53 protein-coding genes and 1 tRNA gene (2 of these 54 only partly in view) are annotated in these 56,366 nt (G+C 70.6%); 29 read left to right on the plus strand and 25 right to left on the minus strand.

The window, feature by feature from the left end:
• From CGZ93_RS03490 to mmsB, 6 genes are all read right to left on the minus strand, one after another.
• On the minus strand, positions 1 to 956 hold the 5' portion of the coding sequence (locus CGZ93_RS03490; protein WP_229117177.1) for a molybdopterin-dependent oxidoreductase. 613 nt of this gene lie to the left of the window's left edge; only the first 956 of its 1,569 coding nucleotides appear in the window; its start codon is at positions 954 to 956; its stop codon lies beyond the left edge, outside the window.
• A gap of 39 nt (positions 957 to 995) precedes the next feature.
• A complete protein-coding gene (locus CGZ93_RS03495) occupies positions 996 to 1,247 on the minus strand; it encodes a DUF6582 domain-containing protein (protein WP_094362772.1) in 252 nt (83 codons plus the stop codon).
• A 286-nt stretch (positions 1,248 to 1,533) separates the two neighbouring features.
• Positions 1,534 to 1,698: a type II toxin-antitoxin system Phd/YefM family antitoxin gene (locus CGZ93_RS20015; RefSeq protein ID WP_407643923.1), complete on the minus strand. Its 165-nt coding sequence runs from the start codon at positions 1,696 to 1,698 to the stop codon at positions 1,534 to 1,536.
• Positions 1,699 to 1,868: 170 nt separating this feature from the next.
• Positions 1,869 to 2,687 carry a hypothetical protein gene (locus tag CGZ93_RS03505; RefSeq protein WP_094362773.1) on the minus strand — a complete coding sequence of 273 codons (819 nt, stop codon included), beginning with the start codon at positions 2,685 to 2,687 and terminating at the stop codon, positions 1,869 to 1,871.
• Positions 2,688 to 2,756: 69 nt separating this feature from the next.
• The gene (locus CGZ93_RS03510) at positions 2,757 to 4,238 is read right to left on the minus strand and encodes a CoA-acylating methylmalonate-semialdehyde dehydrogenase (RefSeq protein ID WP_094362774.1); all 1,482 of its coding nucleotides are present in this window, start codon (positions 4,236 to 4,238) and stop codon (positions 2,757 to 2,759) included.
• Between the two features lie 26 nt (positions 4,239 to 4,264).
• Positions 4,265 to 5,173 (minus strand): 3-hydroxyisobutyrate dehydrogenase, encoded by a 909-nt coding sequence (mmsB, locus tag CGZ93_RS03515; protein WP_094362775.1) that lies wholly within the window; start codon positions 5,171 to 5,173, stop codon positions 4,265 to 4,267.
• Positions 5,174 to 5,300: 127 nt separating this feature from the next.
• Between mmsB and CGZ93_RS03520 the strand changes: the two genes are divergently transcribed.
• Entirely contained in the window at positions 5,301 to 6,182 is an 882-nt protein-coding gene (locus CGZ93_RS03520; protein ID WP_094362776.1) for a LysR family transcriptional regulator, read from the plus strand.
• Positions 6,183 to 6,386: 204 nt separating this feature from the next.
• Here the strand turns inward: CGZ93_RS03520 and CGZ93_RS03525 are convergent, their stop codons facing one another.
• From CGZ93_RS03525 to CGZ93_RS03535, 3 genes are all read right to left on the minus strand, one after another.
• Complete coding sequence (locus CGZ93_RS03525; RefSeq protein WP_094362777.1) at positions 6,387 to 7,781, minus strand: MFS transporter; 1,395 nt, start codon at positions 7,779 to 7,781, stop codon at positions 6,387 to 6,389.
• A gap of 139 nt (positions 7,782 to 7,920) precedes the next feature.
• Positions 7,921 to 9,012, minus strand: a complete 1,092-nt coding sequence (locus CGZ93_RS03530; protein WP_141211060.1) for a hypothetical protein — start codon at positions 9,010 to 9,012, stop codon at positions 7,921 to 7,923.
• Positions 9,009 to 11,027 (minus strand): acyltransferase family protein, encoded by a 2,019-nt coding sequence (locus tag CGZ93_RS03535; RefSeq protein WP_176451615.1) that lies wholly within the window; start codon positions 11,025 to 11,027, stop codon positions 9,009 to 9,011. The genes CGZ93_RS03530 and CGZ93_RS03535 overlap by 4 nt, the downstream gene beginning before the upstream one ends.
• 116 nt (positions 11,028 to 11,143) lie before the next feature.
• Here CGZ93_RS03535 and CGZ93_RS03540 point away from each other — a divergent pair.
• Positions 11,144 to 11,219, plus strand: a tRNA-Thr gene (locus CGZ93_RS03540).
• Between the two features lie 8 nt (positions 11,220 to 11,227).
• On the opposite strand, the gene CGZ93_RS03545 is transcribed toward CGZ93_RS03540, so the two are convergent.
• A complete protein-coding gene (locus tag CGZ93_RS03545; RefSeq protein WP_094362780.1) occupies positions 11,228 to 11,419 on the minus strand; it encodes a hypothetical protein in 192 nt (63 codons plus the stop codon).
• Positions 11,420 to 11,522: 103 nt separating this feature from the next.
• Entirely contained in the window at positions 11,523 to 12,692 is a 1,170-nt protein-coding gene (gene manA, locus CGZ93_RS03550; protein WP_094362781.1) for a mannose-6-phosphate isomerase, class I, read from the minus strand.
• A 90-nt stretch (positions 12,693 to 12,782) separates the two neighbouring features.
• Between manA and CGZ93_RS03555 the strand changes: the two genes are divergently transcribed.
• Positions 12,783 to 13,079, plus strand: a complete 297-nt coding sequence (locus CGZ93_RS03555; protein ID WP_094362782.1) for a DUF3263 domain-containing protein — start codon at positions 12,783 to 12,785, stop codon at positions 13,077 to 13,079.
• Between the two features lie 20 nt (positions 13,080 to 13,099).
• Here the strand turns inward: CGZ93_RS03555 and CGZ93_RS03560 are convergent, their stop codons facing one another.
• The gene (locus tag CGZ93_RS03560; protein ID WP_094362783.1) at positions 13,100 to 13,498 is read right to left on the minus strand and encodes a hypothetical protein; all 399 of its coding nucleotides are present in this window, start codon (positions 13,496 to 13,498) and stop codon (positions 13,100 to 13,102) included.
• Between the two features lie 198 nt (positions 13,499 to 13,696).
• Here CGZ93_RS03560 and CGZ93_RS03565 point away from each other — a divergent pair, with 198 nt between their 5' ends.
• The 11 genes from CGZ93_RS03565 to CGZ93_RS03615 all read left to right on the plus strand — a co-directional run bounded on the left by CGZ93_RS03565 (position 13,697) and on the right by CGZ93_RS03615 (position 24,852).
• Positions 13,697 to 14,299: a YbaB/EbfC family nucleoid-associated protein gene (locus CGZ93_RS03565; RefSeq protein WP_176451616.1), complete on the plus strand. Its 603-nt coding sequence runs from the start codon at positions 13,697 to 13,699 to the stop codon at positions 14,297 to 14,299.
• A gap of 13 nt (positions 14,300 to 14,312) precedes the next feature.
• Complete coding sequence (locus CGZ93_RS03570; protein WP_094362785.1) at positions 14,313 to 15,824, plus strand: putative sodium/potassium/calcium exchanger; 1,512 nt, start codon at positions 14,313 to 14,315, stop codon at positions 15,822 to 15,824.
• 3 nt (positions 15,825 to 15,827) lie between these two features.
• Positions 15,828 to 16,610, plus strand: a complete 783-nt coding sequence (locus CGZ93_RS03575) for a hypothetical protein (RefSeq protein ID WP_094362786.1) — start codon at positions 15,828 to 15,830, stop codon at positions 16,608 to 16,610.
• 220 nt (positions 16,611 to 16,830) lie between these two features.
• Complete coding sequence (gene groL, locus CGZ93_RS03580; RefSeq protein WP_094362787.1) at positions 16,831 to 18,453, plus strand: chaperonin GroEL; 1,623 nt, start codon at positions 16,831 to 16,833, stop codon at positions 18,451 to 18,453.
• Positions 18,454 to 18,604: 151 nt separating this feature from the next.
• Positions 18,605 to 19,417 (plus strand): hypothetical protein, encoded by an 813-nt coding sequence (locus CGZ93_RS03585; protein ID WP_094362788.1) that lies wholly within the window; start codon positions 18,605 to 18,607, stop codon positions 19,415 to 19,417.
• A 1-nt stretch (position 19,418) separates the two neighbouring features.
• Entirely contained in the window at positions 19,419 to 19,718 is a 300-nt protein-coding gene (locus tag CGZ93_RS03590) for a hypothetical protein (protein ID WP_094362789.1), read from the plus strand.
• Positions 19,719 to 19,728: 10 nt separating this feature from the next.
• Positions 19,729 to 20,580 carry a hypothetical protein gene (locus CGZ93_RS03595; RefSeq protein ID WP_094362790.1) on the plus strand — a complete coding sequence of 284 codons (852 nt, stop codon included), beginning with the start codon at positions 19,729 to 19,731 and terminating at the stop codon, positions 20,578 to 20,580.
• 57 nt (positions 20,581 to 20,637) lie between these two features.
• A complete protein-coding gene (locus CGZ93_RS03600; RefSeq protein ID WP_094362791.1) occupies positions 20,638 to 21,591 on the plus strand; it encodes a DUF389 domain-containing protein in 954 nt (317 codons plus the stop codon).
• Entirely contained in the window at positions 21,588 to 22,727 is a 1,140-nt protein-coding gene (locus tag CGZ93_RS03605; RefSeq protein ID WP_094362792.1) for a dipeptidase, read from the plus strand. Before CGZ93_RS03600 ends, CGZ93_RS03605 begins: the two co-directional genes overlap by 4 nt.
• 39 nt (positions 22,728 to 22,766) lie before the next feature.
• Entirely contained in the window at positions 22,767 to 23,462 is a 696-nt protein-coding gene (locus tag CGZ93_RS03610) for a copper homeostasis protein CutC (RefSeq protein ID WP_094362793.1), read from the plus strand.
• Positions 23,463 to 23,469: 7 nt separating this feature from the next.
• Entirely contained in the window at positions 23,470 to 24,852 is a 1,383-nt protein-coding gene (locus CGZ93_RS03615) for an amidase (protein ID WP_094362794.1), read from the plus strand.
• A 37-nt stretch (positions 24,853 to 24,889) separates the two neighbouring features.
• Here CGZ93_RS03615 and CGZ93_RS03620 read toward each other — a convergent pair whose 3' ends face one another.
• A complete protein-coding gene (locus tag CGZ93_RS03620) occupies positions 24,890 to 26,347 on the minus strand; it encodes an aldehyde dehydrogenase family protein (protein ID WP_094362795.1) in 1,458 nt (485 codons plus the stop codon).
• Positions 26,344 to 26,838, minus strand: coding sequence for a hypothetical protein (locus CGZ93_RS18245; RefSeq protein WP_141211061.1), 495 nt, complete (start codon positions 26,836 to 26,838; stop codon positions 26,344 to 26,346). The genes CGZ93_RS03620 and CGZ93_RS18245 overlap by 4 nt, the downstream gene beginning before the upstream one ends.
• A gap of 247 nt (positions 26,839 to 27,085) precedes the next feature.
• Here CGZ93_RS18245 and CGZ93_RS18250 point away from each other — a divergent pair, with 247 nt between their 5' ends.
• Positions 27,086 to 27,355, plus strand: coding sequence for a hypothetical protein (locus tag CGZ93_RS18250; RefSeq protein WP_141211062.1), 270 nt, complete (start codon positions 27,086 to 27,088; stop codon positions 27,353 to 27,355).
• A 284-nt stretch (positions 27,356 to 27,639) separates the two neighbouring features.
• On the opposite strand, the gene CGZ93_RS03630 is transcribed toward CGZ93_RS18250, so the two are convergent.
• Together CGZ93_RS03630 and CGZ93_RS03635 are read right to left on the minus strand one after the other, a co-directional pair.
• Positions 27,640 to 29,082 (minus strand): HelD family protein, encoded by a 1,443-nt coding sequence (locus CGZ93_RS03630; protein ID WP_094362797.1) that lies wholly within the window; start codon positions 29,080 to 29,082, stop codon positions 27,640 to 27,642.
• A gap of 55 nt (positions 29,083 to 29,137) precedes the next feature.
• On the minus strand, positions 29,138 to 29,569 hold the full coding sequence (locus CGZ93_RS03635; RefSeq protein ID WP_094362798.1) for a cupin domain-containing protein: 432 nt from the start codon (positions 29,567 to 29,569) through the stop codon (positions 29,138 to 29,140).
• Positions 29,570 to 29,761: 192 nt separating this feature from the next.
• Between CGZ93_RS03635 and CGZ93_RS03640 the strand changes: the two genes are divergently transcribed.
• Together CGZ93_RS03640 and CGZ93_RS03650 are read left to right on the plus strand one after the other, a co-directional pair.
• A complete protein-coding gene (locus tag CGZ93_RS03640; protein ID WP_176451617.1) occupies positions 29,762 to 31,021 on the plus strand; it encodes a DDE-type integrase/transposase/recombinase in 1,260 nt (419 codons plus the stop codon).
• 669 nt (positions 31,022 to 31,690) lie between these two features.
• Positions 31,691 to 32,236, plus strand: coding sequence for an NUDIX hydrolase (locus tag CGZ93_RS03650; protein WP_094362800.1), 546 nt, complete (start codon positions 31,691 to 31,693; stop codon positions 32,234 to 32,236).
• A 6-nt stretch (positions 32,237 to 32,242) separates the two neighbouring features.
• Here CGZ93_RS03650 and CGZ93_RS03655 read toward each other — a convergent pair whose 3' ends face one another.
• Genes CGZ93_RS03655 through CGZ93_RS03690 form a run of 7 tightly spaced genes read right to left on the minus strand, consistent with a single transcriptional unit; the run spans position 32,243 to position 40,837 of the window.
• Positions 32,243 to 33,145: a WcbI family polysaccharide biosynthesis putative acetyltransferase gene (locus tag CGZ93_RS03655; protein WP_094362801.1), complete on the minus strand. Its 903-nt coding sequence runs from the start codon at positions 33,143 to 33,145 to the stop codon at positions 32,243 to 32,245.
• 22 nt (positions 33,146 to 33,167) lie between these two features.
• Entirely contained in the window at positions 33,168 to 33,836 is a 669-nt protein-coding gene (locus CGZ93_RS03660) for a DUF4352 domain-containing protein (protein WP_141211063.1), read from the minus strand.
• 10 nt (positions 33,837 to 33,846) lie between these two features.
• The gene (locus CGZ93_RS03665) at positions 33,847 to 35,559 is read right to left on the minus strand and encodes a DNA repair helicase XPB (RefSeq protein WP_176451618.1); all 1,713 of its coding nucleotides are present in this window, start codon (positions 35,557 to 35,559) and stop codon (positions 33,847 to 33,849) included.
• Positions 35,559 to 36,353, minus strand: a complete 795-nt coding sequence (locus tag CGZ93_RS18255) for a hypothetical protein (RefSeq protein WP_141211064.1) — start codon at positions 36,351 to 36,353, stop codon at positions 35,559 to 35,561. Before CGZ93_RS18255 ends, CGZ93_RS03665 begins: the two co-directional genes overlap by 1 nt.
• Positions 36,354 to 36,381: 28 nt before the next feature.
• Positions 36,382 to 38,520 (minus strand): helicase-associated domain-containing protein, encoded by a 2,139-nt coding sequence (locus CGZ93_RS03680; protein ID WP_094362806.1) that lies wholly within the window; start codon positions 38,518 to 38,520, stop codon positions 36,382 to 36,384.
• A complete protein-coding gene (locus CGZ93_RS18750; protein WP_094362807.1) occupies positions 38,520 to 39,470 on the minus strand; it encodes a GtrA domain-containing protein in 951 nt (316 codons plus the stop codon). The genes CGZ93_RS03680 and CGZ93_RS18750 overlap by 1 nt, the downstream gene beginning before the upstream one ends.
• A 29-nt stretch (positions 39,471 to 39,499) precedes the next feature.
• Positions 39,500 to 40,837, minus strand: a complete 1,338-nt coding sequence (locus CGZ93_RS03690; RefSeq protein ID WP_094362808.1) for an MFS transporter — start codon at positions 40,835 to 40,837, stop codon at positions 39,500 to 39,502.
• A gap of 146 nt (positions 40,838 to 40,983) precedes the next feature.
• Between CGZ93_RS03690 and CGZ93_RS03695 the strand changes: the two genes are divergently transcribed.
• The 6 genes from CGZ93_RS03695 (at position 40,984) to CGZ93_RS03720 (ending at position 48,930) form a co-directional block, all read left to right on the plus strand.
• Complete coding sequence (locus CGZ93_RS03695; RefSeq protein WP_094362809.1) at positions 40,984 to 41,859, plus strand: LysR substrate-binding domain-containing protein; 876 nt, start codon at positions 40,984 to 40,986, stop codon at positions 41,857 to 41,859.
• A gap of 80 nt (positions 41,860 to 41,939) precedes the next feature.
• Positions 41,940 to 42,323, plus strand: coding sequence for a cold-shock protein (locus CGZ93_RS03700; RefSeq protein WP_094362841.1), 384 nt, complete (start codon positions 41,940 to 41,942; stop codon positions 42,321 to 42,323).
• 16 nt (positions 42,324 to 42,339) lie between these two features.
• Positions 42,340 to 43,146 (plus strand): DUF3027 domain-containing protein, encoded by an 807-nt coding sequence (locus CGZ93_RS03705; RefSeq protein WP_094362810.1) that lies wholly within the window; start codon positions 42,340 to 42,342, stop codon positions 43,144 to 43,146.
• Between the two features lie 66 nt (positions 43,147 to 43,212).
• Positions 43,213 to 44,715 (plus strand): NCS2 family permease, encoded by a 1,503-nt coding sequence (locus CGZ93_RS03710; RefSeq protein ID WP_094362811.1) that lies wholly within the window; start codon positions 43,213 to 43,215, stop codon positions 44,713 to 44,715.
• 99 nt (positions 44,716 to 44,814) lie between these two features.
• On the plus strand, positions 44,815 to 45,396 hold the full coding sequence (locus CGZ93_RS19275; protein WP_229117179.1) for a hypothetical protein: 582 nt from the start codon (positions 44,815 to 44,817) through the stop codon (positions 45,394 to 45,396).
• A 96-nt stretch (positions 45,397 to 45,492) separates the two neighbouring features.
• Positions 45,493 to 48,930: a pyruvate carboxylase gene (locus CGZ93_RS03720; protein ID WP_094362812.1), complete on the plus strand. Its 3,438-nt coding sequence runs from the start codon at positions 45,493 to 45,495 to the stop codon at positions 48,928 to 48,930.
• Between the two features lie 18 nt (positions 48,931 to 48,948).
• On the opposite strand, the gene CGZ93_RS03725 is transcribed toward CGZ93_RS03720, so the two are convergent.
• Positions 48,949 to 49,416: a hypothetical protein gene (locus tag CGZ93_RS03725; protein WP_094362813.1), complete on the minus strand. Its 468-nt coding sequence runs from the start codon at positions 49,414 to 49,416 to the stop codon at positions 48,949 to 48,951.
• A gap of 238 nt (positions 49,417 to 49,654) precedes the next feature.
• Here CGZ93_RS03725 and CGZ93_RS03730 point away from each other — a divergent pair, with 238 nt between their 5' ends.
• Positions 49,655 to 50,893 (plus strand): SdiA-regulated/phytase-like domain-containing protein, encoded by a 1,239-nt coding sequence (locus tag CGZ93_RS03730; RefSeq protein ID WP_141211066.1) that lies wholly within the window; start codon positions 49,655 to 49,657, stop codon positions 50,891 to 50,893.
• A 36-nt stretch (positions 50,894 to 50,929) separates the two neighbouring features.
• Here the strand turns inward: CGZ93_RS03730 and serC are convergent, their stop codons facing one another.
• The gene (gene serC, locus CGZ93_RS03735; protein ID WP_094362815.1) at positions 50,930 to 52,048 is read right to left on the minus strand and encodes a phosphoserine transaminase; all 1,119 of its coding nucleotides are present in this window, start codon (positions 52,046 to 52,048) and stop codon (positions 50,930 to 50,932) included.
• A gap of 34 nt (positions 52,049 to 52,082) precedes the next feature.
• Between serC and pdxH the strand changes: the two genes are divergently transcribed.
• The 5 genes from pdxH to CGZ93_RS03760 form a co-directional block, all read left to right on the plus strand.
• A complete protein-coding gene (gene pdxH, locus CGZ93_RS03740; RefSeq protein WP_094362816.1) occupies positions 52,083 to 52,748 on the plus strand; it encodes a pyridoxamine 5'-phosphate oxidase in 666 nt (221 codons plus the stop codon).
• Positions 52,749 to 52,794: 46 nt separating this feature from the next.
• Positions 52,795 to 53,688, plus strand: coding sequence for an SIS domain-containing protein (locus CGZ93_RS03745; protein ID WP_094362817.1), 894 nt, complete (start codon positions 52,795 to 52,797; stop codon positions 53,686 to 53,688).
• Between the two features lies 1 nt (position 53,689).
• On the plus strand, positions 53,690 to 54,826 hold the full coding sequence (locus CGZ93_RS03750; RefSeq protein ID WP_229117180.1) for an N-acetylglucosamine-6-phosphate deacetylase: 1,137 nt from the start codon (positions 53,690 to 53,692) through the stop codon (positions 54,824 to 54,826).
• Between the two features lie 84 nt (positions 54,827 to 54,910).
• Positions 54,911 to 55,606, plus strand: coding sequence for a metal-dependent transcriptional regulator (locus tag CGZ93_RS03755; protein WP_094362818.1), 696 nt, complete (start codon positions 54,911 to 54,913; stop codon positions 55,604 to 55,606).
• Positions 55,599 to 56,366 carry the 5' portion of a hypothetical protein gene (locus CGZ93_RS03760; protein WP_094362819.1) on the plus strand. It continues 282 nt past the right edge of the window, so only the first 768 of its 1,050 coding nucleotides appear in the window; the start codon lies at positions 55,599 to 55,601; its stop codon lies beyond the right edge, outside the window. Before CGZ93_RS03755 ends, CGZ93_RS03760 begins: the two co-directional genes overlap by 8 nt.

A 56,366-nucleotide genomic window follows, 5' to 3' on the forward strand; every position in this document is an offset into this window, starting at 1 on the left:
CCGGCCTCGCGGAGCAGCTCACGCACCGGCCACCCGGTCCAGATCGCGTTGCCGTTGAGGCTGCCGCCGACCTCGTTGGAGACGCACATCAGCGTGACCATCGCCTCCTGCATCGGCTTGCTGAGCAGGGTTTCCCAGTCCAGCGTGAGCTCGCGCTCGACCAGCCCGGTGACCTTGAGCGACCACTCGGCGGGGTCGATCTTCGGCACCGTGAGCGCGGTGTCGATCCGATAGAACTCCTTGTTCGGCACGATGAACGGGGTCACCCCCGGTACGCCCACCTCCACCCCCGCGGGCACCGTCACCGGTGCCGCGACCGGCGGCAACCGGAAGGCGGCGCGGGCCAGTTCGACGACCCGGGTGCCGCCGGCGGTGATTCGGCCCAGCACGGTCATCGCGGCCCCGCCCAGGGCCACCCCGAGCACGGCGCGACGGGAGAGCCCTGGGGCCGGTTCGAGCTGCTCGCCTCGCTCGGTGGGCGCCTGCAGGATTGGTCGGCACCAGCCCCAGAGCAGCCTCGCGCCGACGGCGCCACCGACCAGCACCGGCACGAGGTCGAGGATCCCGCTGTTCGGACGAGCCAGCACCGCGGCCATCGCGACCACCACCAGCAACGCCACGGCGGCCAGGCCGGCGACCCGGGAGCGGGCAGCGAGCAGGCCGATGAGGCCGCTCAGAATCGCCAGCACCACAAGGATTCCGACGAACAGGGCGAGCTTGTCGGCGGTGCCGAACAACCCGATCGCCGCATCCTTCAGCCAGGCCGGGGTGAGGTCCACGAACACGGCGCCCACCGCATCCAGAGGTGAGGGAGTGCCGCGCGACCAACCAGCCCGGAGCATGAACCCCGCCAGCAGCTCGGAGACGCCGACGGTGACCGCACCCGCGGCCACGCCGAGGCGTACCGGGGCGCGGGATCCCTCGGGCCTGGTCTCCGTCTCGCGGCTGGCGGTCATGCGCCCACGGTACGCGCGCGGTCCCAGCGGTGCGCGCGGCTAGTGGGCGGCGCGGACCACCACGTCGTCGTCGGCGAGCTCGACGTCCTGCTTCTTCGCCGCGGCCACGATCGCCCGCGCTGCCTTCTGCTTCGCCTCACCCGACTCGAATTTCGTCTGGTTGAACCGCGCGGCGGCGTTGCGCACGTGGGACGGGTCGTGGATCGGCAGGTGGCCGTCTCCCTGTGCGTCCACGTAGGCGAAATCGGAATCCTTCAGCCGGTCGCGCTTCTTGCCGGACAGCTCGGCCATGATCAGCTCCTCTCACGGGTTCGTTCCAGCGTACGCCCGGGGCTGAGGTCAGGGTCAGCTGTCGCTGAGCCGGGCCAGGGCGTCGAGCCCGGCAAAATCGTCCGGATTGCGGGTGTAGGGGATCGCGCCGTGCGGATGGACCGTGCCCGCGATCAGCAGATCCATCACCCGACGCCTTGGTCCGTCATCGAGCTGTCCACGGGTCGCGGACGGTCTGGTCCAGAAGCTCTTGATTGGCGCTCCAGTCTGGGTCCGCCGACCCGTTGAAGAGGTCGGCAACGGCATCTCAATCCCGCCAGCGAGCCGACTGGGTGGGGACGAGCCGAGCGCTCGGCATAGCCGAAACCGTGATCACGATTTCTTCGCCGCCCTCGACGCGGCGTACCAACTCGGACGCGTCCTGCCTCAGTTCGCGCAGCCCGACCGTGTCCAGGGATCGAGGGTGGCACAGGTGCTACAAATCGGGGGTGCGCGGGTCACGGGTTGGCTGGGGGCGCCAGGCGTACGTCCCCGTGTTGGAAGTCGTTTTCCTTGCACAGCAGGGGTTCTCCGGTCGCTCGGGAGCGGCGACCGCCTGCTGGAGCTCGAGCTGCGCCTCGGCCCTGCTGCCGGGCGAGAGTGTCAGCGGTGGCGTGGGGGAGTGGGACCCGACAACGGCTGGCTCGGCGACGCGGCCCGTGGGGGTGCAGGCTGGGGCGGCCAGGTGTGCGGTGGCTGCGGGTACGCCTGAGCCGGCGGCGGTGGTTGCTGGGGGTATGCCTGGTGCTGCGGATGGTGCGGTGGCGCTTGCTGGGGGTACGCCTGGGGTGGCGCTTGCGGCGGCGGGCCCTGCGGCTGTGGTGGCGGCTGCTGGTGGGGATAGCCCTGCGGCTGGTGGGGCGGCCAGGGTGCCGATGCCTGGCTCTGTGGCCACGGGGCGGATGCCTGGCTCTGTGGCCAGGGGGCGGGTGGTTGCTGCTGCGGATGCGGTGGCTGGGGCGGGTAGGGGTGTTGCGGCTGCGGGTGACCCGTCGGCTGGCCGCCGCTGCGGCGTACCCATTGTCCCGAGGAGACCGCGGTCGACCCGCCCGCCGGGGCCGGTCCGGCGCTCGGCTGGGGGGATGCCGTCGCACTGTCGGCAGGCTTTTTCTTCGCCGAAGCGGGCCGCCCGCGGCGTACCAACATCAGCACGCCCCAGCCGATCCCGGCCAGGGCGACCACGCCGCCGCCGATCGGGAACCACAGCCGGCTCTTCTGGGCCTCGGCGGAGAGTTCGTCATAGCTCTGCTTGCGCGGTACGCCCTTGGAGGTGGTCTCGCAGATCTGACCGGGCGACATCGCCGTCGATCCGCAGGTCGGCCGACCCGGGTCGATCGACAGCCCGTAGCCGACCAGGACCAGGCCGACCACCAGTACGAGCACCGGCTGCCAGATCCCGGCCAACGACCGCTCGCCGCTCATTCGGCCCTCCTCCCGCGCGCCTGCCAATCCTGTCAGGCGCACGGGCCACCGGGTAAGGGTGGGTCGGAATCAGTGGGTCGGGAAGCCCAGGCTGATCTGCGACTCCGAGGGCTCCGGCCACCGGGTGGTGACCACCTTGCGGCGGGTGTAGAAGTTGAACCCCTCGGCGCCGTACATGTGGGTGTCGCCGAACAGCGAGCGCTTCCAACCGCCGAAGGAGAAGGTGCCGATCGGGACCGGGATCGGGACGTTCACCCCGACCATGCCGACCTCGATGTCGAACTCGAACTGGCGCGCGGTCTTGCCATCGCGGGTGAACACCGCCACCCCGTTGGCGAACTGGTTGGCGTTGATCAGGTCGACCGCCTCGGCATAGGAGTCGACGCGCACCACCGACAGCACCGGGCCGAAGATCTCGTCCTCGTACACCTTCATGCCCGGCTTCACGTGATCGACCAGGGAAACCCCGATGAAGAAGCCGTTTCCGTCGAACTCCTTCTTGGTGCCGTCGACCACGACGGTGGCGCCCTCACCCTCGGCACCGGTCACATAGCCGGCGACCCGGTCCCGCGCGGCCTGGGTGATCAGCGGGCCCATCTCCGATTCGGGATCGGTGCCGTCGCCGATCTTCAGCTGCGGCATCCGGTCGGCGATCTTGGCGACCAGGTCGTCGGCGATCTCACCGACCGCGACCGCCACCGAGACGGCCATGCAGCGCTCACCGGCCGAGCCGTACGCCGCCGACACGGCCGCGTCGGCCGCCGCGTCGAGGTCGGCGTCGGGCATCACGACCATGTGGTTCTTGGCGCCGCCGAGGGCCTGGACCCGCTTGCCGTTCTCGGCCGAACGGCGATAGATGGTCTCGGCGATCGGGGTGGAGCCGACGAACGACACCGCGGAAATCCCATCGTGGTCAAGGATTGCGTTGACCGTCTCGACGTCACCGTTGACCACGTTGAGGACGCCGGCCGGCAGTCCGGCCTCGGCGAACCGCTCGGCGATCCACAGGCCGGCGGAGGGGTCACGCTCAGACGGTTTGAGGATCACGGTGTTGCCGCAGGCGATCGCGGTGGTCGCCATCCACAGCGGGATCATCGCCGGGAAGTTGAACGGGGTGATGCAGGCGACCACACCGAGCGGCTGGCGTACCGAGTGCACGTCCACCCCGCTCGCCACCTGCTCGGAGTATTCGCCCTTGAGGTGGTGCATCAGGTTGGTGCAGTAGTCGACGTTCTCCAGACCGCGGGTGACCTCGCCGGCGGCGTCGGAGACGACCTTGCCGTGCTCGGAGGTGATGATCCGGGCCAGCTCCTCCTTGCGGTCGGTGACGATCTGGCGGAAGCGGAACATGATCTCCTGCCGCTTGGCCAGCGAGGTGGCGCGCCACCCGGGCAGCGCCTTCTCGGCGGCCGAGACCGCGGTGTCCAGCTCGCCGGCCGAGGCCAGGGCGACCTCGCCGCTCTGCTCGCCGGTGGCCGGGTTCCAGACGGGGCCGACCCGGTCGCCACCGTCGACCAGGCTGCCGTCGACGTAGTGTCCGATGCGCTTCATTTACTTTGCTCCTTGGTTTTCTCGGCTCAGAGGTTCTCGGTGCCCGGGGAGTTGGGATCGATGTTGCGGATGATCAGGCTGCAGTCCTTGTCGGCGTACCCGTCGTCGATCAGCTTCTGCAGCTGGTCGTATGCCAGCTGCGCGGCCGGCAGTTCGACGCCGACCTGCTTGGCGCCGGCCAGGGCCAGTCCGGCGTCCTTGTGCGCCAGCGAGGTGGCGAAGGTGGCGTCGAAGTTGCGGTTCGCCGCGGCGGTGTCGACCACGCCCGGCACCGGGTACCAGGTGCGCAGCGCCCAGCAGTTGCCGCTGGAGACCGAGGCGACATCCCAGAACACCTTGGGATCCAGGCCGAGCCGGTTGGCCAGCACGGCACCCTCGGCGCAGGCCTGCAGCTCGATGAACAGCATCATGTTGTTGCAGATCTTGGCGGCCTGGCCGGTGGTCGGCCCGCCGGTGGCGATCATGTTGCCGGCCATCGGGTCGATGAACTTCTTGGCCTCGTCGACGTCCTCGGGCCGGCCGCCGATCATGAAGCACAGGGTGCCGGCCGCGGCACCGGAGATGCCGCCGGAGACGGGGGCGTCGACGAAACGGAATCCCTTGCTGACCGCCTCTTCGTGCAGGTTGCCGGCGGTCTCGACGTCGATGGTGGAGGAGTCGATCAGCAGCGTGCCGGGCGCTGCGTGGGCGAAGACGCCATCGGCACCGGTGTACGCCGCGCGCGCGTGCTCGCCCTTGGGCAGCATCGTGAACACGACCTCGGCGCCGTCGACGGCCTCGGCGACCGAACCGACCGGGCGTACGCCGTGCTGCTCGGCAGCGGCGAGGGCCTGCTCGTTCAGGTCGTAGCCGCGGACGGTGTGGCCCGCCCGGACCAGGTTCGCGGTCATCGGGTTGCCCATGTTGCCCAGACCGATCCACGCAATGGTCGCCATCAGTTCCTCCTCGTTGAGTCCTCTGGGCCACGCTACGGAGCCGGGAGCGGCTGGATCAATGCACTCCCTAGACTGAATTGCGCAACCAATCCGTGCATTTCTGCACATACGGGGGAAGGACGTCAGGATGGCCAGGCCGCCGGTCAGTGCGGACGACCTGCTGGTGCTGCTGACAGTGGCGCGGCTGGGACGCTACAGCGTCGCCGCCGACGTGCTGGGGGTCAACCACACCACGGTTTCCCGGCGGATCAGCGGGCTGGAGAAGGCGCTCGGGGCGCGGGTGCTGGTGCAGACCCCGGACGGTTGGGAGCTGACCGACGAGGGGCAGGCCGTGCTGGCGGCTGCCGAGGCGGTCGAGCGGGCCGTGAAGTCGGTGACCGAGCGGGACGGCCAGGTCGAGCATGGGCTGACCGGGGTGGTTCGGCTGGCCACCCCCGACGGGTTCGGCACGCACTTCGCGGTCCCGGCACTGGTTCGGTTGCGGCGCCGCAACCCGGCCCTGCACACCGAATTGATCACCGCCACCCAGCGGCTCAAGCAGCACCGCTCGGGGGTGGACATCGAGGTGGTGGTGGGGGAGCCGAACGTGCACCGGGCGGTGGCGGTGCACCTGAAGGATTATCACCTCGGGCTCTATGCGACGCAGGAATACCTGGGGCGGCACGGTACGCCGGCTCGGCTGGATGATCTGGCCCAGCACTGCCTCGTCTACTACATCGAGCAGTCGCTGCAGGTGGACGAGCTCGACCTGGCCACGGCGTCGCTGCCGACCCCGGCGTACGCCATGCGCTCCACCTCGGTGTTCGTGCACGTGCGCACCACGCTCGCCTCTGCCGGGATCGGCATCCTGCCCGACTTCATGGCCGACACCGAACCCCGGCTGGTCCGCGTGCTCGGCGAGGACTATGCCCATGCCGCCGACTATTGGGCGGTGATCCGCGCCGAGTCCCTGCGCAACCCCGCTGTGGCGGCCACCATGGACGCCCTCCGCGCCACGGTCCGGGAGTAGCTGACCGCACCAGGACCGGCGACGTCCCAGCGAAGTGATTGGGCATCCGACCTTTCCATCGGGCGGGGAAAATCGTCATCGGGCGCCCGAAATTGTCAAGCAATTCGGCCGCCCGATGACCAATTGACCCGCCCGACGAATTCCTTGCTCGCTCAGGGAGCGTATGGGTCGCGCGCGGAGCGCGCGGTCACGCAGAGCGGCCGTTCAACGAAGCAGGTTCTTGTCCACCCCCGACTGCTTGGGGGCGTTGCCCACGGCGTCGAGTCGGTCGAGTTCGTGCAGCGACGAACCCTTGGTCTCTCGGGCCGCGATCACGGCGACCAGGGTGATCACCGCGCAGACGGCCAGATAGATGGCGATCGGGGTCGAGGACTTGTAGCGCTCCAGCAGCGCGGTGGCGATGATCGGCGCCATCGAGCCGGCGAACAGCGAGGTGACCTGGTAGCCCAGCGACACCCCGGAGTAGCGCATCCGGGTCGGGAACATCTCCGACATGATCGCCGGCTGACCGGCGTACATCAGGGCGTGGAAGATCAGGCCGATGATGATCGCGGTCAGGATCAGGGTGCTGTTCCTGGTGTCGAACAGCCGGTACGCCCAGAAGCCCCAGGTGGCGGTCAGGATGGCGCCGGCGGCGTACACCGGGCGACGACCGACCGCGTCGGTGAGCCGACCCACCATGGGCACCAGGCAGAAGTGGATCGCGTGGGCGATCAGCAGCAGCAGGAGGATCCGTGAGGTGTCCATCTTCAGCTGCACCTTCAGATAGGTGATCGAGAACGTCACCACCAGGTAGTACATGACGTTCTCGGCGAGCCGCAGGCCCATCGCGGTGAAGACGCCGCGCGGGTACTTCTTGAACACCTCGGTGACGCCGTAGCCGGCGTTGGCGGCCTCGATCTGCTCCTGCTTGGCGGTCTGGAAGATCGGGGCGTCGGTCACCTTGGTGCGGATGTACCAGCCCACGAAGACGATCACCGCCGAGAGCCAGAAGGCCACGCGCCAGCCCCAGCTGAGGAAGGCGGCCTGGGACAGGGTGGAAGACAGAGTCAGCAGTACGCCGGTGGCGAGCAGGTTGCCCATCGGGACGGCGGCCTGCGGCCAGGAGGCCCAGAAGCCGCGCGACTTGTCCGGAGAGTGCTCGGCGACCAGCAGGATTGCTCCACCCCACTCGCCACCGACGGCGAAGCCCTGCAGGAAGCGCAGGGTCACCAGCAGTGCCGGCGCCCAGTATCCGATCGTCTGGAAGGTGGGCAGGCAGCCCATCAGGAAGGTGGCGACGCCGACCAGGATGATCGACAGCTGCAGCAGGTGCTTGCGGCCGAACTTGTCGCCGAAGTGGCCGAAGACGATGCCGCCCAGTGGACGGGCGGCGAAACCGACGGCGTACGTCACGAAGGCCGCGATGATGCCATCCAGCTCGGAGCCGGTCTTGGGGAAGAACTGAGTCCCGAAAACGAGGGTTGCGGCTGAGGCGTAGAGGAAGAACTCGTACCACTCGACGACGGTCCCGGCCATCGAGGCGGCCACCACCCGAGTGAGGCGTCCCCGGACGTTGGCCGGTGTCTCCTCGGTTGGCGTTGTCTGGGCGCTGCTCATTGACTCTCCTTGGTCCACATTGACCTATCTGCCCCTTGCAGATGTGGTGAGTATCGTCACACCCCTGGCCGGCAGCAACGACTAGATGCGCACTCAGGGTGTGCAAATTTGCACGAATGTTATGGCTTACCCGGGTCGGTCAGTCGAACAGGGCCTGCTGGGCCGGGATTGCGCCGAACATCCCGACCGGGTCGTGGGCGACGCCGGGCACCAGGTGCAGTCGCTGGCGCTTGGTGATCTCCTCGCCGAAGACCGTGGGCAGGTACGCCCAGTAGCGCTTTCCGCGGTCCAGCCTGTTCGGTCCCTGGGCGTTGGCGCCGCACGACTTGTCCATCGAGGAGGAGCGTGGGTCGCGGTCCTCGGTGCCGAGCAGATAGACGATCTGGCGGCGTCCGTAACGCGCGCTCAGGCCCGGCGCACCGGTCTGGCTCATGTAGCGGTTCAGCCGGTCCAACCCGTAGCGGTAGTCGTTGAAGCCGGGGCATCGCTCCAGCTCGGCCGGCGACGTACCGGGGCGGGCCCGGTTGAAGTAGAGGTAGGACGACGGGTTGGCGATCACGAACCGCAGCGGCTCGTTGGCCGAGCCGGCGGCGTACCGGTTCACGAACTGGCCGCCTCCAGAGAACCCGGCCACCACCAGCGGCCGCGGGGCGAGGCGACGGGCGAACTCGTCGAGCACGGCGTAGGAGGAGAGCTGGGTCCCCGGGTTGACCGAATCGTCACCCTGGGACCAGCCATAGAAGGTCCAGTAGAGCTGCTTGTCCCGGTCGACCTGGTCCTCGAGGTTGGCGAAGCGCGGGGCGATCACCAACGTGGTCCGCCGCTGCTCGCGGGAGGCGCCGGCCAGCACGGAGCTGGCCATCCCGCAGGGCTGGCGATCGTTGCCGTGGATGACCAGCACCACGCGGCGCACCCTCGACGGCGGGTCGTCCAGCGAACCGTTGGCGCAGTAGCTCATCACCTTGTCGCGCACCAGGGTGGTGCGCAGGCTCGGCCGGCTGGAGAGCTCCGCGGCCGTCGGATTCTCAACCTCGGCGCCGTCGGGGCCACGGCTGCCCAAGGTGTTCGTGGTCGCCTCCTCGGCCGGCGCCCCGGCCGGGGCAGGAGCCGGCTGGGGCGCGGGGGAGGCGACCAGGCTGCTGCCTCTGGGCGCGAGCACGACGGTGCCGAGCAGGACACCGACGGCGACCGCGGCGCGCAGCAGCCGGCGTCCGGGGCGGGGCTGGCTCATCGCGGGACCACCCGCCACAACTGCTTCTCGAACTCCTGGCGCAGGGTCAGCACGTAGGTGCGGCTGAGGTGATTGTCGTCCATGTAGACGTAGACCCCGCCGATCACCCCGGTGCAGATCCCGCCGGGGCAGATGAACTCGGTCAGGTCGATGCTCGACATCCCCGGTGTCGCCTCCAGTGCGAGCAGCGGGGAGACGGGTGCGAGTTTCTCGGCGACCGGTCGGGTGCAGCGGTCGTCGTTGGCCCCGAACCGCTGCACGCACTCCGGCATCCGGAAGTCGTAGCGGGGGTTGTCGCGGATGTTCACGATCTTCAGGCCCGCGGCGGTGAGCGGTTTGGCCGCCTCGAGATAGGTGTCCACCGAGAGTTCGGGACCGTTCGCCTGGGCGCGGCTGCCGACATTCATGATGACGTCCGGTCGCGTCTGGAGCAGGTATTGGGTGACGTTGCGGCTGTATTCGACGCAGGCGGCGTCGCTGAGCGGGTTCGGCAGGGAGAACCGGCAGGTCGGGCGTACCATCGTGATCAGATGCCACTGTTCCCGCGCGGCGATCTCGCCCATCAGCGTCACCCACTGGAAGGTGTGCGAGTCCCCGATCATCACCACCCGCTTGCGCGGGGGACCGGCCGGGCGATATTCGGTGCATTCCGAGGGCGGCGGTTTGGGGTTCAGGTCCGCGCCACAGGCGGGCAGCCAGTGCGGCCAGTCGCTGCCGATCACCGCGTCGCCCGGGGCGATGCTGCGGGTGGCCTGGGCGGTGGGGGCGCTGTTGCCGGGGGTGACGGCCCCCGCTCCGGCCTGCGGGGTCTGTGCGGCGGCCGGACGCTCCTGCCGGGTGAGGCCGTAGGACAGGGCGGAGATGGCACCGAACCCGATGATCAGCACCGTCGCGATGGTGGCCAGCCCCCAGCGTCGGGCGCCGAGCAGCTCGATCCGGTTGAACCGGCGCTCGATGGTGCGGGTGGTCAGGTCGGCGAGGATCAGCGACAGTCCGATCACCAGCAGGCTGCCCAGCAGGCCCGGGGCGTTGCGGGTGGTCAGGTGCAGCCAGAACATCAGGATCGGCCAGTGCCACAGATAGACCGCGTACGCCCGATCGCCCAGCCAGGCGATCGGGCGACTGGTGAGCAGGTGGGAGGCGTGCCACGGGGACCGGGCGCTGCCGGCGAAGATGACCAGGGCAGCCGCGATCGAGGGCCACAACGCGACCGGGCCCGGGAAGGGCAGCCGGCCGATCACCAGGCCGCCGATCACCACCCCGATCACCCCGACCCAGCTCATCAGCACCCGCAGACCGACCGGCAGCCGCGGGTTGGGCACCAGCGCCAGCAGCGAGGCGAGCGAGAACTCCCAGGCCCGAGCGAACGTGTCGAAATAGGCGGCGACCGGATTTCTGGCGACCTCGAGGAGGGCGTACGCGAAGGACCCGACGGTGATCAGTCCGAGCAGCACCGCGAGCGACACCCGGATCTGCGCGCCGAGGGCCTTGTGCAGGCCCATCGCGATCAGCATCAGCACCGGCCAGACCAGGAAGATCTGCCCCTGCATCGACAGCGACCAGTAGTGCTGCAGCGGGCTGATGCCGGAGCGGTCGGGGGAGGTGTAGTCGGTGGCCATCTCGATCAGCAGCCAGTTCTGCCGGTAGAGGAAGGAGGCGAGCGCCTGATCCAGCAGGGGCCGCAGCCGGATCGGCGGCAGCAGCAGCCAGGCGGCCACGCAGACGGTGATGATCACCACCGCCGAGGACGGGATCAGGCGCCGGAACCGCCCGACCAGGAAGTCGAGGGCGTTGAACGCCATCCCCTTGCGGACGAAGCTGCCCGTCATCAGATAGGCGGAGATCATCAGGAAGACGTCGACACCGCCGGAGACCCGGCCGCCTCCCCACAGGTGGTACGCCACGACCAGCCCGATCGCCAGGCCGCGCAGGCCGTGGATCTCGCCGCGTCGCCTGGTCTCGGGGCGCGACCTGACCCGGGCGGCCGGATCGGCCGAGAGGGTTGGCTGGGCCAAGGCGCGGTTCACCTCCGTGGCGGGCGTCTTCGACCGCCAAACCTACCTGCCGTCGGGAGCAGATCGAAGCGCGGTTTCGACAGTGCCGGGTGGGCCCGGGCATGATTGAGGTCAGTGCCTCCGTAGCTCAGTTGGTAGAGCAGCTGTCTTGTAAACAGCAGGTCGCGGGTTCGACTCCTGTCGGGGGCTCCATCGGGCGATCAGCCCTCGAGGCCGCTGCGCAGGTAGTGCTTGCGCAGCGACACCACCAGCACGATCACCGGCAGCACGTACATCAGCGCGCCGGCGGCGGTGACGTTGTTCTGCGGCATCCCGCCCGGGTTCGGATAGCCCTCGGCCAGACCGACCGCCAGCGTGGTGTTGTCGCTGGTGAGCAGGAAGGTGTCGCCCACGTTCCACCTCGAAGAAGTCGTGTGATTGCCGTCGCGGTATAGCGCTATATCAATCCGTCCACAAGGGGGTCGGCCACTTTGCCGATGCCGGGCAGGAGGCGGGTCAGGCGCCGTCGGAGGCGAGGAATCCGCGCGCCGGGCCGCTCACCCGTACGCCGGTTTCGGTCGCGCCGACGAAGGCCGCGCCGCCGCGCTCGATGACCAGCTCCTCGTCGCCGCGGCGCAGGGTGGCGGTGCCGTCGACGACCAGCAGGATCCGCCCGCTGCCGTCGGCGGGCAGCTCGCGGTCGTGGCAATCGGTGAGCTCCCACAGCTCGAACTCCGGGGCCGGGGTTGGCAGCCGGCGTACGCCACCGCCCTCGTCGACCGGCTCGATCGTCCCGGGGAAGCCGGGTGCGAAGTCGACCACCCGGGCCAGCTCATCCAGGTCGACGTGCTTGCCGGTCAGCCCGCCACGCAGCACGTTGTCGGAGTTGGACATGATCTCGATCCCGGTGCCGCGCAGATAGGCGTGCAGGTTGCCGGCGGGCATGAAGAACGCCTCGCCCGGGGCCAGGGTGATCCGGTTCAGCAGCAGCGCGGCCAGAATCCCGGCGTCGTCGCGATAGTCGGCCGCCAGTTCGACCGCGGTGGCGCAGAACCGGCCGAACTCCGAATCCTCACCGGCGTGTGGTCGGGCCGCCTCGACCACCTCCCGGACCAGGTCGTCCTCCGCATCGGCCAGGCCGAGGATCTCCAGGAACACCCGGGCGATCCCGTCGCGGTCGGTCAGCGGCTCCACCAGTTGGTCCGCCTCCGGTACGCCGAGCCGGGCGAACAGCGCGCGGGTCTCGTCGGGGTCGCGGAACCCGCACAGGCCGTGGAACTCGGTCAACGCCAGCAGCGCCTCGGGCTTGGGCCAGTCGTCGCGATAGTTGCGGTGCGGGGCGTCCAGCGGGAGCTGTTCGGCGTCCTCCCGGGCAAACCCCTCGACCGCCTGGGCCCGGGACGGGTGGGCCTGCAGCGACAGGGCGCGGGCGGCCGATAGCACCTTGAGCAGGAACGGCAGCCGCGGCCCGAACCGGTTCACCGAGGTGGTGCCGATCTCCTCGGGGTGCTCGCTCAGGTGGTCGGCCAGGCTGCGGCCGTCGGCCAGCCGGGAGGGTGCCTTGGGGTGGGCACCCAGCCACAGCTCGGCCTGCGGCTCCCCGGTGTCGGCGGTGCCGAGCGCGGCCGGGATGCCATCGGTGGACCCCCAGGGATAGGCCTGGACGGTGCCGGTGATCGCCTGCATGATGCTCCCTGACTCGACGTGCACAGCATCGTAGCCCGCGACTCGCCGAAGGTAATGACAGCGTTGTGGTTTCCTCCTACGATAGGGGCCATGTCAGCCCTGAACTCCCAGCCCGGCACGGATGCGGTCTCCCTCAGCGAGCGGGACGCCGAGATTCTCGACCTCGAGCGGCACTGGTGGAAATATGCCGGGGTCAAGGAGCAGGTCATCCGCGAGCGGTTCGACATGTCGACCACCCGCTACTACCAGGTGCTGAACGCGTTGATCGACAAGCCCGAGGCGCTGGAGCACGACCCGTTGCTGGTGAAGCGGCTGCGCCGGATGCGGGCGGACCGGGCGCGGGCCCGCTCGGCCCGTCGACTCGGTTTCGACCCGGACAAGATCTGAGTCACGCCCCCCGCGCAGCATCAGCCCCGTCGGAAACGGCGGGGCTGTTTTTCGTAGCCCCCGCTGAGCAGCCCGGCCGCACGCTCGAACGGGTTGTCGCTCGCCCAGTCGCCGGTGGTGGCGAACGACCAGGCCGCGGCCACGGCGTACAACGGCAAGAAGGGTACGCCGAGGCAGGCGGCGTACTGCCAGGCGTGGCGGGATTCGTGCTCCAGCAACTCCGGGTTGGCGCGCAGCAGGCTGTCAAAGTCGCCGGCGGTGATCACCACGTTGCCGACCGTGAACGCCCCGGCCACCGGAAACCCGAATCGATAGCCCTCCGCGAGGACCAGCCCCTCGGGACCGACGCGTACTCCGGCGCCGCCGATCCTGGCCACCAACAACCCCAGCGGGGTGCTGAGGTTAACCCAATTCGACATCCATCTGAACAGCAGATGGCGCCCCGGTTTCCCGTGGCGGAAGGGTGCCGATTTTTGAGTATCGCGGCTCACGTGATGAGTATCGCCGGGCGCCGGGGCGAACCGACGCGGTGGCACCGTGAACATGTGCCGAATCAAGATCAGGACCCGATGCAGGAGTTGCAGCGCTCACTCGCCCGACTCCATCAACTGAGCACCATGATCAAGACCGTCAGCCAGCAGGCGGAGGGGCGCGACCCTTCAGGGGCGGTCACGGTGATCATGGACGCCGACCAGCGACTCACCTCGATCACCGTCGCCACCAAGTGGCAGGAGAAGGTCGAGCCGGAGGCGCTGGCGGCCGCGGTGCAGGCGGCCATCAGTGACGCCATGGTGCAGTCCTTCGGCGGCCCCGGTCAGGCCGAGCCCGGCCTGCAGGAGCCTCCGGAGCCGAGCGAGGAGGACCGGCGGCGGGCCCGCGCGATGATCGCCGAGCAGACCGACTTCTTCAGGCGGGCCGCGCAGCGCAGCGAGGGGGAGCTGATGGAGAAGTTGCACGGCGCGATGGCTCGGTTCAACCAGCTGAGCAGCGAGTTGCAGCCCCGACAGGACGGCCCGGCCGAATATTTCAACGCCTCCCGGCGCGCCTCGATCGTCTATCAGGCGGGCTTTCCCGTCGAGGTACGCCTGGACCGCAACTGGGTGAAGAGCCTCAGCGGGATGAGCCTGACCGCCGCGTTCGCCGAGATCCTCGAGCAGGCGGCCGGCGAACGCAACCAGCTCCACCTCGGGCTGGACCGCACGATCAACCTCGGACTCTGAAACGGAGCGATCGATGACGAACCCCGACACCCGGGCCGACTTCTGGTCCGAATTCAGCACCCAGGACGCCCCTCCGCCGATGGCCCCGGCGCCCACCGCGCCGCAACCGACCGGGCACTATCGAGACCCGGTGTCGACGAGCCCGGAGGCGCCCGTCGACCCGTCGGTGCCGAGCCCCGGGGCCGGGACGTTCGATGTGCCTCCGGCCTCCCCGGTGCCGGGTGACCAGCCGGCCGACGCGCCGATGGAGACCGGCACCGAGGGGCCGGGCGCGCCGATGGAGACCGGCACCGAGGCCCAGGGGCTGCAGGGGTCGGCCGGAGGCACGAGTGAGGGGGGTACGCCCAGCGAGCAGGTCGCGGGTGGTGCGTCCGACCGCTCGAGCGAGGCGGAAGTCGGCAGGGAGGGGGCCAGCGCCGAGGTCGACAACCCCGCCCAGTCCGAGCCCGGCAAGGCCGGCGAGGCCGGCGGGGCCGAGGTCGGCCGGGTCGGTGAGGGTGGGCGCCAGGATCCGGTGATCGAGGTTCCGAAGGACCATCAGGAGCTGACCCAGGACGGCACGGTGGCCGACGAGAAGGTGGCCACCCTGCCCGACGGTGGGGTGATCAACACCACCGGCAAGGACACGGTGATCACCACCCGCGACGGGGTGCAGGTGACCCGGCACGCCGACGGCACGGTGAGCGTCGACGCCAGCGTCCGCAACAACTCCGATCCCAAGGCCGGCGACGACGTCTCGGAGCTGCACGGCGACGGCACGTTCATGACCGAGGACGGCACCAAGGTGCAGGTCGACGACGGCAAGGTGATCGTCACTCAGCTCGACGGCACTCGGATGACCATGCTGCCCAACGGCACCGTCGAGGTCGACCTGCCCGACAAGGACGACAAGTCCAACAACCCCGACGACCCCGGTGCCGGTGACGGCAAGGGGGAGGACGACAAGGGCAAGGACGAGGACAAGGGCAAGGACGACGAGAAGAAGGAAGATGAGGGGGCTGGCGATCCCTCCGGCGGCGGTGGTTCCCCCTCCGGCGGCGGTGGTTCCCCCTCCGGCGGTGGCGGTTCTCCCTCCGGAGGCGGTGGTTCCCCGTCCGGAGGCGGTGGTTCCCCGTCAGGCGGTGGTGGTTCCCCCTCCGGAGGGGGCGGCGGCAACAACCAGCCGACCGAGAACCCGCCGGGTGACACCGAGGCGCCCAAGGACACGAAGCCGCCCGGCCCGGCCGAGGACACCGAGTTCAACGTGGCCGACCTGCGCGCCGACGCCGGCACCTACAGCGACCGGGCCAACAAGGCCAAGGGCATCTCGCAGACCTTCACCGGCTTCGACGGCGCCATCCCCGCCTGGGGCGTCTGGTACCAGGCCGAGGGTCCCTACAAGGAGGCGGTCAAGCGATGCGTGACCATCTTCAATGACGCCGAAAAGGCGCTCGACAAGATGTCGGACAAGCTCAACCAGACCGCCACCGACTACGAGAAGACCGAAGAGAAGAACAAGGGCCGGGCCAGGAAGAAGGGGAAGTGAGCCATGCAGGCTGATTCGAGCGGCGGCGGTACCGCCGGGGACGCGGTGCTCTCGCGGACCTGCGACGCGGGCATCCTCACCGACATCATCGGCGGGATCAACACGATCATCGACGGCTTCCAGGGCATTTTCGACACGGCCATGGGGTTCGTCCAGAACGCGATCGACTGGGCCAACCGGCTCACCCTGGGCACCATACCGTGGCTGGATGACGTGCTGAACGCCTGCAAGGAGGCCCGCCAGGCGGTCAACAGGGCGATCGACAAGATCCAGGAGGGGCTGAAGGGCCTGGAGGCGCCCTGGTACATGAAGTGCGTGGGGGAGAAGCTCCGCGACGGCATGGGCCCCCGGATCGAGGAGTTCGCCCAGTCCCTCGACCCCGCCACGCTGCGCTGCAAGCAGTCCTGGAAGGGCAAGGGGGCAGACGCCTTCTTCGCCAGTGCCGACAAGCAGAAGAAGGCCGCCGACGAAACGCTCTCCGGCGTACGCCAGTTCGGCGACCGGATGGTGCAGATGGCCGACCAGGGGATCGTGGCGACCGTGGCCTTCCTGTTCGCCATCGTGATCCTCAGCATCAAGATCGCCGTCGCCATCGCCAAGTTGCCGGCGGTCCCGGTCGGCACCCTGCTCGGCACCGTCGAGCTGTGGGCGCTGGTCGCCGAATGCATCGCGCTGATCGCCGCCTTCGTCGCCTACGTGCTGAACGCCTCCAGCCAGGCCGAGCGCTTCACCGCCTCGGTCCGTGACGTGCCGATGAAGGGGGCCTGGCCGCAGCCCGCGGCCTGAGTTCACCGACACCGTCCGCCTCCGGTACGCCGAGGCCCGCGAATCGTTTGCACTCGACCAAGGGGAGTGCTAAACATGACTTAGCACTCGGTGCGCCCGAGTGCTACCGTCAAGACCGGTGAGGCACCCTCGGGTGCCGTCCGTCGCGGGCATCGCCTTGGCGTACCTGATGACAACCACTGGGGCGTACGCCCCCGATGCGGGAGGACTCCCGGAACACATGGCTAAACTGATTGAGTTCAACATCGAGGCTCGCCGCGGGCTGGAGCGGGGCATGAACACCCTGGCCGACGCGGTGAAGGTGACCCTCGGCCCGAAGGGCCGCAACGTCGTGCTGGAGAAGAAGTGGGGCGCCCCCACCATCACCAACGACGGCGTGTCGATCGCCAAGGAGATCGAGCTCGAGGAGCCCTACGAGAAGATCGGCGCCGAGCTGGTCAAGGAAGTCGCCAAGAAGACCGACGACGTCGCCGGCGACGGCACCACCACCGCGACCGTACTGGCCCAGGCGATGGTCCGAGAGGGCCTGCGCAACGTGACCGCCGGTGCCAACCCGATGGGCCTGAAGAAGGGCATCGAGAAGGCCACCGCAGCGATCAGCCAGCAGCTGCTGGACATGGCCACCGAGATCGAGACCGAGCAGCAGATCGCTGCCACCGCGTCCATCTCGGCCGCCGATGAGACCGTCGGCAAGATCATCGCCGAGGCGATGGAGAAGGTCGGCAAGGAAGGCGTGATCACGGTCGAGGAGTCCAACACCTTCGGGCTGGACCTCGAGCTGACCGAGGGCATGCGCTTCGACAAGGGCTACATCTCCGGCTATTTCGTGACCGACACCGAGCGCATGGAGACCGTCCTCGACGATCCCTATCTGCTCATCGTCAACTCCAAGATCTCCGGCCTGAAGGACCTGCTGCCGGTGCTGGAGAAGGTCATGCAGTCGGGCAAGCCGCTCGTCGTGATCGCCGAGGACGTCGAGGGTGAGGCCCTGGCCGGCCTGATCGTCAACAAGATCCGCGGCACCTTCAAGTCGGTCGCCGTCAAGGCTCCCGGTTTCGGCGACCGTCGCAAGGCCATGCTCGGTGACATCGCCATCCTCACCGGTGGCCAGGTCATCTCCGAGGACGTGGGCCTCAAGCTCGACAACGTCACCCTGGAGCTGCTCGGCACCGCCCGCCAGGTCCGCGTGACCAAGGACGAGACCACCATCGTCGACGGTGGTGGCGAGGCCGACGAGATCGCCGGTCGGGTCAAGCAGATTCGCGCCGAGATCGAGAACAGCGACTCCGACTATGACCGCGAGAAGCTGCAGGAGCGGCTGGCCAAGCTGGCCGGCGGCGTTGCGGTGATCAAGGTCGGCGCCGCCACCGAGGTGGAGCTCAAGGAGCGCAAGCACCGCATCGAGGACGCCGTCCGCAACGCCAAGGCCGCGGTCGAGGAGGGCATCGTCCCCGGCGGCGGCGTGGCGCTGCTGCAGGCGGCCAAGAAGGTCGACCTGGGCGATCTGACCGGTGACGAGAAGGTCGGCGCGCAGATCGTCTTCGGCGCCTGCGCGGCCCCGTTGAAGCAGATCGCCATCAACGCCGGCCTCGAGGGCGGCGTGGTGGCCGAGAAGGTGGCCGGCCTGGAGGCCGGCAAGGGCCTCAACGCGGCCACCGGCGAATACGTCGACATGATGTCCGCGGGCATCATCGACCCGGCCAAGGTGACCCGTTCGGCGCTGCAGAACGCAGCTTCGATCGCGGCCCTGTTCCTCACCACCGAGGCCGTCATCGCCGACAAGCCGGAGAAGGCTCCGGCCATGCCGGCCGGTGGCGACGAGATGGGCGGCATGGGCTTCTGAGCCCGGCCTCCCGGCCACACGCAGCATCCGCAGGGGCGGTCCCGTTTCGGGGCCGCCCCTGCGGCGTTCCCGGGGGTACGCCGGAAGCTTCCGTCACCGGTTGAACGCGTGGTGAACGCCAGGTGAACCGCGGGCAGGACAGGATGGGGTGATGTCCAACAAGTTGCCCGACCTGGCCGCCCTGCAGGACGAACTGGCCGCCGCGCTCGGCGAACTGAGCGCCCTGTCGGGGATGCTGCCGTCGGGGACGCTGTCGCCCGAATCCCGTGGTGAAACCCCGGCCGAGTGGACCGGCCGTTCCGACGACGGACTGTTCGAGGTCACCGTCTCGGCCTCCGGCCGGCTCGAGTCGGTCCGCGTGGACAGCCACTGGACCGCCGAACGCGCGCCGGCGGTGCCCGCGTTGCAGCAGGCGGCCGGCCGCGCCGCCTGTGCCCGACTCGGCATCGACCCGGACACCGCACCCACGGCGTACGCCCCGGCGGAACCGGCCAGCTCGGACCAGGTGGCCGACGTGGTGGCCCGCCAGCAGGGGCTGGTCGAAACCTTCCGACTCGCCTCGCCGCAGGAGCAGCAGGGACGGTTGGAGGCGGCCACAGCACGGCTGGACCAGGCACAGACCCGGCTCGGCCAACGGTCCGCAAGGTCTGCAGGGTCCGAGGGGGCCGACGAACTCACCCTGCGCACCCGCAGCCGGAAGGCCGCGCTCACCTTCACCCCCGACGGGGTGCTGCTGGCCGCCGACTTCGACGCCGCCTGGGAACAGGGGATCAGCCCGGTCGGACTGATGACCGCGCTCAACGAGATCCTCGAACAGTTGCGCGAGGCGGTCCCGGAGTCCGCCGCCGAGGACGATCCGATGGCCGAGCTGAACGACGCCTTCGCCGAGATGCGCTCGATGATGCGCCAGCTCGGCGTACCCGACCCGGGCAAAGCCACCAACACCCGACCGGAAGGAAAGTGAGATGACCGACTTCTCCGTCGAGCTGGGCGCCCTGCGCACCGACGCCGGCACGTTCGAGACCGGAGGCGACAGTGTCGCCAACCTGACCCGGTCACTGGAGCAGTGGCGTGACTGGATTCCCGACTGGGGCATCCTCGGCGAATGCCAGCAGCCGTTCGAGGACCTGGTCGCCCGGGTCGGGGACTATACCCGCGAAGGGGATACCGAGCTGCACTCGGTCGGTCAGAATCTGCGCCACATCGCCGACGTGTACGAACGCGAGGAGCAGGAGAACGTCCACCTCGCCATGAACATCTACTGAGGAGCAGGCGATGACCGTACCGATTCCGTTCCCCTTCCCGCCCGTGATCGACCCGTCCTTCGTGGACGAGCTGGCCGAGCGGATCCGCGGCCTGATCCAGCGGATCCGCGACGCCATCGAGACTGGGGCCCGGCTCTTCCAGCGGGGCCTCGAACTGCTGGCGCGCTTCACTTTTGGCCTGGCCCAGGCCTACCTCGACGGTTTGGTCAGCGCGTTCAATCGCTGCATCGAGATCGTCAACCAGATCGCCACCAAGATCGGCGAGATCATCGACTGGTTGCAGGGCCCGGCGAACGTCGAGGCGCTGGGCCACGCGATCATCAAGACCTATCCGCCCAAGCTGCAGACGCTGTCGGACAGCCTGTTGCGGGAGAAGCTGAAGTCCAACGACTACTGGACCGGCGACGGTGCGGAGGCGTTCTTCGGCTCCGCGCTGCGGCAGAAGGGTGCCGTCGACGCGCTCAAGGGGGCGATCACGCCCCTGGGCAACACGCTGGTGTCGGTGGGATCAAGCGGCAAGAACATCCTGATCGGGCTCGACATCTCCATCACCGCCGCCGCGGTCACCCTGGTCGTCGCGATCGGCGTGACCTGCGCGTTCCCGCCCGCTGCCGGGGTGACGGTACCGATCTGCCTGGCGGTGTTCACGTTCGTCGCCGCGGTGATCGTGGCCGCCCTGGTGGCCGCCAACGCGCTCGCCCAGTCGGTGTCGGGCGCCAAGGCGGCATTCGAGTCCCAGCTGCCGGGGGACGCGCACTGGCCCAAGGGCGTCGGCGGTGGTGGGAAGGCGGCCGCCGAGGCCGAGCGGGACGGCACCGTGACCGACGGTGACGCCTCCTGGTCCACCGGCTACACGCCCTAGCTGTACCTAGCCGCGCCGCGGCGTACGCCGGGCCGCGATCAGCGGCAGGATGGCTGCATGCTTGTGCACCTGCGGCTGACCGTCCCGGCCGACCTGAGCGACGGCGTACGCGACCTGCTGGTCGAGGACCGCTGCACCACCAACGTCACCGTGCAGGCCGGCGTCTCGCTGGATCCGCCAGGTGATCTGATCGAGGCAGACGTGGCACGGGAGGCCGCCGACGAGGTGCTCGAGGCACTGGATCGCAGCGGACTGCCCGAGCGCGGCGGAATCGTGGTCAGCGAGCCGACCGCGACCCCGTTCCGGGCCGCCGTGCGGCTTGAGCAGGAGGCCGAGGGGGAACCGGACGACGGCGTGATCTGGGACGTGGTGCTGCACCAGGCGGAGGCGGCATCGCGGCCGAGTTGGAGCTACTACTCCTTCCTGATCCTGGCCACCGCGCTGGCCGCGGTCGCCGTGCTCACCGACTCCTCGATCATCGTGGTCGGGGCGATGGTGGTCGGTCCCGACTACGGGGTGGTTGCGGCGATCTGCGCGGGCCTGGCGCTGGGTCGTCCGCGGTTGGCCGGGCGGGCGCTGTTGACCCTGGGTCGGGGCTATCTGCTGGCGATCGTCTCGGTGCTGCTGCTCGCCCTGCTGGGGTGGGCGCTCGGGTTCGTCAGCGCCGACCGGGTCGACCGGCCGCGGCCGCTGACGGCGTTCATCTGGCACCCCGACGGCTGGTCCTTCGTGGTCGCCCTGCTGGCCGGAGCTGCGGGGGCGCTGGCGATGACCGCGTCGAAGTCGAACGCACTGGTCGGGGTGTTCATCTCGGTCACCACCATCCCGGCGGCCGGCAACCTGGCGGTGGCGCTGGCCACCTGGGTGGGCAGCGAGATCGTCGGCTCGGTGATCCAGCTCGGCATCAACCTCGCCGGCATGCTGATCGCCGGGGTGGTCACGATGCTGATCCAGCGGCTGGTGGTCCGCCGGCGTGAGCGACGCCAGCCTGTGCCAGAGTCGGTGTCATGACCTCCAGCACCCCCAACGCCTCCGCCGATCCGCTGGTGCCCGTCGTCGACGGGCACAACGACCTGCCCTGGGCGCTGCGCACCCAGTGCCGCTACGACTTCGGCGTACGCGACATCGCGCGGCACCAGCCGACCCTGCAGACCGACCTGCCGCGGTTGCGGGCCGGGGGAGTGCGCGCCCAGTTCTGGTCGGTGTTCGTGCCCGGTTCGGCGACCCCGGTGCCGGGCACGGGCGACTTCTTCGCCGACACCTGCGAACAGGTCGACGCGGTGCACCGGATGGTCGACCGGTACGCCGACGACCTGCGGCTGGTGACCACCCCCGACGAGCTGGACGCCGTGCTCGCCGACGACGCGCGTGGCCCGATCGGGTCGCTGCTGGGCGCCGAGGGCGGTCACAGCATCGACAACTCGCTGGCCTGCCTGCGGACGCTGCACCGGCTCGGGGTGCGCTATCTGACCCTTACCCACAACGAGAACAACGACTGGGCGGACTCCGCCACCGATGAGCCGCGGCACGGCGGGTTGACCGATTTCGGGCGCGAGGTGGTCGCCGAGATGAACCGGATCGGGATGATGGTGGACCTGTCGCACACCGCGCCGAGCACGATGCGCGACGCGTTGGACGTATCGACGGCGCCGGTCATCTTCTCCCACTCCAGTGCCCGCGCGGTGAACGACCACCCGCGCAACGTGCCCGACGACGTGCTGCAGCGGATGGCGGCCGGCGGCGGGTTGTGCATGGTCACCTTCGTCACCAAGTTCGTCTCGGCGGCCGCCGCCGAGTGGGCCGAGGGCTATCAGGCCGCCCAACGGGAGGCCGGGCTCTCCTGGATGGACCGGGAGGCGGAAGCGTTCGAGGCGGCGTACCGGCCGGTGCAGCCGGAGACCACGGTGGCGATGGTGGCCGACCACTGCGACCACATCCGCGAGCTGGTCGGCATCGACCACCTCGGCCTGGGCGGGGACTTCGACGGGACGACCTGGCTGCCCGTCGGCCTGGGCGACGTCGCCGGTTATCCGCGGCTGTTCGCCGAGCTGCGCGGCCGCGGCTGGAGTGACGCGGATCTGCACCAGCTGGGTGCGGGCAACATCGCCCGGGTCTTCCGCGCAGTCAGCGAATCCGCCGCGGCGTAGTTGCCGGACCGCGGCCGGGTCCCGTGGCAGACTCCTGCCATGAGGGGGCTGCTGGAGGTTCTCGCACTGCACCCGGTCGACGCGCAGCGGGCCGAGGAGGGCGGTGCCGACCGGATCCAGGTCGTCGGGTCGCTGGACGACGACGGGTACGCCCCCGCGCCCGAGCTGGTGGAGAGGATGCGCGACGCCACCACCATCCAGATCCGGGTGCTGCTGCGGTTGCGCGAGGGGTTCGGCACCGACGGTGGGGAGTTCACCCGGTTGCGTGGGCTGGCCAGCAGCTATCTGGACGCCGGCGCGGACGGGTTGGTGCTCGGGTTTCTCAACGGGCGTGGAGAAGTGGACACCGAGGTGATCGGTGCGCTGCTGGCCGAGGGTGACTGGCCGTGGACCTTCGACCGGGCGATCGATCGGGTGCTGGACGCCGACCGGGCCTGGCGTACGCTGCATCGGCTGCCGCGGCTGGATCAGGTGATGACCGCCGGATCGGCCCGCGACCTGGAGCACGGGCTGGACGACCTGATCGCCCGCGCCCGGGCGGACGCCGATGAGGCCGGGCTGGTGATGGCCTGCGGCGGCCTGCGCACCGAGCAGGTGCCCTGGCTGGGGCGGGCCGGCGTGCGCGCCTTCCACGTGGACAGCGCAGTGCGCCCGCAGGAATCCCTGAAATCCTACGTGGACGCCGATCTGGTACGCGGCTGGCGTAGCCTGATCGACTCGATCGTCTCGAGATAGGGAGCGCATGGCTGAGTGGTGGCAGCGGACCGGGGTGCAGCTGGCCGACGGCCTGGCCCGGGGGGAGATCGATGCCGAGCAGGTGGCCGAATCGGTGCTGACCCGGATCGCGGATCGTGAACCAGCGTTGAACGCGCTCTGGTTGTACGAGCCGGAGCGGGTGCGGGCCGAGGCCGCTGATTCGCGGGTCCGCCGGGAGGAGGGTCGCGCGCGGTCGCGCTGGGACGGCGTACCGGTGACGATCAAGGAAAACGTTGCCCGCGCCGGCTGGCCGATGCCCGCCGGGACCGCCCTGCCGGATCCGCCGAGGGCTGCGGCCAACGCGCCGATCACCGACCGGCTCGAAGAGGCCGGCTGCGTGATCGTCGGGGCCACCACGATGCCGGACTGGGGAATGCTCTCCTCCGGGGTTTCGAGCAGGCACGGGATTTCCCGCAACGCGTGGGATCAGTCGTTGACCACCGGCGGGTCGAGCGCGGGGGCTGGTGCGGCGGCGGCCGGGGGTTATGGTCCCTGGCACGGCGGCACCGACATCGGCGGTTCGATCCGTCTGCCCGCGACCTGGCAGGGGCTGGCCTCGCTCAAGCCGAGCGAGGGGCTGATCCCCTTGGACGTGCCCTATCTGGGGCGGGCCGCCGGGCCGATATGTCGCCGTGTCGAGGACGTCGCGGCGATGATGTCGGTGCTCGGTGTTCCCGACGCGCGCGACTACAGCACCCGCGGTTATCCGGCGATGGACTGGGCGTTGCGGGTCGACGTCTCCGGGCTGCGGGTCGGCGTCCACACCGAGGCCGGTTACGGGTTGCCCGTGGACCCGAGAATCGCTGCCGCGGTGGAGCATGCGGCCGAGCTGCTGCGCAGTGCGGGGGCGAGGGTGGAGCGGGTCGAGCCGTTCGTCACCGAGGAGTTGTTGAGTGGGATCGACGGGTTCTGGCGGGCACGATCGCTGGCCGACCTGCGCGATCGCAGCGAGGCCGAGCAGGAGTGGGTGCTGCCCTACATCCGGCAGTGGTGCGCCGGGGGAGAGCGGTTCGACGGGGCGCAGACGGTGCGTAACTATCAGCAGTGTGCGGCGCTGGCGCGCGTCACCCGGGCCGCCACCGCGGCGTACGACGTCGTGCTGTCGCCGGTCGCTCCGGTGCTCGCTTTTCCTGCGGAGAAACCGATGCCGCAGGACGACCCGGAGCTGCCAATGCAGCACATCTCGTTCACCCTGCCCTACAACATGTCCGGACAGCCCGCCGGCACGATCAACGCCGACCGCGCCGACGACGGACGCTGGATCGGGCTCCAGGTGAGTGCCGGCATCGGCCGCGACGACCTGGTCGTCGGCCTGCTGCGCTGGTTCGAGGAGCGGCTCCCCACCCCCGACTGGGCCTCCGTCCCCTGAGCGAGCGAGGAACGAGCGAGTCGAAGCGCCTTGAGCCTCAGGCCGGTCGGATCAGCGCCATCTTGGTGACGGTGAACTCCTCCATCGCCCAGCGCGGGCCCTCCCGGCCGATCCCGGAGTCCTTGACGCCGCCGTAGGGCATCACGTCGGACCGGAATCCGGGGATCTCGTTCACCACCACTCCGCCGACCTGCAGCCGGTCGATCACGTCGAAGGCGGTGGCCAGCGAGGCGGTGTAGACGGCACCCTGCAGTCCATAGCGGGAGTCGTTGGCGATCTCGATCGCCTCGTCCAGGTCGGCCACCTCGGTGACACACACGATCGGGCCGAAGATCTCCTCGCGCCACAGCTCGGCATCACGGGGTACGCCGGTGACCAGGGTCGGGCGGAAGGCGCCCTCCCCGGGGCTGCCGTCCTCCCCGTCGAGCACCCGCGCGCCGCGCTCGACGGCGTCGGCGAGCCAGCTGGCGATCCGGTCCCGACTGCGCTGGTCGATCACCGGGGCCACCCGGGTCGCCTCGTCGCGCGGGTCGCCAACGATCACCTCGGGGAGCCGCTTCTGCAGCCTGGACAGGAAATCCTCGGCCACCTGCCGGTCGACCAGCAACCGTTGCACCGAAATGCACGCCTGCCCGTTGGCATAGAACCCGCCGCGGATCACCGCGTCCACGGCCCGGTCCAGGTCGGCGTCGGCGGCGACGATCAGCGCGGTGTTGGAGCCCAGCTCGAGCAGCGCCTTGCGCGGGGCGGCGTTGCGCGCGATCAGGTGCCCGACGGTGGCGGAGCCGGTGAACGACACCACCGCGGCGCGCGGGTCGGTCACCAGCGTGTCGCCCACGTCGACGCCGCCGGTGACCAGCTGGCAGGCCGCCTGAGGGAGTCCGTTGGCGGCCAACTGCTCGCGGACCACCTTGGCCAGCCACAGCGTGGCCAGCGGGGTCTGCGGGGCCGGCTTGCAGATCACCGGGCAGCCGGCACCGATCGCCGGGGCCACCTTGTGCGAGGCGAGCAGCAGCGGATAGTTGAAGCCGGCGATCCCCACCACGACCCCGGCGGGGCGGCGCTGGAAGAAGCCGATCATCCCCTGGCCGGCGGGCTGCAGGTCCAGCGGTACCGTCTCGCCGACCAGGTGCCCGACCTCCTCGGCTGCGGCTTCCCAGGTGGACAGCGTACGCGCGACCTCGACCCGGCAGTCCACCAGCGGCTTGCCCGTTTCCAGTATCAGCAGGGATTCCAGCTCGGCGATGTTCTCGCGCACCGCGTCCGCGACCCCCAGCAGCACTGCGCGGCGCTGGCCGACGGTCGCCAACTCCAGGGCCCGGCGTACGCCCTCGGCGGCGGTCAGCGACTGCTCGGCCTGGGCCACGGTTCCGACCGGCGCCTCGCCCACGGTGCTGCCGTCGAACGGGAACACCACGGTCGAGGTCTCATCGGTGTCGACCCAGGCGTCACCGATCGGCAGTCCGCTGGGCAGGGAATCGAGAAGAGTGCTCATGCGCCGACATTACTGCGTGGGTGCAGGCGACGGTCGGGCCCGGTGGGTGCGGCGGAAAGGGCGTCCCGCCCATCGCCAGGTGGCTGAGTCTGTCGAAGCCCAGATTTCTTTCCACAGGCTCCGGAATTCGTTGGGTGAGGATTCGAACACGTGTGCCAGTATTCTCTTGAGAGGCGGACACCGATGACCCCACCACCACCCGCGCCGAGCTGCTCGCCGCCGTCACCGAATACGGTGATCAGATCGGCGCGCTGGTGGCGAAACGGCTCGTCACGATCGCCGCCCTGTGTGACGCGTACGCGGCGTTGGACCGGGACGAGGACAGCCTGTTTCCGCACGTGCTGCACGGGGAGCAGCTCGTCATGCCCGGGTTTGACGGGACGCCGGAGGTCGCCGAGTTCTTCCACCTCGAACTCGCCATCGCGTTGGGGTGTTCGCCCGGAGCGGCGCAGTGCTGGGTCGCGGATGTGTTGAACCTGCGGCACCGGCATCCGATCCTGTGGCAGCACACCCTTGCGGGCAGGGTGGCGGTGTGGGTGGCGCGGAAGGTCCCGCAGGCCTGTCGGCACCTGTCCTTCCAGCAAGCGCGGCAGTTCGACTCCGAATGGGCACCCCAAGAGGCCGGGAATCGTCACCCCCGACGCAGAACAGTGCCGCCACGGCGCCGAACTGCTGGTGCACGTCAACGCCCTCGACCTGATCCAAGGCCGGGGCGGGGAATCACCCGAACTCGGACCGGTGCTCCGCACGCAGCTGGAGGAACTCCTCGCCCACGGGGTGGACAACGATCACACCAGGGAATGGCCCGAAGGGCCCACCCACCAGACCAACCTCGCCCCGTTCACCCGCACCCCCCACCGAGCGGAAACCCATGCCGGTTTCCGGGTCGAACAGATCAAGAACGGGCTGTTGCACTGGATGACCCCCGGCCGGGCAACAAGCGTGGACCAGCCGTTACGGGACGTGGCGGAAACCGCCGCCCGAACATGTGGTCAACGACCCCACTGAGACCACGAAGAAGATCCAGGCGATGCTGTTCGACGCCGCCCACACCGGACGCAAACGACTACACCGCGACCGCGGACCCACCAACAACTCACCACCCTGACGGCTGGTTCGAACAACGCGAGTGGCTTCGACGCTGACGCTCGCTCAGCTCAGCCGGCGTGGGGCCTCGGTACCCGCTCAGCCAGTGGATGGGGCAGTGAGTTCGGGGGGAAGCGGGTCGGCGTACAGCACGACCAGGGAGGTGACCGGGCGGGTGAGGCAGACGTAGAGCCGGCGCAGTCCGGTCACCCGATCCGCCTCGCCGGCCACCACCGCTGCCGGCTCCAACAGGACCACGCGATCAAACTCCAGCCCCTTCGCCAGACTGGCCGGCGCCAGCTGGACGTGGGAGGTGAAGCCGTCGTCGGCCCCCAACAGCTGATACCGAAGACCGGCCCCCCGAGCATCTTCCGCGCATCGGCCACCAGCGCATCGGGCAGGATCACCCCGATCGTGCCCTCACGGGCATTCAGCTCCCGCACCGCCGCAACCAACCCGTCCAGTGGAGCCACCTCGCGCAGCACCAGCTCACCGCGGGCCCGGCGTACCGAATGCGGGGGAGTCAGACCCGGTGCGATCACCGGCAACAGCCGGGCCGCGAAGTCGATCACCGACCCCGGCACCCGGAAGCCCGCCACCAATTCGCTCACCGCGGTCTCCGGCTTGCCGAGGTGCGCCAGCGCCTCCGGCCAGGACCGGCTCGCCCACGGCGTGGTCGCCTGGGCCAGGTCGCCGAGCAGGGTGACCGACCCGGTCGTCATCCGCCGCCCCACCACCCGCAGCTGCATCGGCGACAGGTCCTGCGCCTCGTCCAGGATCACGTGCCCGAGACTTCCGGTACGCCGCAGCAGATCACCCGCCTCGTCGATCAGCGCCAGATCCGCCAGCGAGAACCTCGCCGCCTTCGGCGTACGCGCGCTCTTTCCCAACCGCAGCAGGGATTGCTCATCCTCGCTCAGCACCCCCTCGGCGGCGGCAGCGCGCAACGACGGATCGGTGAGCAACCGCAGCACCAGCTGATCGGCACGCAACGCCGGCCAGATCCGCCCGCAATACTCCTTCACCGGACGACTGCGCGCCACCGCCCCCTGCACCCGATCATCGGGGGAGTCACCCGCCGCCTCCATCCGCAGCAGCACCAGATGGGCCAGCTTCTGCGCCAACAACTCCCGCCCAGACTCATAACGCACCCCGCGCTGCCGCAGCTCGGCCATGGCCTCGGCGATCCGGTAGGCCGGCACCCGCCACTGATGCGCCCCTCGGGGCACCACCAGGGTCTCGGTCGGCTCCCTCAGGTGCTGCCAGACCGCCCGGCGCAGCACCTCCGCCAACCGCGGATCACCCTTCAGCACCGCCACCTCGGCCGGATCGTCGGCCCGTACCGGATGCCCGGTTTCCTTGCCGAGCAGGGTTTCCAGGGTCTCCGATCGTGCGTCGATCTCACCGAGCGCCGGCAGGACATCTCCGATATAGCCCAGGAACGAATCGTTTGGCCCGACCACCAGCACCCCGGACCGCGAGAGCTGGTTGCGAAACGAATACAACAGGTACGCCGCCCGGTGCAGCCCGACCGCCGTCTTTCCGGTCCCCGGCGCCCCTTGGATGCACAGCGACTCGCTCAGCTCGGCCCGCACCAGCGTCGGAGCCGGGAACAGACAAGGGAGCCCGGTGGTGCGGTCCGTGCGCACCACCGGGCTCCACCGGTGCGGCCCTGGGCGCCGCGGGCGCGGCTGGGCGTGTCAGTCAGGCGCCGGCGAGCACCGCCTCGTCGGCGAACTGCGTGAGCATCTCGACGTCCATGACGAACGTCGGGGAGCCGTCCCCGGCGAGGAAGGTCGACGGCCCGTGCGCCACCATCACCTGGACCACCTCCTCGGAGAAGTGCAGCGCACTGTGGGTGGCTCCCGCCGCCTCGAGCACGTAGTCCCCGGTCTTGAAGTCCCCCGTCTCGGGGTGATGGCCCTTGCCCTTGATGATGTAGATCTCGGACAGTGCCTCGTGCCGGTGCGGCGGGAGCACCGAGCCGGCCTCCGAGCGGATCATCACGGTCCAGCCCTCGGTGGCCCGGTCGAGCCGCAGGACCTTGATGCCGACGCCGGGTGCCAGCGTCCGCCACTCCATCGCGCCGGTGTCGATGACCAGCCCGCCGTCCTCTTCGACCTTCATCGCGTTCATCGGTCATGCCTCCGAAAGTTGCTTCGGCGCCACTTCGCGCCGGCCAGTGCCTTCGTACGGTAGTCGGCCCCTCGAACGGGTGTCAACGTTCCGACGAGACTCACCTAATGTGCCCGCGAAACGCCCTCGGTGCCTCACGTAGGAGTGCCCGCGAAACGGTGATGCTGATGGGGCATGGGGAGTGAGCTGTTGATGGCGACACGTGCCGATGTGACCAGCAGGTACGCCAAGGCGTACGCGAAGGCCTCCAAGAAGGGCAAAGGCCGGGTGCTGGATGAGGTGGTGGGGGTGACGGGCTGGTCGCGGGACAACGCCCGCCGCCGGTTGACCGCTGCCGCCGCGCGGAGTCCGGGGGCGGGCCGGCAGGTGGCCGTGGTGCCCCGCAGGCAGCGCGCGTCGAAGTACTCCTATGACGCGCGCAAGGTGCTGCAGCAGGTGTGGGCGGCCTCCGGTGGGCAGTGCGGGAAGTACCTGGCGGTGGCGATGGCCACGCTGCTGGCTGGGCTGGAGCGCCACGGCGAGCTCGTCGACGGGCAGGGCCGCTACAGCCTCGCGGTGCGCGGTGAGCTGCTGGCGACGAGCCCGGCCACGATCGACCGCTACCTGGCCCCGGCGCGGGCGAAGGACCCGATCAGGGGAATCTCGACGACCAAACCTTCGCCGTTGCTGCGCTCGGCGATCAAGATCCGAAAGGCCGGGGATGAGGTGGAGGCCGAGCCGGGGTTCTTCGAGGTCGACACCGTGGCCCACTGCGGCCCGACGCTGAAGGGTGAGTTCGCCCGCACGGTGAACCTGACCTGCGTGCACACCGGCTGGGTGCACACGCGCTCGGTGCGCAACAACGCCCACGTCCACGTGCTCGGGGCGCTGCAGACCGCCGTCGAGCAGGTGCCGTTCGCGGTCAACGGGCTGGACTTCGACAACGGCAGTGAGTTCCTCAACCACGCGGTCATCAAGTGGGCTGCCGGCGCGGACATCTACTTCACCCGCTCCCGGCCCTACAAGAAGAACGACCAGGCCACGATCGAGTCGAAGAACAACCACCTGGTGCGCCGGTTCGGGTTCTACTACCGCTACGACACCGAGGAGGAGCTGCGCGTCTTGAACCGGCTGTGGCCGTTGGTCAATGACCGCTTCAACTTCCTCACCCCGACGAAGAAGCCCGTCGGCTGGGGCACCGACCGCGCCGGGCGGCGCAAGCGCCTCTACGACGCCCCGGCCACCCCGCTGGACCGGCTGCTGGCCGCCGAGGTCATCTCACCGACCCAGCAGGCAGAGTTGGTGGCCTACCGCGACAGCCTCAACCCCGCCGAGCTCGCCCGCCGCATCGACCAGCTGCAGAGCCGCCTGGTGGTGCTGGCCAAGGAGAAGACCGACCAGCTGCGCATCGCCCAGACCCCCTCAGCACTGCCCGACGTCCGCAAGGGCGTCCGCGTCCGGGCCGCCGGCTGACCCTCGTTTCGCGGGCATTCCGAGGCCGCTCGATCTCCGACTCCAGGATCCCGCTGTGCTCGTCCCCGGCCTGCCCGGCATCCCCGCCGAGTCGAGTCAGGTCCTCGTCCTCCAGCGCGGTGAGCCGGCCGTGGTCGAAACCGAACCGGCGCCGCAGGCGTACCCCCAGCGCAGCACCCGGACGAGCCCGATAGAACGGCAGCGACATGTCCGCCCGCCAGTCGATCACCAGCGGCTCCCCGCCGGCCTCGCCGACCACGTGTCGCCGACCGATGTACAACCGCTCGTCGGCATCCGCGCCCAGCTGCCGGTCATAGTCCAGGCGGCCGAAGAACAACGGCACCTCGGGGTCGTCCTCCAACGACCGCATCCGCCGCCACAACGCCTGCTCCAACAGCCTGGTCGACACCTCGTTGCCGGCGCTGATTCCCTTCCTGTGCAGGGATTCGGCGGCCTCGCGCATGCGTCGCAGGGTGGCGCGACTGAGTGACAGGTGGTCGCGTTCGGCCACCAGCTCCAGGTCTTCCATCGGGTGCACTTTCCTCATTCGGCGCGTGTCAGCGCGCCGACGCCGCGCAGCGGCGGGAACCGTCACCGCCCGGCAGCCGGGCGGACGCCCGAGCCTAGACGTGCCCGCCGGTGCTGTCGAATCGTGGTTAGCTGAGCCCCGTGACCAACGAACCGCGTTTCGTCCCGCTCCCACCCGAGCAGCGTCCGCACCGCAGCCGCACCGCCGTCCGGGTGGTGATCCTAGCCGGAGACGAGGTGCTGCTGTTCGAGGACTCCGATCCCGGTTATGCCGACGTGCGCTGGTGGGTCACCCCCGGCGGTGGCATCGACCCCGGCGAAACCCCCGAACAGGCCGCGATCCGCGAGCTGCAGGAGGAGACCGGACTGCACGTGCTGGAGCCGCAGCTGACCGGCCCGGTCGCGCGCCGGGTCGCCGTGCACGGCTATTCCGACCAGGTGCTGGAGCAGGAGGAATTGTTCTATCTGGTGCTGGTGCCCAAGTTCGTCGTCGACGTCTCCGGCCACACCGAGGACGAGCAGCTCACCCTGAAGTCGCACCGCTGGTGGACCCTGGCCGAGCTGGCCGACACCAACGCGTGGATCTGGCCGCGCTATCTGCTGGACCTGATCGAATGGGCCGAGCACCCCGAGGACTGGGTGCGCGAGCTCGGCCGCGAGACCGACGAGTCGACTCTGGCGGTCTGAGCCAGCTCACCCGGGCAGCCCCAGCGCGGCGATGGTCCGCGCGTGCCGCTGCCGGCCGGCCTCGACCAGCTCGGGGTGCTCGGCGTACCAGGCGCGCTGCGTCTCGGCCAGTTCGGATTCGGCCACCTCGCGACCGTCGACGACCCAACCGCTGCGCGGCTCCCCGCTCAGCCTCAACTCCTCGACCACCCAGTCGGGGATCGGCGCACGCAGACCGCCCAGCAACTCTCTGCCCGGGTCGGCGACCGTCCCCGAAAGCTCCAGCTCTTCGGCGATCCGTCCCGCCAGCCCGATCAGCACCGCGTTGCCCGGGTGGTTGATCACGTTGGTCGCGGCGGTGTCGGCCGCCGCGAACAGGTCATCCGCCGGCAGGGTGTCGTCGCGCTGCTGCCGATGCTTGAGCTCCTCCCGCGACTCCGCGGCGATGGTTCGTGCCGCGCCCGCTGGCGGCCGGTGGTCCAACGGCGCCCCGGTCAGCACCCGCAGATCGTGATAGGGCACCCCCGGCGGATCACCGGCCGCGCCGCGGACCAGGACCTGGAACGGGTGCAGCGCCGCCCAGAACAGGTTCGGGATCCGGACCGTCCGCGCGCCGGCTGTCCGTTCGGCGACCTGGCCGGTGCCCAGCGGCAGCTCGCGATAGTCCTCGCGGACCGGCTGCGCGATCAGCGCGGTGGTTCGATCCAGGACGCGATCCAGGTGCGGCAGGTCGGCCTCGGTGAGCTCGTGCACCGGGGGAATCCGGACCGTGCTCCAGCGGTCGCCCGCGACCGGATCGAGCAGCACCCGCAGGGCCTCGGCCTGGCAGTTCCCCCACACCAGCAGGCAGGGCCCGGGCGCGTCCCGATGCCCGTAGAACTCGCCGTAGTGCCACTCCCGTGGATCGACCCCGTCCGGCACGTCCGCCATGGGGCGAGCCTACCCGTACGCCTCAGGGCTTGGGCACCTCGAGGATCACCAACGGGTTGATCCCCTCGTCGCTGATCACCACCAGCGCGGGACCGGGCGGCATCTCCACCGACACCCACCCCTGCCTGCTCTGCCCGGCCTTCAGCTCTCCGTCGCCGAGCGGCTGCTTGCCGGCGCCGATGCCCGGCAGATACTCCGTCTTCCTGGTGTCATAGACCGCATAGAAGTTGTTCGAGGTGACCATCGTGCCCTCGGTGCAGTCATAGCGCAGTTCGAGATTGAGGTATTGCCGACCCGGATCCGGGGGGAGGTCACCCTTGTCGGACCACTCGGCCTGCAGCACCATGATCGTGCCCTTGCCATACAGCCCCTCGACCGTCATCCGCTGCCCGACCGCACCGTGCTGCACCGGCGCCGGCGTACCGCTGCGGGGGACCAGGGTGGGGGTCGGGCTCGGGTCGACGTCACCCAGCGGCCGGTTCAGCTGACCCCGGAGGAAGAAGAAGAACACCACCAGCGCCGCCACCAGCACCCCGATGCCGAGCACCAGCACCGGCAGCGGCACCTTCTTGCGCGGCGGTGCGGACGGACCGGGCGGTCGCTCCTCGGTGGGGACGTAGTCCTCATCCCCGGGCATCGGCCGGTGGCCGGGTTCGGGGAGCGGGGGCTCCTGATCTCCTGGCCTGCTCACGGGGGCGATCCTAGTCGTCCGCGGAACCCTCGCCCGCGTCGTCCCCATCGGCCGGGCCACCGTCCAGCTCCGCCAGCTCCTCGGCGTCGATGATCCGATAGGCGTACCCCTGCTCGGCGAGGAACCGCTGCCGGTGCTGGGCGAAGTCGGCGTCCACCGTGTCGCGGGCGACCACCGCATAGAACCGGGCGGTCACCCCGTCCGACTTGGGTCGCAGCAACCGACCCAGCCGCTGCGCCTCCTCCTGCCGGGACCCGAACGCCCCGGACACCTGGATCGCCACCTGCGCCGAGGGCAGGTCCACCGAGAAGTTGGCGACCTTCGATACCACCAGCAGGTCGATCTCCCCGCTGCGGAACGCCTCATAGAGCTGCTGCCGCTGCCGGGTGGTCGTCTCGCCCTTGATCAACGGCGCACCGAGCCGTTCGGCCAGCTCATCGAGCTGGTCCACGTATTGCCCGATCACCAACCGCGGTACGCCGGCGTGGCGGCGTACCAGTTCCTCCACCACCGCGGTCTTCGCCTCGGCGGTGGCCGCCAGCCGATAGCGCGCCTCCGGATCGGCCATCGCGTACGCCAACCGGTCCGCCTCGGGCAGGGTGACGCGCACCTCCACACAGTCGGCCGGGGCGATCCACCCCTGGGCCTCGATGTCCTTCCACGGGGCGTCGAACCGCTTCGGCCCGATCAGCGAGAACACATCCCCCTCGCGGCCGTCCTCGCGGACCAGGGTCGCGGTCAGCCCGAGCCGGCGCCTGGCCTGCAGGTCGGCGGTCCGCCGGAACACCGGCGCAGGCAGCAGGTGCACCTCGTCATAGATGACCAGCCCCCAATCGCGGGCGTCGAACAGCTCCAGATGCTGGTGCACCCCGCCGCGCTTGGTGGTGATCACCTGATAGGTGGCGATGGTGACCGGCCGGATCTCCTTGCGGGCGCCGGAATATTCGCCGATCTCGTCGGCGGAAAGACTGGTACGCCGCAGCAGCTCGTCCTTCCACTGCCGCGCGGACACCGTGTTGGTGACCAGGATCAGCGTGGTGCTGCCGGCCAGCGCCATCGACGCGGCCCCGACGATCGTCTTGCCGGCGCCGCAGGGCAGCACCACCACCCCGGATCCGCCGTGCCAGAACGATTCCGCCGCCAGGCGCTGATAGGGCCGCAGCTCCCAACCGCCCGCGCCACCGTTCGCGCCGGAGGTGGACAACTCGATCGGGTGCGCCTCGCCGTCGACATAGCCGGCCAGGTCCTCGGCCGGCCAGCCGAGCTTGAGCAGCACCTGCTTGAGGTGCCCGCGCTCGCTCGGATGCACGATCACCGTGTCGTCGTCGATCCGGGCCCCGACCAGCCCCTTCACCTTGGCCGAGCGCAGCACCTCGGTCAGCACCGGACGGTCGGTGGTGACCAGCACCAGCCCGTGGGTCGGGTGCTTCTCGATCCGCAGCCGGCCATAGCGGCCCATCGTCTCGGCCACGTCGACCAGCAGTGAGCTGGGCACCGGATAGCGCGACCAGGTGATCAGCGTGTCCACCACCTGCTCCGCGTCGTGCCCGGCGGCGCGGGCGTTCCACAGCCCGAGCGGGGTGAGCCGGTAGGTGTGGATGTGCTCCGGCGCCCGTTCCAGCTCGGCGAACGGGGCGATGGCGATCCGACAGGTCTCCGCGTCGGGGTGATCAACCTCCAGCAGCAGCGACCGGTCGGACTGGACGACGAGCGGGCCCGGCATCAGCGACGCGTCGCCGCAGCCGGGGCGACGCCGAACGTCGAGACCGGGCCGGTCGTCGGGGAGGGGGTGTGATCGTCCAGCGGGACCGGCTCGTGATAGCCGACGGTGGGGGCGTTGGTGCCCTGCATCCGCTCGTTGTAGGCGATCACGGTGACCGTGAACGTGCCGGCCTGGGTGGGGCAGGAGAGCGTGGCCGAGGTGCCGGTCACCGTCTGCGAACCCTGGTTGCTGGCATAGACGGTGTAGCGGACGGCCCCCGCCGACGGGCTCCAGGTCACCGGGAAGGTGCGACCCCCGTTGCAGCTGGACAGGTCATTGCTGCTGGTGATCGCGAACGGCCCGGGCGGACCCTCGGAGCGGGACGGGCCCACGGAGGCGCTGGCTCTCGGCTCGGGGGTCGACGACGGGGTGGTCGACTGCGTCGGTTGGGTCGGCTGGGGGGCCGCGGTGGGCGTGTCCGCGGAGGTGCCCACCGGTTGTACCGCGGGGGACGGGGGAGCGGTGGGCGCGGTGGTCGTCGCGCTCACGCTCGCGCTCGGCTCCGGCGTACGCGCGGTCCGGTGGGTCGGGGTGGCGCTGGCCGTCGGGGTTGCCGCCGGGGTGCGGACCGGGGCCGATGCGGGGGCCGGTTCGGTGGGGGTGCCGGGTCCGGTGGCGGGGGTCTGCACGCCGGACTCGCTGACCGGGGCTCCGACGACCGCCTCCCTGCTGCGTCCGGGCAGCAGAACCAGAGCCAGCGCCGTGAGGGCGATGGCATAGCCGGCCACGATCCGGCGGACGAGTTCCGGACGCACCCCGACAGGCTACCCGACCTGCGGTGCCTCAGGAGCCCGACTCGCGCCGCGCGGCGATGATTCGCGACAACGGAAGGCTCACCGCGGTCCCCGAACCGACCAGCCGGACCATGCCCGCCGCCAGGTCGGCCGGGACGAGCGTGCGGGTCACCCGGGCGCCGTCGGCGGCCACGAAATCCACCGCCACCGCCGCCTGGTCGGTCCAGGCCCGACGCAGCACCTCGAGGGTCTCCTCGGTGCGCATGCCGCGTTCCCTGGCGGTGGTCGCGGCGGCGAGCAGCTGCTGGGCGAGGGCGCGCGGTTCGGCCCCGTTGGCGGGGGCGGGACGCCGCGAGGTGGTCGCCCGGCGCCGCGGCGGGGTGGCCAGCACCGAACCGGCCGCGTCCTCGGCGGCCGGCGCCATCCCGAGCGAACGCAGTAGGGCGACCACCTCGTCGGGATCGGCGTCGGCGATCAGGGTCTGCGGTCCGACCTGGCGTAAGCCGAGGGCGGCGGCCCCCTGATGGGCGAGTGCCGCCTGCATCCGCGCGGGATCGTCGATCCGCACATAGGCCCGGGCGGATCCGACCCGCACCGTGCCGTGCCGGCGGGCCACGTCGCCGACCTGGTACGCCAGCGGCTGCGGCACCCCCGAGGTGGAGTGCCGCTCGAGCCAGGCGAGCACCTGGTCGGCGTCCCGGCCGGCGTCGAACCCCCGGCGCAGCGACTCCGCGGAGAACCGGAACACCCCGCCCCCGCCGCGCGACTCCTGATCGGCCAGCAGCCGCAGCTCCTGCGCCACCTGGTGCTCCAGCGGGCCGGGAGCCACCGCGGTCAGATCCGCCTGCAGGACCAGCTCGGTGACCGGCTCGGGAAACATCGCCGCCACCTGCTCCGGGAGGGGCGCTCCGCCGGCCACCGGGGCCAACTCGCTGACCTGATCCAGGGCGGTCAGCCCGAGCCAGGCGACCTCGGTGAGCACCGCGGCGACCAGATCGGCCACCGGAAGCACCCGGGTGAGCCCCGGCTGATCCCACTCGATCAGCGCGCCCAACCCCGTGGGGTCGGGGGCGCTGCCGATCCGCAGCCGGCCGAGCACGGCGGCGCGGGCTCCCGGCCCCCAGCGGGCGGCGCCCTCGGGCCCGAGCACGTGACCACCGTCGAGCCGGGAGGCGGCGTACCAGCGCGGGGTCTGGTACCAGCGCCGCAGCAACACCACCACCCGCTCGGCCACCGGCAGTCGCAGCCACTGGTCGAAGTCGGCGCTCACCCGCAGGCTGGGCGGTGCGGTCGAGACCAGGTCTGCGGCATGCGCCACCTCCAGGGTGAACCCGGCGCGCGCCGGATCCAGACCCAGCTCCCGGGCGAGCGCGCCGAGGTCGCGTACGCCGATTCCGCCGGAGCGCAGCAGCGCGGGCGGGCGGCGATCGACCGCGTCCACCACCGCCTCCACGTCGTGGCAGAACTCGTACGCCGCGCCCACGGCAGCGTGCAGCACCACCCGGGCGGGGCGTCGTCCGTCCGGCAGCTCGGCGGGGGCCTGCCAGGCCAGGTCGGTGCGGAACCCCCCGCGCCAGCGCAGCGCCACTTCGCGGGGGAGCACCACGGTGTCCGGCCCCAGTGGACGCAGCAGTCCCCGGGCCAGCAGGTGCTCGACCGGGGTGGCCGGGTGGGTGACCGGCCGGTCGGCGTTGCGTACAGTGCCGGTCGGCGGCCCCCAGGCCAACCGGTCCAGCACCTCGGCCGCGCCCTCGGGCAGCTCGGCGAGAGCGGCCGTCAGGGAGTCCCCCGTCAGCGGCCGGGGGCTCGGGGCGGCCAGTCCGCCGGGATAGGGATCGAAGGCCTGGCGGGCGGCGCGGACCAGGTGCAACTCGTCGGTGCCCCACACCAGGGCGAGTTCGCGCAGTCGGACCAGCGCCTCGGTGACAGCGGGCTCGGGGGCGCCCAGCAGCGCGACGAGTGCGTCGGTGCTGGTCGGGTCGGGCAGTGCGGCCAGTCCCTCGCAGCAGGTCAGCTGGAAACGGTCCAGCCGGTCCATCGCGCGATGCACCGAGGTGGGGGCGATCGACCGGGCGACCAGCTCGCCCAGGTCTCGGGGAGCCGGGTGACGAAGGTCGTCGCGGGCCGTCAGCAGCGAGGTCAACTCGTCCTCACCCAGCCCGCGCAGCGCATCGCTGAAGCTGCGCATCAGCCCCAACCGGGGTCGGGGTTGCGCTGCGGCACCTCGGGCTGCTCGCCCTGGGCCTGGGCCCGCGCGACCAGCACGATCAGCGACACCAGTACCAGCCAGCAGACCACGGCGCTGAGCTGGCAGAGCAGGTCGTAGGCGACCAGCAGGTCGTCCAGGCTGTAGAGCACTCCGACCACCAGGGTGATGCCGAGCGCGGCCGCCCCGGACAGGAAGAGGTAGCGCACCCACTGCCGTCGATAGCCGATCCGCCCGGAGGTGAGGAAGGCGGTCACGAACGCCAGCGGGGACAGCCAGCCGAACAGGCTGACCAGCACGCACAGCCCGCCGACCAGCAGCGCGGCGACGGTGGGGAAGGTGACCCCCTCGAGCACGTCGCCGATGCTGAGCCGCCGGGTGGCCGCGGGGTGCTGCTGCCCGGGCCCGAACCACTGCGGGGTGCCGGGAGCGGGGGGCGCGGCCGGGTGACCCTCGGGCCGCGGGTAGTTCAGCCCGGTGCGCTGTCCCTGCGACAGGTGGAACGCCTGGTGCGGATCGTGCTGCGGCGGGCCGTGCACCTCGTCGGGATGCGGCACGTGCGGGGGCGGGCTGGCCACCGCGGCGCCCGCTGGCCGCGTACCGGCCGGTGCGCCGGTGGGCGGAGCCCATCCCGGGTCGGGCTGGTTCAGCCCGCTGTGCGCCGCCCCCCAGGCCGCGGAACTGTGCTCGGTCATCAGCGTGCTGGCGACCTCGAACGCCTGGTGCGGATCGCGCGGCTGATCGGCCTGCGGCACCAGGGCGACCAGCGGGGAGACCTGGTGCCGCTGCTCGAACAGCGGCCGGACCAGCGGGGCGTCGGCCGACGGCTGGGGTCGGGGCGGGGCGGTGTCCAGCTGGCTGACCTGGGGCGCGGTGAACTCGGACGGCCGCTCGTGCGGCGCATATTCGGGTCCGTCCTGCCAGGTTGCCATGCCGGTGATTCTAGTTCGCGGGCGATTCGCTACCAGCGCGTGGCGTTGACGATGCGGATGCCGGGGGCCCGGCGTACGCCCACCCGCAGCGTCAGGTGCGCCTCGTAGGCCATCCGCAGCGCGCACACCGCGGTGAGCAGCACGATCAGCGCACCGTTGAGCAGCATCCCGCCGCGCGGCCCCCACAGGTCGACCGTCGCGCCGGAGATCAGGCCGCCGAGGGCCTGGCCGCCGATCACCACCAGCACGTAGACGCTGATCACCCGGCCGCGCACCCACTCCGGCGCGGTCAGCTGGACGAGGGTGTTCGCCGACTGCAGGAAGAGCACCTGGACGATCCCGAACAGCACCATCAGTCCGGCGAACAGCGGCAGGTTCGGTGCGGTGGAGGCGAGCACCACCAGGGCGCCGAGCAGGGCGGTGAAGCCGGTCAGTTCGCGCAACCGCAGCGTACGCCGGTTCCGGGCGGCCAACTGGGCGCCGATCACGGCCCCGGCCGCCGCCATGCCGGCCAACAGGCCATAACCGGAGACCCCGGCCGAGAACACCCGGGCCGACATCGCGCTGAGCAGCACCGGCAGGCTGGTGCCGAACACGCCGACCACGGCGACCAGCACGATGGTCCAGGCGATCTCGGGGGTACGCCGGACCACGCGCAGCCCGTCACTGAGTCGCCCGGTGCGGTTGCCGGCGGCCGCGGTGCGGGACGGGGTGCGGATCAGCAGATAGCTGGTCACCACGATCAGGCAGGTGAGCGCGTTCAGCGCGAAGCACCAGCCCAGGCCGACGCCGTGGATCAGCGCGCCGGCCAGCAGCGGCCCGGCGACACCGGCGGACTGGAAGGCGGTGGTGTTCAGGCCGAGGGCGCTGCGCAGTCCGCCGCGCCCGACGAGCCGGTTGACCAGTTCGAGGCGGCCGGGCTGTTCGACGACGGCGGCCAGACCGCTGCCCAGGGCGAGCGCATAGCACGCCCACACCGAGGCGGATCCGGTGAACACGAGCACCGCGAGCACGGCGGCCATGGTGGCCAGGAAGCTCTGGCTGAGGATCAGCAGCTTGCGCGGGTCGAACCGGTCGACCAGGGCGCCGCCGAACAGTCCGAGCAGCAGGACGGGTGCGAACTGGAGGGTGACCGAGACGCCGACGGCGGAGACGCTGTGGGTGAGCTGCAGCACCTGCCAGTCGAGGGCGATCCGCTGCACCCACAGTCCGAGGCTGCCGAAGGCGAAGGCGAGCACATAGACGCGGAAGTGCGGGACGTTGAGCGCAATCAGCGATTGCGGCAGTCGGCGGGGCTGGGCGGGTTCGTTGAGGTTCGGGGAAGGGTTCTTGCTGGCTGCAGGCGTACCTGCAGGTGCTGCGCGCATGACGAAAGATCACCGCTTCTGGTGCTGGTGGTGGAAAGGGATTGGGCCGCGGTGCCGTGATCGAGCGTAGGCGTACCCGATAGATTCGGCCAAACAATGGAGCGTATAAAATCAATAAGCAACGCTTCTAAGTCTCTGGAGGGTCGATGTCCCTGCCCGAACCGCACTTCGATCCCGCCCTGTTGCGCGGCTTCCTGGCCGTGGCCGACACCCGCAGCTTCACCCGCGCCGCCGAGCAGCTCGGCATCTCCCAGCCGGCGGTGTCCCAGCAGGTACGCCGACTCGAACAGGCCGCCGGACGTCAGCTGGTGGTCCGCGACACCCGCTCGGTCTCCCTCACCGACAACGGGGAGGCGATGCGCGGATTCGCCCGGCAGATCCTGGCCGCGCACGACCAGGCCAGCAGCTATTTCTCCGGCTCGGCGATGCGCGGTCGGTTGCGCTTCGGGGCGGCCGACGAGTTCGCGCTGACCGACCTGCCGCGGATCCTGCGCGAATTCCGCCAGCACCACCCGGGCATCCAGCTTGAGCTGACCGTCGCCCAGTCCGGCGTACTGCAACGCAGGCTCGAGTCGAACCACCTCGACCTGATCCTGGTCAACCAGCGAGCCGGCTCCGACACCGGCCGGATGGTGCACCGCGACCAACTGGTCTGGGTCGGATTGCCGAACACCACCCTCGACCAGGCCGCGCCGGTGCCGCTGGTCACCTATCACGCCCCGAGCTGGACCCGGCAGGCCGCGATCGACGCGCTCGCCGAGCAGCGGCGAGCCTGGCGCGTGGTCTGCAACACCCGCCAGGTGCTCGGCATCATCGCCGCGACCCGGGCCGGACTCGGGCTGTGTGTGCTGGGGCGGACCCGGGTGCCCGGTGACCTGCGCGCGCTCAGCGGACGATTCGGCCTGCCGGAGCTGCCGGAACTCGAGCAGGCCCTGCAGGCCAATCCGCGCTCCCCCCGCGAGCCGGTCGAGGCGTTGACCGCTTCGATAATGAACCTGCCGCTGGCTGCCATCCAGCGCTAGGATTGCGGCATCCCCTCGGCCGAGCGTCGAGGGTTCGTCCTGTTCCGGTGCGCAAGCGCCCGATCGTGAGTGAGGTTCTCGTGCCGACTGGCAAGGTCCGCTTCTATGACGCGGAAAAGGGTTTCGGCTTCCTGACCAAGGATGGTGGCGGCGACGTCTATCTGCGCGCCAACGCGCTGCCGGCCGGTGTCACCACCCTCAAGCCCGGCCAGAAGGTGGAGTTCGGCGTGGTCGAGGGCCGCAAGGGTGAGCAGGCGCTGTCGCTGACCCTGATCGACGCGCCCGTGTCGCTGTCGAAGGCGAGCCGGAAGAAGCCGGAGCAGATGGCGATGCTGACCGAGGACCTGATCAAGCTGCTGGACGGGGTCGGGACCGGCTATCGGCACGGCCGGCACCCGGACCCCAAGCACGCCGCCAAGATCGCCCAACTGCTGCGCGCCGTTGCGGACGAGTTGGAGCTGTGAGGCCCGCACCGCGACAATGGAGTCGATGATCAGCACTGAGACCCCTTCCCGCGCCCGCGCCGCCAAGCTCGACCAGGCCTGCGCCGACGCCGTCGAGTTGGCTCGCGAGGCCGCCCTGTCGGCGAGTGCGGTGACGCGGAGCGTCGGTGAGCACCTCGGCTGCGAGCCCGAGGGCGAGCGGGTCGCGACCCACTACTTCGGCTGCACCCACCCCGGCTATCGCGGCTGGCGCTGGGCGGTGACCGTCGCCCGGGCGTCCCGGGCGCGCAAGGTGACCGTCGACGAGGTCGTGCTGGTGCCGGGGCCCGACGCGCTGCTGGCCCCGGCGTGGGTGCCGTGGGCCGACCGGATCTCCAACGGTGATGTCGCCCCCGGCATCCTGATGCCGACCCCGGACAACGACCCGCGGCTCGAGCCGGGTTACACCGGGGGAGAGTCGGCCACCGACACCGATCCGGCCGAGGCGAGCCAGCTGCGGGCCGTGGTCGCCGAGCTCGGTCTGGGCCGCGAGCGGGTGCTCTCGGCGTACGGTCGCGCCGAGGCCGCCGAGCGCTGGCTGGACGGGGACGGCGGACCCGACAACGAGATGACCCGGCAGGCCCCGGCGAACTGTGTCAGCTGCGGCTACTTCCTGCGCCTGCAGGGCAGCCTGGGCGTGCTGTTCGGTGCCTGCGGCAATCAGTACGCCGCCTCCGACGGTCGCGTGGTGAGCATCGACCACGGCTGCGGCGCGCACTCCGACGTGACCGCGCCCGAGCGGGAGGGCGAGCTGCCGGAGCCGGTCTGGGAGACCATCGAGCGCGACGGCAACCTGTTCGACTGACGGCGGTCGTGTCCGCCGGTCCACGCGTGGCGCGAGCGGAGGCGTACGCCCCATAGCCTTGGGTTCATGGCATCCAGCACCACCGCAACCGGCTCGAATCGCTCCGGACTCGACCGCTGGTTCGAGATCAGCGCGCGCGGCTCCACCATCGCTCGGGAGGTCCGCGGCGGGCTGGTCACCTTCTTCACGATGGCGTACATCATCGCCCTCAACCCGCTGATCATCGGCACCCAGGCCGACGTCGACGGAAACCTGATCACCGGCGTCCCGAAGACCCCCGACGCGATCGGTGCCTCGATCGCGGCCGTCGCCGCCGCGACCGCGCTGATTGCCGGGGTGATGACCATCCTGATGGGGGTGATCGGGCGGTTCCCGCTCGGCGTCGCCACCGGACTGGGGCTGAACGCGCTGCTCGCTTTCGGGCTGGTGCGCGGGATGACCTGGCCGCAGGCGATGGGGCTGGTGTTCTGGGAGGGGGTGCTGATCACCATCCTGGTGCTGACCGGTTTCCGGCAGGCCGTGTTCCGCGCGGTGCCGCGGTCGATGCGCATCGCGATCGCGGTCGGGATCGGGCTGTTCATCGCCTTCGTCGGCCTGTTCGACGCCGGCATCGTGCGCAAGCCGACGGGGTCGCCGCCGGTCGAATTCGGCATCAACGGCTCGCTGCTGGGCTGGCCGATGCTGGTGTTCGTGGTCGGGCTGGTGCTGGTGGCGGTGTTGTACGCCCGCAAGGTGCGCGGGGCGCTGCTGATCTCGATCCTGGCCACGACGGCGCTGGCGATCGTGCTGGAGGCGGTGCTGCACATCGGGTCGATGACCAACGCGGAGGGGAAGGTGGTCAATCCGACCGGCTGGATGCTGAACGTGCCGCAGGTGAAGGAACTGTTCGCGCCGCCCGACCTGTCCCTGCTGTTCAACATCGATCTGATCGGCGCGTTCACCACAGCAAAGGGGTTCGGCGGGGTGCTGGTGGTGCTGCTGACCATCTTCTCGCTGCTGCTCGCCGACTTCTTCGACACCATGGGCACGGTCGTCGCCGTTGGTGAGGAGGCGAAACTGATCGGGCCCGACGGCAACCCGCCGCACATCACCGGGATCCTGCTGATCGACTCGCTCGGCGCGATGGTCGGCGGCCTGGGCTCGGTGTCGTCGAACACCTCCTACATCGAATCGGCCGCCGGCGTCGGCGAGGGGGCGCGGACCGGCCTGGCCTCGGTGGTCACCGGGGCGGCCTTCCTGCTGTCGGTGTTCCTCGCCCCGATCGTCAACCTGGTGCCCTCGGAGGCCGCGACACCGGTGCTGGTGTTCGTCGGTTTCCTGATGATGGCCCAGGTGGGCGGGGTCGAGTGGGACGACGTGGAGCAGGGCCTGCCGGCGTTCCTGACGCTGGCGCTGATGCCGTTCACCTATTCGATCACCGTCGGCATCGGGGCCGGGTTCATCACCTTCGTGCTGCTCAAGCTGGCCCGCGGTCACGGCCGCAGCGTGCACCCGCTGATGTATGTGGTGGCGGTGCTGTTCGTCATCTACTTCGTGCAGGGGCTGATCCGGGCGCTCGTCGGCGGGTGACGGTTCGGTCTCGAAGGGTGGTCGGTGGGCCGCGGGCGGAGTTACGCTGATCCTGCGTGACCGGTACCAGAGGTGCCGGGTGACCCAGGGGGAGCAGACGTGTCGGACCAGTGGCAGCCGCAGAACCAGTGGCAGAACTACAACCAGCAGGGTCAGGCCTCCGGCAGCAACAACCTGCCGGCGGTCCCGGACCAGCAGTATCCGTTCACGCAGTACAGCTATGACGACGCCGGCAGCACCCGTTACCCGGACCAGGGCTTCGGCGGACTGACCGCCCAGGCGTACCAGGGCTTCCAGGACCAGCAGGGCTTTCAGGACCAGCAGGGCTATGGACAACAGGGGTACGCCCAGCAGGGCTACGGGAACCAGTCCTTCGGGAACCAGTACGCCCAACCGCAGCAGCCGCAGAACTCCGGCGCGACCGTGATGGTGCAGAACAACTACGGGCAGCAGAAGTCGGTGCCGGTGGCCGGGGTGCTGGCCTTCTTCTTCGGCCCGCTCGGCATGCTCTATTCGACCATCCTCGGTGCCGTGGTGATGTTCTTCGTCAACCTGGTGCTGATCTTCATCACCGGCGGACTCGGCCTCTTCCTCAGCATCCCCGCCGGCGTCGTCTGGGCGATCGTCGCCGCCCAGCAGACCAACGCTCGGCGTTCCTCCTCGGTCACCACCTATCGCTGAGGCTTTTGCTCGCAAGCTCGCGCAGCCAACGTGCACAGCGTTCTCAGCGATGGAACGCGCGGCATCAATGCCCGCCCACCTCGATAGGGTCGGGGCATGTTCGCCAAAGTCCTGGTCGCCAACCGTGGTGAGATCGCCGTCCGCGCCTTCCGTGCCGCCGTTGAGCTCGGTGCCCGCACCGTCGCCGTCTTCCCCTACGAGGACCGCAACGCCGAGCACCGGATCAAGGCCGACGAGGCCTACCAGATCGGTGAGGAGGGGCACCCCGTCCGCGCCTACCTGGACATCGATGAGATCATCCGCGCGGCCCAGCAGGCCGGGGCCGACGCGATCTACCCCGGTTACGGCTTCCTGTCCGAGAACCCCGAACTGGCCGACGCCTGCGCGCGGAACGGGCTGACCTTCATCGGCCCGCCCGCCGAGGTGCTGCGGATGGCCGGCAACAAGGTGTCCGCGGTCGCCGCGGCCCGCAAGGCGGGCGTACCGACGCTGCAGTCCACCGCACCCGGTCGCGATGTCGACGAGCTCGTCGCCGGGGCCGAGGAGATCGGCTTCCCGGTCTTCGTCAAGGCCGTCGCCGGCGGCGGCGGTCGCGGCATGCGGCGGGTGGACCGCGCCGAGGAGCTGCGCGAGGCGCTCGGCGCCGCCATGCGCGAGGCCGAGGGCGCCTTCGGTGACCCCACCGTGTTCATCGAGCAGGCGGTGCAGCGCCCCCGCCACATCGAGGTGCAGATCCTCGCCGACACGACCGGTCACGTGATGCACCTGTTCGAGCGCGACTGCTCGATCCAGCGCCGGCACCAGAAGGTGGTCGAGATCGCCCCGGCCCCGCACATCTCCGACGAGCTGCGCGAGAAGTTGTGCCGCGACGCGGTCAAGTTCGCCGAGTCGATCAACTACTCCTGCGCCGGCACGGTGGAGTTCCTGCTCGAGACCGAGGGGGAGCGGGCCGGGGAGCACGTGTTCATCGAGATGAACCCGCGCATCCAGGTGGAGCACACCGTCACCGAGGAGATCACCGACGTCGACCTGGTCCAGTCCCAGATGCGGATCGCCGCCGGCGAATCCCTCGCGGACCTGGGCCTGCGTCAGGAGGACCTGCAGATCCGCGGCGCCGCCCTGCAGTGCCGGATCACCACCGAGGACCCGGGCAACGGGTTCCGCCCCGACGTCGGCATGATCACCACCTACCGCTCCGCCTCCGGCGCCGGCATCCGCCTCGACGGCGGCACCGTCGGCACCGGTGTCGAGATCAGCCCGCACTTCGACTCGCTGCTGGTCAAGCTCACCGCCCGCGGGCGCACCTTCGAGCTGGCCACCGCCCGCGCCCGCCGCGCGCTCGCCGAGTTCCGGGTACGCGGAGTCACCACCAACGTGCCCTTCCTGCAGGCCGTGCTCGCCGACCCCGACTTCGTCGCCGGCAACCTGTCCACCGGGTTCATCGACGAGCGCCCGCAACTGCTCACCATGCGGGTCCCCGCCGACCGCGGCACCCGAGTGCTCAACTGGCTCGCCGATGTCACCGTCAACAAGCCGCACGGCGACCGGCCGATCGAGATCGACCCCGCCAGCAAGCTCCCCACCATCGACCTGAACACCCCGACCCCCGCGGGCTCCCGGCAGCGGCTCGACCAGCTCGGCCCCGACGGCTTCGCCCGGGCCCTGCGCGAGGCCGGCCACACCGAGGTCACCGACACCACCTTCCGCGACGCCCACCAGTCGCTGCTCGCCACCCGGATGCGCACCCAGGACCTCATCGAGGCGGCACCCGTGCTGGCCCGCATGCTGCCCGGCACCTTCTCGATGGAGTGCTGGGGTGGAGCCACCTATGACGTCGCCCTGCGGTTCCTCGCCGAGGACCCGTGGGAGCGGCTCGGCAAACTGCGCGAGGCGATGCCCGGGCAGTGCCTGCAGATGCTGCTGCGCGGCCGCAACACCGTCGGCTACACCCCTTATCCGACCAAGGTCACCCAGGCGTTCGTCGAGGAGGCCGACGCCGTCGGGGTGGACATCTTCCGCATCTTCGACGCCCTCAACGACGTGGACCAGATGCGCCCGGCGATCGAGGCCGTGCGCGAGACCAACCGCTCCATCGCCGAGGTCGCGCTGTGCTACACCTCCGACCTGACCAACCCCGAGGAGAAGATCTACACCCTCGACTACTACCTGCGGATGGCCGAGCAGGTCGTCGAGGCCGGCGCGCACATCATCGCGATCAAGGACATGGCCGGGCTGCTCCGCCCCCCGGCCGCCCGCACCCTGGTCACCGCCCTGCGCGAGCGCTTCGACCAGCCCGTGCACCTGCACACCCACGACACCGCCGGCGGCCAGCTGGCCACGCTGATGGCGGCCATCGACGCCGGCGTGGACGCCGTCGACGTCGCCTCCGCGGCCATGGGCGGCACCACCTCCCAGGTGCCGGCCTCGGCCCTGGTCGCCGCCCTCGAACACACCGAGCGCGCCACCCGACTCACCATCCCGGACAACCCGGCGTACGCCGGCAACGACCTGCGCGCGGTGATGGACCTGGAGCCCTACTTCGAGGCCGTGCGCAAGGCGTACGCCCCGTTCGAGTCCGGTCTGCCCAGCCCGACCGGACGCGTCTACGACCACGAGATCCCCGGCGGCCAGCTGTCCAACCTGCGTCAGCAGGCGATCGCGCTGGGGCTGGGGGAGAAGTTCGAGCAGATCGAGGTGATGTACGCCGCAGCGGACAAGATCCTGGGCCGCCCGACCAAGGTCACCCCCTCCTCCAAGGTGGTCGGCGACCTCGCCCTGCACCTGGTCGCCGTCGACGCCGACCCGGCCGACTTCGAGGAGAACCCGGACAGGTACGACATCCCCGACTCGGTGATCGGCTTCCTCGGCGGCGAGCTGGGTGACCCGGCCGGCGGCTGGCCCGAGCCGTTCCGCGGCAAGGCGCTCGGCTCGCGCAAGGTGCCCAAGCGCGAGGAGGAGGTCCCCGCCGACGACCTGCCGAAGCTGGAACAGCCCGGCCGGGTCCGCCAGCAGACGCTGAACCGGTTGCTGTTCCCCGGCCCGACCAAGGACTTCGAGGGCAACCGCGACGCCTACGGCGACCTGTCCACCGTGCCCACCCTGGAATACCTCTATGGCCTGCAGCCCGAGGTCGAGCACCACGTCCGGCTGGAGAAGGGGGTCAACCTGATCGTCTCGCTGTCCTCGATCGGCGAGGCCGACAACAAGGGCCTGCGCACGGTGATGACCACCCTGAACGGGCAGCTCCGTCCGGTCCGGGTGCGCGACCGCTCGATCAAGGTGGACGCGGTGCAGGCCGAGCGGGCCGACACCAGCAGGCCGGGTCAGGTCGCGGCCCCGTTCGCCGGCACCGTGCATGCGGTGGTCGAGGAGGGCCAGCAGGTCGCCGCCGGCGACACCGTCGCGACCATCGAGGCGATGAAGATGGAGGCCTCGATCACCACGCCGGTTGCCGGCACCGTGGAGCGGATCGCGCTGCGCGGGGTGCAGCAGGTCGAGGGTGGAGACCTGGTGCTGGTGATCGATCCCGAGTGAGCCGCCGGCCGCGACCGCTCAGCCGAGCGCGGCGGCGACCTCGGCCACCTTGTCCGGCTTCGTGCCCAGGCCCAGGCGTACGGTGTCCCCGTCGCGCGCGGGCCGCAGCTCCGGGTGGGCCGCGAAGAAGGCGGCGGGGTGGCGCGGGGTGAGTACCAGCTCACCCTCGGACACCGCGGTGGACGCCAGCTCGCCGGCCGGGATGCGGGTCCGCACCCTCGTGTACCGCAACAGCTCCAGCCCCTCGGAGCCGGTCCTGAGCTGCCTGATCCGGTGTGGCGGCCCGGTGGTGAGCGCCACCGCGACGGCGGCCAGCACCATCAGCACCGTGCCGATCGTCCCCACGTCACGCCGCTGGGTGAAGATGATCCACGCCCCGGCGGCCGCGGCGACCAGCAGCAGCGCGAGCAGGAACAGGATCCGGTTGAAGCTGGCCAGGTCGATCGTGCGGGTGGGAGCAGACCCGGATTCTGCGGCATCGTTCACGGGCCACAGGCTAGTGGACCGACGAACTACCCTGTCGGAGTGAATCCTCGATCGCGGCGTTGGGTGGTGTCCGGGGTGCTGCTGGCGTTGTTGCTGCTGGTGCTCCTGGGGGCGGTGTTCGAGCTGTGGCGACCCTGAGGTGGGGTGTGGCGATTCCCGGTCCCGGCAACCGCCTGGGCGTACTCTTCGGTTGTGCCGCCGCCCGGTGGTGCCGCAGCCGCCGAGCAGAGAGCAGTCGATGACCAGGATCCGGCCCCGTCTGGGCGTGGCCGCGGCCGCTCTGGCCGTCCCCTCGCTGCTCCTGGCACCGCTGGCGTACGCCTCCCCCTCGCCGGACCCGAACGCGGCGAACCCCGCCTTCACGATCACCGATCCGCGGATCACCGAGTCCTCCGGGTTGACTCGCGACACGGGCAACAACGTCTATTGGACCGTGAACGACTCCGGCGACAAGGGCATCGTGTACGCCCTGGGGCCCGACGGGAAGCTGCGCGGCACCCTCGAGTACGCCGCCAGGCCGGTCGACGTCGAGGCCGTGCTGATGGTGGGCAATCGCCTCTATGTCGGCGACATCGGCGACAACCAGCGCAAGCGGCCCAAGATCGTCGTCTACTACTTCGACAACCCGGCACCCAACGACAACCGCGGCGGCACCTTCCGGGCCTACGACTTCGTCTATCCCGACGGCCCGCACGACGCCGAGGCGATGCTGGTGGACAAGCAGGGCCGGTTGCTGTTCGTCACCAAGGAGGGTGAGGGCGACATCTATGCCGCGCCTCGCCAGTTGCGTTCCGATGCGCCCAACGTGCTGACCCGGGTCGCCCAGGGACCCTCCTTCGTCACCGACGGTGCGGTGCTGCCCGACGGACGGCTGGTGCTGCGCAGCTATGTCGCGGTCGAGGTGCTCAGCCCCGACATCTTCAGCACCGTGGGCCGGGCGCCGCTGCCGTTCCAGCCGCAGGGCGAGTCGATCGCGGTGAGCCTCGACGGGAAGTCGTTGCTGGCCGGCTCCGAGGGCCCCAATTCGGTCGTGCTGCAGGTGCCCATCCCCAGCGAACTGCAGGTGGCCCCGACCCCCGCGGCCTCGCCGCCGCCGTCCCCGGCCACGAGTCCCGCCCCGACGCCGGCCGCCGAGCCGGTCGAGGCCCCGAACCAGACCAACCGCACCGGCACCCTGATCGCGCTGCTGCTGGCCCTGCTGGTTTCGCTGGGCGCAGCGGCGGTCGTGTTCTTCCGCGGTCGGGGCCCGGCCAGGGCCGCGGCGGTCGGCGGGCGGAAGCGCACGGCCGAGGAATCGGAGAACTCTGCCGATCACGGCGGGCTGCCCGCACGCCGGGCGGCCGACCCGAGCAGCCCCGAGCCTGCGCCCGCCACCCCGGTACGTCCAGAACGCGGCAAACCGGACCTGGGACGTCCGCTCGAGGACGACGAGCCGACGATGATCCGGCACCTGCACGACGACGAACGCCGCGGCTGAGCTCGGCTGACGCGCCGCTGGTCGCCGGAGGCAACCTCAGCGGCGTACCTTCGGCAGCACCCAGTCGATGCAGTGCGTCAGCGCCGCCACGTCCTCGGGATCGATCGCCGGGAACATGCCCACCCGCAACTGGTTGCGGCCGAGCTTGCGATAGGGCTCGACGTCGACGATCCCGTTGGCGCGCAGGGTGGCGGCCAGGGCGGCCGCGTCCACCGACTCGTCGAAGTCGATCGTGCCCACCACCGGCGAACGATGGTCCGGCTCGGTCACGAACGGGGTGGTCAGCGGGTTCTCCAGCGCCCAGCGATACAGCCGCAGCGAGGACGCCCGGGTCCGCCGCTCGGCGAACTCCAGGCCGCCGTTCTCCAGCAGCCAGCTGAGCTGCTCGGCGATCAGGAACAGCGTGGCCACCGCCGGGGTGTTCAGCGTCTGCTCCTGCAGCGAGTTGTCGAACGCCACCTTCAGCGACAGCGACTCGGGGATCCACCGGTCGGTGGCCGCGATCCGCTCCATCCGCTCGATCGCGCGCGGGGAGAGGAACGCCAACCACAGGCCACCGTCGGAGGCGAGCCCCTTCTGCGGGGCGAAATAATAGGCGTCGGCGGCGGTCACGTCGAAGCCCACCCCGCCGGCGGCCGAGGTGCCGTCGATCAGCACCAGCGAGTCGTCGTCGTCGGCGATCCGGCGTACCGGAGCCAGCGCCCCGGTCGAGGTCTCGTTGTGCGCCCAGGCGTAGGTGTCCACCCCCTCGGTCGGCTCGGGCAGGCGTACACCGCCCGGCTCGGTCGCGAACACCGCCGGCTCGGCCAGGTGCGGGGCCGCGGCCGCAGCCCGGGCAAACTTGGTGGAGAACTCGCCGAAGGTGCCGTGCGCCGAGCGCCGCTCGATCAGCGAGCTGACCGCGACATCCCAGAACACGGTGGAGCCGCCGTTGCCGAGCACCACCTGATGCCCGTCGGGCAGCCCATAGAGGGTGGCCAGCCCCGAACGCACCCGCTGCACCAGCTCGCGCACCGGATGCTGCCGGTGCGAGGTGCCCAGCAGCAGCGGCGCGGAATCCACCAGCGCGTCGAGCGCACCGGGCCGGACCTTGGCCGGGCCACAACCGAAGCGTCCGTCCCGGGGCAGCAGCAGTGGGGGGATCTCAAGCGGCATGGCGCAATCCTTTCATGCAGGGCACAGTGGGGCCATGAACCGAGACGAGGAACCCGACCTGGCGGCAATCCGCACCGATTACGACTCGGTGCGGCTGCTCGAGGCCGACGCCGGGGACGACCCGATGACCCTGTTCCAGCGCTGGCTGCGCGACGCCCTGATGGCCGCCGAGCGCGGCCAGGTCCAGGAGCCGACGGCGATGACGGTGGCGACGGTACGCCCCGACGGTCGCCCCAGCGCCCGGGTGGTGCTGCTCAAGGACGTCGACGAGCGCGGCTTCACGTTCTATACCAACCGGCACTCCGACAAGGGCGCGCAGCTCGCGGCCAACCCGGTCGCCGCCGCGACGCTCTGGTGGCCGGCGCTCTATCGCCAGATCCGGGTCGAGGGGAGTGTCGAACAGGTCGCCGATGCCGACTCCGACGCCTACTTCGCGGTCCGCCCGCACGGCTCGCAGGTGGCCGCCGCGATGTCGCAGCAGTCCCGGCCGATCGACTCCGCCGAGGCACTGGCCGAGACGTACGCCCGCGCCGAGACCGAGCTGGCCGGCGCCGAGGTGCCGCGCCCGGCGCACTGGGGCGGCTATCGGATCGTGCCGGACTCGTTCGAGTTCTGGCAGGGCCGGCCGAGCCGGCTGCACGACCGGCTCCGGTACGCCCGGCAGGCGGCCGGCTGGTCCCGCACCCGCCTGCAACCCTGACCCCGCTAGGTTGGGGTCGAGCCGTGACCCAGAGACGAGGAGCGCCATGCCCTTCCTGACCGACGACGAGATCGGTTCCCAGCCGGAGTGCTGGAAGCGCGCCGGAGCCCTGCTGCCCGAGGTCGCCCACCTGCTCCCGGCCGACGGCGAGCGGGTCGCCTTCGTCGGCACCGGCACCGCCTGGTACATCGCCCAGTCGATGGCTGCCCTGCGCGAGAGCGCCGGCAAGGGACTCTCCGACGCGCACACCGCGGCCGCCTTCCCGATGACCCGCGACTACGACCGGCTGGTCGTGCTCACCCGGTCCGGGCGGACCACCGCGCTGAACCGACTGCTCAACCAGCTCGACGGCCGCATCCCCAGCGTCGCGCTGATCGGCGACGTGCAGCCGGACACCTCGCCGACCGCCGCCCTCACCGACGCCAGCATCGACCTCTCCTTCGCCGACGAGGCGTCGGTGGTGCAGACCCGCTTCGCGACCACCGCGCTGGCGCTGATCCGCGCCTGGGTCGGGCACCCGCTCGCCGAGGTGGTCGCGCAGGCCCACGAGGCCCTGCAGTTCCGGCTCACCGAGGAGATGGCCGACACCGAACAGGTCACCTACCTAGGTCAGGACTGGACCGTCGGGCTCGCCGAGGAGGCCGCGCTGAAGTTCCGCCAGTGCACGCAGAGCTGGTCCGAGGCCTATCCGGCGATGGAATACCGGCACGGCCCGATCGCCGTCGCCGAGGCCGGCCGGCTGGTCTGGTGCCTCGGGCCCGCGCCGACCGGACTGGCCGACCAGGTGCACGCGACCGGCGCCACCTTCGTCAACCACCGGATCGACCCGATGGCCGACCTGATCATCACCCAGCGGCTGGCCGTGGGACGGGCGATGAAGCTCGGGCTCAACCCGGACGCCCCCCGCAACCTGACCCGGGCCGTGGTGCTGGACGACTGAGGTGAGCGAGCAGGTGCTGGTGGCCGGGGCGGTCACCCCCGAGGGCATTCTCGCCCCGGCCCGGTTGGAGATCGACGGGGACACCCTCGTCTCGGTCGAGGAGGCGCCCGGCGCCGACACCGACGACAGCTGGGCGCTGCCCGGCTTCGTCGACACACACACCCACGGTGCGGTCGGGGTCGACCTCGGCTCCGCCGACGAGGCGGGGGTACGCCGAGTCCTCGACTTCGCGCGTCGGCACGGCACCACCACCCAGTTCGCCAGCCTGGCCACCGACCGGCTGGAGTCGATGTGCCGCCAGGTGGAGCTGCTGGCCGGGTTCGTCGAGGCCGGTGAACTCGCGGGGATCCACCTGGAGGGGCCGTTCCTGGCCGAGGCGCGCTGCGGCGCGCACGATCCGGCGCTGTTGCGCGACCCCACCCCCGAGGCGGTCGACGCGCTGCTGGAGGCCGGCCGCGGCACCATCGCGATGGTCACCCTGGCCCCCGAACGCGCCGGCGCCGCCGAGGCGATCGCGCGATTCGCCGAGGCCGGCGTACGCGTCGGGTTCGGGCACTCCGACGCGAGCGCCGAGCTGTGCCGCGACACGGTCGCCGCGGGCGCTCGGATCGCGACCCACCTGTTCAACGCGATGGCGCCGATCCACCACCGCCGGCCCGGCCCGGTCCCGGTGCTGCTGGCCGACGGTCGGGTCGGTCTGGAGCTGATCTGTGATGGCGTACACCTGTCGCCGGAAGTGGTCACCCTGGTCGGGGCGGCCGCGGGCTGGGACCGGGTGCTGTTGGTCACCGACGCGATGGCCGCGGCCGGACTCGGCGACGGGGACTATGCCCTCGGGGCATTGCGGGCGCGGGTCGCCGACGGGGTCGCCCGGGTGCTGCACGACGACGGCTCGGGCACCGAGCACCTGGGAAACATCGCCGGATCCACCCTGACCATGGACGCCGCACTGCGCTTCCTGCTGACGGTCGGCACCGGGCTCGAGTCGGCCGCGGCGGCCGCCGCCAGCAACCCGGCCCGCTGGCACGGGCTGGCGCGGGTCGGCGTGCTCGCCGCGGACAACCTGGCCGATCTGGTCCTCACCGATCCGGTCGGCAACGTACGCCGGGTGATGCGGCGAGGCGCCTGGCTCGACTGAGCCAACCGGAGGCATCCCGGGTAGGCTGGCAGCGGCCCGGCCCTTCACCATCCAGGCCGGACCACGACCGAGGGAGCACCACTCGTGAGCGATCTGATCGACACCACCGAGATGTACCTGCGCACGATCCTCGAGCTCGAGGAGGAGGGCGTGGTCCCGCTGCGCGCCAGGATCGCCGAACGGCTGCACCAGAGCGGCCCCACCGTCTCGCAGACCGTCGCCCGGATGGAGCGCGACGGACTGCTCACGGTCCAGGGCGACCGGCACATCGAGCTGAGCGAGGTGGGGCGCGACCGGGCCATCCGGGTGATGCGCAAGCACCGACTGGCCGAGCGGCTGCTGGTCGACATCATCGGGCTGGAGTGGGAACAGGTGCACGACGAGGCCTGCCGCTGGGAGCACGTGATCTCCGACGACGTCGAGCGACGGCTGCTCGAGCTGCTCGGTGACCCGATCACCTCCCCCTACGGCAACCCGATCCCGGGCCTGGGCGATCTCGGCGCCACCAGACTCGCCGACGCCGGCGAGCCCTGCCAGTCGCTGCCGGCGCTGGTCGCCAAGGGTGAGGTCCGACTCCAGATCCGCTCCATCGGGGAGAATCTGCAGGCGGGCCACGAGACGATGTCGGAACTGCACCGGGCGGGGATCCTGCCGGGGGTCACGCTGGACGCGGCCAAGGCGAAGGCGGGCGTACGCCTGACCACCGACGCCGGTGAGAGCTATGAGGTGGACACCGAGGCCGCCGAGCAGCTCTTCGCCGTGGTGGTCGCGCGTGGTTGACGCCTCGGTCAGGGGCCTGCTCGACGGGCACTGGTACGACGCCGTCGCCGCGCTGCTGACCGAAGGACTGCCCGGTGGCCCGCCGCCCGGGGTGGATCCGGCGCGGCTGCGGAGGGCCCGCGACCTGGCGACGGCCGCGAAGCGGGTGCTCGATCTGGACGCCGAGGATTTCGGCACCATCGCCGGCGGGTTCTCCCGGCCGTGGGCCCACCGGCTGGCGGAATCCTGCTTCCCGCTCGGCCCCCGGGATTCCGAGCGCGGGGCGTTGACCTCCCTGGTGCCGCTGTATGAGTTGATGCTCGAGGTGATGCAGTTGCGCGCGCTGCGGCACGAGCCGCTGCAGGTGGTGGTGACCGCCCACCTGATCGGGGAATACCTGTGCCAGCTGGCCTGGGAGTCGACTCTCGGCCATGGCGGTGATCCGCTGCGGATGCGGCGCGGCGTCGGTGAGCGGTGGGGGACCGACGACCGGTCCTGTCCGCACAGCTCGGCGCTGCGGGCGACGGCCAAGCGGTCGCTGAACGCGTGCAACGGTGACGTTCCGGGCTACACCGCCTATCTGGACAAGTTCCACTCCCGGCTGGGGGACGCGCTCGCGGTGTGCGCGATGAACCACGAGACGATCGGGGCCGGGGAGCGGCCCGATGTCGGGGAGACCTGCCCCGACCCGTGCGGCTGGGCGACGCGGGGCAGCCTGGAGCGGCGGCGCGACCTGGACGCCCGGGTGCGGCTGGCGCTGGTCTATGTGGACTCCCCGATC

This window comes from Enemella dayhoffiae (assembly GCF_002250625.1).
GTDB classification, from domain to species: domain Bacteria; phylum Actinomycetota; class Actinomycetes; order Propionibacteriales; family Propionibacteriaceae; genus Enemella; species Enemella dayhoffiae.

What these genes read in the sequence shown, in the direction of transcription:
- CGZ93_RS03495 (WP_094362772.1), bottom strand. Translation starts at nt 1,247, where the DNA reads ATGGCCGAGCTGTCCGGCAAGAAGCGCGACCGGCTGAAGGATTCCGAT.
- CGZ93_RS03505 (WP_094362773.1), bottom strand. Translation starts at nt 2,687, where the DNA reads ATGAGCGGCGAGCGGTCGTTGGCCGGGATCTGGCAGCCGGTGCTCGTA.
- CGZ93_RS03510 (WP_094362774.1), bottom strand. Translation starts at nt 4,238, where the DNA reads ATGAAGCGCATCGGACACTACGTCGACGGCAGCCTGGTCGACGGTGGC.
- mmsB (WP_094362775.1), bottom strand. Translation starts at nt 5,173, where the DNA reads ATGGCGACCATTGCGTGGATCGGTCTGGGCAACATGGGCAACCCGATG.
- CGZ93_RS03520 (WP_094362776.1), top strand. Translation starts at nt 5,301, where the DNA reads ATGGCCAGGCCGCCGGTCAGTGCGGACGACCTGCTGGTGCTGCTGACA.
- CGZ93_RS03525 (WP_094362777.1), bottom strand. Translation starts at nt 7,781, where the DNA reads ATGAGCAGCGCCCAGACAACGCCAACCGAGGAGACACCGGCCAACGTC.
- CGZ93_RS03530 (WP_141211060.1), bottom strand. Translation starts at nt 9,012, where the DNA reads ATGAGCCAGCCCCGCCCCGGACGCCGGCTGCTGCGCGCCGCGGTCGCC.
- manA (WP_094362781.1), bottom strand. Translation starts at nt 12,692, where the DNA reads ATGCAGGCGATCACCGGCACCGTCCAGGCCTATCCCTGGGGGTCCACC.
- CGZ93_RS03555 (WP_094362782.1), top strand. Translation starts at nt 12,783, where the DNA reads ATGTCAGCCCTGAACTCCCAGCCCGGCACGGATGCGGTCTCCCTCAGC.
- CGZ93_RS03560 (WP_094362783.1), bottom strand. Translation starts at nt 13,498, where the DNA reads ATGTCGAATTGGGTTAACCTCAGCACCCCGCTGGGGTTGTTGGTGGCC.
- CGZ93_RS03565 (WP_176451616.1), top strand. Translation starts at nt 13,697, where the DNA reads ATGATCAAGACCGTCAGCCAGCAGGCGGAGGGGCGCGACCCTTCAGGG.
- CGZ93_RS03570 (WP_094362785.1), top strand. Translation starts at nt 14,313, where the DNA reads ATGACGAACCCCGACACCCGGGCCGACTTCTGGTCCGAATTCAGCACC.
- CGZ93_RS03575 (WP_094362786.1), top strand. Translation starts at nt 15,828, where the DNA reads ATGCAGGCTGATTCGAGCGGCGGCGGTACCGCCGGGGACGCGGTGCTC.
- groL (WP_094362787.1), top strand. Translation starts at nt 16,831, where the DNA reads ATGGCTAAACTGATTGAGTTCAACATCGAGGCTCGCCGCGGGCTGGAG.
- CGZ93_RS03585 (WP_094362788.1), top strand. Translation starts at nt 18,605, where the DNA reads ATGTCCAACAAGTTGCCCGACCTGGCCGCCCTGCAGGACGAACTGGCC.
- CGZ93_RS03590 (WP_094362789.1), top strand. Translation starts at nt 19,419, where the DNA reads ATGACCGACTTCTCCGTCGAGCTGGGCGCCCTGCGCACCGACGCCGGC.
- CGZ93_RS03595 (WP_094362790.1), top strand. Translation starts at nt 19,729, where the DNA reads ATGACCGTACCGATTCCGTTCCCCTTCCCGCCCGTGATCGACCCGTCC.
- CGZ93_RS03600 (WP_094362791.1), top strand. Translation starts at nt 20,638, where the DNA reads ATGCTTGTGCACCTGCGGCTGACCGTCCCGGCCGACCTGAGCGACGGC.
- CGZ93_RS03605 (WP_094362792.1), top strand. Translation starts at nt 21,588, where the DNA reads ATGACCTCCAGCACCCCCAACGCCTCCGCCGATCCGCTGGTGCCCGTC.
- CGZ93_RS03610 (WP_094362793.1), top strand. Translation starts at nt 22,767, where the DNA reads ATGAGGGGGCTGCTGGAGGTTCTCGCACTGCACCCGGTCGACGCGCAG.
- CGZ93_RS03615 (WP_094362794.1), top strand. Translation starts at nt 23,470, where the DNA reads ATGGCTGAGTGGTGGCAGCGGACCGGGGTGCAGCTGGCCGACGGCCTG.
- CGZ93_RS03620 (WP_094362795.1), bottom strand. Translation starts at nt 26,347, where the DNA reads ATGAGCACTCTTCTCGATTCCCTGCCCAGCGGACTGCCGATCGGTGAC.
- CGZ93_RS18245 (WP_141211061.1), bottom strand. Translation starts at nt 26,838, where the DNA reads ATGCCGGTGCCGCAGGTTCAACACATCCGCGACCCAGCACTGCGCCGC.
- CGZ93_RS03635 (WP_094362798.1), bottom strand. Translation starts at nt 29,569, where the DNA reads ATGAACGCGATGAAGGTCGAAGAGGACGGCGGGCTGGTCATCGACACC.
- CGZ93_RS03640 (WP_176451617.1), top strand. Translation starts at nt 29,762, where the DNA reads ATGGCGACACGTGCCGATGTGACCAGCAGGTACGCCAAGGCGTACGCG.
- CGZ93_RS03655 (WP_094362801.1), bottom strand. Translation starts at nt 33,145, where the DNA reads ATGGCGGACGTGCCGGACGGGGTCGATCCACGGGAGTGGCACTACGGC.
- CGZ93_RS03665 (WP_176451618.1), bottom strand. Translation starts at nt 35,559, where the DNA reads ATGCCGGGCCCGCTCGTCGTCCAGTCCGACCGGTCGCTGCTGCTGGAG.
- CGZ93_RS03680 (WP_094362806.1), bottom strand. Translation starts at nt 38,520, where the DNA reads ATGCGCAGCTTCAGCGATGCGCTGCGCGGGCTGGGTGAGGACGAGTTG.
- CGZ93_RS18750 (WP_094362807.1), bottom strand. Translation starts at nt 39,470, where the DNA reads ATGGCAACCTGGCAGGACGGACCCGAATATGCGCCGCACGAGCGGCCG.
- CGZ93_RS03690 (WP_094362808.1), bottom strand. Translation starts at nt 40,837, where the DNA reads ATGCGCGCAGCACCTGCAGGTACGCCTGCAGCCAGCAAGAACCCTTCC.
- CGZ93_RS03695 (WP_094362809.1), top strand. Translation starts at nt 40,984, where the DNA reads ATGTCCCTGCCCGAACCGCACTTCGATCCCGCCCTGTTGCGCGGCTTC.
- CGZ93_RS03705 (WP_094362810.1), top strand. Translation starts at nt 42,340, where the DNA reads ATGGAGTCGATGATCAGCACTGAGACCCCTTCCCGCGCCCGCGCCGCC.
- CGZ93_RS03710 (WP_094362811.1), top strand. Translation starts at nt 43,213, where the DNA reads ATGGCATCCAGCACCACCGCAACCGGCTCGAATCGCTCCGGACTCGAC.
- CGZ93_RS03720 (WP_094362812.1), top strand. Translation starts at nt 45,493, where the DNA reads ATGTTCGCCAAAGTCCTGGTCGCCAACCGTGGTGAGATCGCCGTCCGC.
- CGZ93_RS03730 (WP_141211066.1), top strand. Translation starts at nt 49,655, where the DNA reads ATGACCAGGATCCGGCCCCGTCTGGGCGTGGCCGCGGCCGCTCTGGCC.
- serC (WP_094362815.1), bottom strand. Translation starts at nt 52,048, where the DNA reads ATGCCGCTTGAGATCCCCCCACTGCTGCTGCCCCGGGACGGACGCTTC.
- pdxH (WP_094362816.1), top strand. Translation starts at nt 52,083, where the DNA reads ATGAACCGAGACGAGGAACCCGACCTGGCGGCAATCCGCACCGATTAC.
- CGZ93_RS03745 (WP_094362817.1), top strand. Translation starts at nt 52,795, where the DNA reads ATGCCCTTCCTGACCGACGACGAGATCGGTTCCCAGCCGGAGTGCTGG.